The sequence below is a fragment of the Dokdonella koreensis DS-123 genome, from assembly GCF_001632775.1.
Classification (GTDB): Bacteria; Pseudomonadota; Gammaproteobacteria; order Xanthomonadales; family Rhodanobacteraceae; genus Dokdonella; species Dokdonella koreensis.
This window is the reverse complement of sequence record NZ_CP015249.1, coordinates 4,362,086-4,419,756: the sequence shown is the minus strand read 5'-3', so window position 1 is coordinate 4,419,756 and position 57,671 is coordinate 4,362,086. Positions and strand designations below refer to the sequence as shown.

The window sequence follows — 57,671 nt, the reverse complement described above, 5'->3', positions numbered from 1 at the left end:
CTCGGTACCGGTATCGGCAAGGACGAGTTCAACGCCGACAAGCTGCGCTATCACCGCATCATCATCATGACCGACGCGGACGTCGACGGCTCGCACATCCGCACGCTGCTGCTGACGTTCTTCTACCGGCAGATGCCGGAGCTCATCGAGCGCGGCCACGTCTACATCGGCATGCCGCCGCTGTACAAGCTCAAGCAGGGCAAGCAGGAGCTGTACCTCAAGGACGACAGCGCGCTCAACGGCTACCTGATCGCCGGTGCGGTCGACGGCGCCGAGCTGGCCTACGGCCACGACATGCCGCCCATCGGCGGCCCGGCGCTCGAGCGCCTGCTGACCGGCTGGCAGGCCGCGCTGGCGCAGATCGAGCGCCTGGGCTCACGCTACGACACCACCTTGCTGACGGCGCTGCTCGACGCGCCGGCCCCGGCGGCGCCGGAGGCCTGGCAGGACGCGGCGGCCCTGGAGACCTGGACCGCCAAGCTCACCGCCCGGCTCAACGGCAACGGGCTCGGCAGGGCGCGCTACACGTTCCGCATCCAGTCGGCGACCGCCGATCATCCGGCGGCCCTGGTCGTGGACCGCAACCAGCATGGCCTGGGCCATACCCAGGTGTTGCCGGCGGCGTTCTTCGCATCGGCGGAATACCGGCCGATCGCCGACATCGCCCGCCAGCTCGACGGCCTGATCCAGCCCGGCGCGCAGATCCGCCGCGGCAACAAGCAGGCGCCGGTGGCCGAGTTCTCGCAGGCGTTCGTCTGGCTGATGGAAGAGGCCAAGCGCGGCCGTACCGTGCAGCGCTTCAAGGGCCTGGGTGAAATGAACCCGGAGCAGCTGTGGGAAACCACGGTCAATCCCGATACGCGGCGCCTGCTGCAGGTCACGATCGAGGACGCCGTCGCGGCCGATCAGATCTTCACGACACTGATGGGCGACATCGTCGAACCGCGGCGCGAGTTCATCGAACAGAACGCGCTGCGCGTCAGCAACCTGGACATCTGACATCCGGCAGGTTGTCGAGAAACAGCCTGCCGGCGCGATCCAGGGACGGATCGCTCGCGGGTCGCCGGCGCCAGCCGTTGATCTGCGGAACCGGTGGCGCGGCATTGCCGCGACGTGGGCGTCGAGCACGGGCAGGACAGCCCTTGGCTCAACGACGTGTGGGTGTCGCAGCGGCCCGGGGAGGGGCTGTGCGAGCGAGAGGAAGGCTCTGCGCCGGCGGTACCGGTGCGGCCGGCGGCGCGAAGGAACGGCACGATGCGGCAGCGCAGCTTGCCGACCGTGTGCGCGGCGATCGCGGAAGCGACACCGCCCCATGGCGCGGCTGCGGCCGGTACGTCGTTGACGCGACTGGAAAACATACGACAGTCATCGTAGATTGTCGGATTCATCGCCAGCCGGAACCCCGGCCAGCTCTGTACGACGTTGCATCCGTACGCCGTGGAACCGTTGCAATGCAGCACGCAGGTGCCTGCCGCTGCGCTTGTGCCGGTCGTAATGGTGGGGGTACGCTCTTTTCACGTGCGTATTTTCATCTTTCATTCACCGCTTTATCTCAGGTGAGGTTTCCATGAAGTTGCAGAGCCTGATCCGCGTCGCCTTGTGCGCGCTGATGCTGATGTTCGTCACCGACGGCGCGATGGCGCAGAAGAAGTCCGGCAAGGACAAGGAAGAAGTCGCCTATCCGAACGCGACGCGCAAAGAGCCCAAGCCCGACATGTCGGAGAAGAGCCAGCGCGACCTCAACAAGGCGAACGATCTGCTCTCCGACAGCAAGGACGACGAAGCGGTCGAGCTGATCCAGAAGGTGCTCGACGACAAGCGCGCCAAGCCGTACGCGATCGCGTTCGCGCACCTGCTCAAGGGCCAGATCCTGTGGGGCAAGGACGACGGCAACGGCGCCATCACCGAGTTGAACCAGGCCATCGAGATGGACGCGTTGCCCAACGCCAACCACTTCGATGCGATGTATCAGGTCGCCCAGCTGCAGCTGCAGGAAGAGAAGTACCCCGAGTCGCTGGCCACGCTCGATCGCTGGGCGCGCGAAGGCGGCAAGAACACCGCCGACGCCCAGGCGATCAAGGCCAACATCTACTACCGCATGGACAAGTTCCCCGAAGCGGCTGCCGAGATGACCAAGGCCATCGGCATGACGCCCGAGCCGAAGGAGAGCTGGTTCCAGATCCTGATCGCGAGCTACTTCGAGCTCGACCAGTACGACCAGGCCGCCCAGGTGCTGCAGCAGCAGCTGGCCAAGGACCCGAAGAACAAGCGGCTCATCAACCAGCTCGCGACCGTCTACATCAACGCCGACAAGCCCGATCAGGCGATCGCCGTGATGGCCAAGGCCAAGAACGAAGGCTTGGTGAGCACCGGCGAGGACTACCTGCAGCTCGCCAAGCTCTATGCTTCCGGCGACAAGCACAAGGAAGCCGCCGTGGTCCTGAAGGAAGGCCTCGACAAGGGCATCATCGAGTCCGGCTACGAGCCCTGGCGCCTGCTCGGCGACGTCTGCTCGCAGGCCGACGACGAGACCTGCGCGATCGACGCCTACGCCAAGGCCTCACCGTTCGCGAAGGACGGCTACGTGGACTTCCAGCGCGGCTATGCCCTTTTCTACCAGGAGCGCTACGCCGAGGCCAAGCAGGCGCTCGACGCGGCGATCCAGAAGGGCGGCCTGCGGCAGGAAGGCGAGGCCTACATCCTGCGTGGCGACGCCAGCGACGCCAGCGGGCAGAGCGCCGCGGCGATCGCCGACTGGGAGAAGGCGACCCAGTTCCCGTCGAGCAAGCAGATGGCCGACCAGCGCCTCAAGATCGTGCGCAGCGGCCAGAAGCTGGCCCGCCCCGCGAAGAAGTAAGCAAGGGCTTCGGGCACTGGACGACTATGAATTTTCGTAACGGGATCAACTCTTGTGTGACGCAGCCCCGCTGTTGTACCGTGCAGGGCTCGCTGTTCCGATTACTGACTGAACTGCGCATGAGCAATACGACACGGACGGTCGGCACATCAATATCGCTGGTCCATAGCTGATGTCAGACACCAATCAAATCGGAAACAGCCCGGCCACCTGGAGCTGGCGGCGCGTCACGGCGCTGTCCACGGCGTTCGCTCTGCACACCTTCGCGTTCGCGCTTCTGCTGACGCCGGCGGCACCGCCGCCGCCGAAAGAGAAGCCCAAGGACAACAAGGTCGTCGTCGAGTTCATCGAGCCGCCGCCGCCGCCGCCACCACCACCACCGCCGCCGCCGGAGCCGCCCAAGCGGCCGCCGCCGAAGGTGATCGAGAAGATCAAGCCGCCGCCGACTCCGCCACCGGAGCCGCCGCCGGTCGTGGTCGTCGAAGAGGCCTCGCCGATGGCGGTGCCCGCGCCGCCGCCGGCACCTCCGGCCCCCCCGGCGCCGCCCTCCGACATCGCGCCCAGCGAGAATGTCAGCTACCGTCGCATGCGTCCGCCGCGCTATCCGCCGCAGGCGATTCGCCAGCACCAGCAGGGCACGACCATGCTGAAGGTGCTGGTGGGTCCGACCGGCGAGCCGGAAGATGTCACGGTCGAGAAATCCAGCGGTTCGCGTCTGCTCGATCAGGCCGCGATTGCCGCCGTGAAAACCTGGGTGTTCAACCCGGGCGTAAAGGACGGCAAGCCCACCCGTGGGTATGTGCTGGTGCCAATCAAGTTTGATCTTTCCGAACAGTGATCAAAGGGTAAAACGTCATGTTGCAAGATGCCTCGCAGACTCCGGCCGGTGGATCGGCCCCGGGTGGATCCAACGCCGAAGCCCTGAACCAGATGGGTTTCGACCATCTGATCCAGAATTTCGACCCGCTTGGTTGGATCGTGTTCGTCACGCTGGTCCTGATGTCGCTGATGTCGTGGTTCTACATCGTCGCCAACTTCCTGCGTAACACGATGATTCGTGCTCGCATGGAGCGCGTCATCAGCACGTTCTGGGACACGCCCTCGACGCAGGACGCCGTTCGTTTCATGGAAGAGCAGCCCAAGGCCGAGCCGTTCTCGAAGATCGCGCTCGACTGTGCATCCGCCGCCGCGCACCACCAGCGCAGCGAAGGCAGCCGTCTGGTCGACGCGCTCAGCCGCTCGGAGTTCATCGATCGCGCGCTGCGCCAGGCCGTCTCGCGTGAGAGCATGCGTCTGGAGACCGGCCTCACCGTGCTCGCCACGGTCGGTTCGTCGGCCCCGTTCGTCGGCCTGCTCGGTACCGTGTGGGGCATCTACCACGCGCTGATCAAGATCGCCGCATCGGGCAACGCCTCGATGGAAGCGGTCGCCGGCCCGGTCGGCGAGGCGCTGATCATGACGGCGTTCGGTCTGTTCGTCGCGATTCCGGCGGTGCTCGCGTACAACTTCTACGTGCGCTCCAACCGCCTGACCTACGCCCGCTTCGACGAATTCGCCCACGACCTGCACGATTTCTTTGCAACCGGTTCGCGCATCGAGAGCGGTGCGGTCGCGTCGGTCCAAACCGCGAGGAAGTAAGTCATGGCATTCAGTTCGGGTTCGGGGGGCAGTGGCGCCCCGATGTCGGAAATCAACGTCACGCCGCTCGTCGACGTGATGCTGGTGCTCCTGATCATCTTCATGATCACGGCGCCGTTGATGTCGCACAAGATCCGCATCGACCTGCCGCAGGCCAATCCCAACGTCCAGACCGAGAATCCGCCGGAACCGATCGATCTGGCCGTCAAGGAAACCGGTGATCTGTACTGGAACGACGAGCCGATCACCGAGGCGATGCTGCAGGCCCAGCTGCGCGTGGCTGCCCAGAAGCAGCCGCAGCCGGAACTGCAGATCCGCGCGGACAAGACCACGCAGTACCAGCTGATCGCCACGGTCATGGCCAACGCCAAGACCGCGGGCATGGTCAAGATCGGCTTCATCACCGCCGCGACCGACTGATCGCGCGGTACCCGTCCTCCGGGCGGGCGAGCATCGAACGGCGCCGGACGTCCTCCGGCGCCGTTTTGCGTTCCACGGCCCATGCCCGGCCGGCACCCGTGTGGCCGATTGCCCGCGGCCGGCGTACGATGCCTCTCGTCGCCCCCGTGAGGAGATGCGCCATGGCGCGTGCAATCTCGTTTCAGCGTGTCGACCCCCAGGCCGAGATCAACATCACCCCGTTGATCGACGTGATGCTGGCCCTGCTGGTGATCTTCATGATCGCGGCACCGGTGGTGACCCGGCAGATCACGCTGCCGCTGGCCGGTTCGGATACGCCCGCGCAGACCGACCCCGCCGTGCTGAAGCTGTCGATCATGGATACCGGCGAGTGGTACCTGGACGGTATCGCCGTGAGCCGCGCGAGCCTGGCCGAGCGCCTGCAGCGAACCGTGCAGGCCGCAGCGGAGGCTCCGGTGCTCGAAGTGCGTGCGCAGGCCGCAGCCGCCTACGACGACGTCGCCAACGCGCTGGCGATCGCCCGCTCCAGCGGCATGACCCATCTGCGCATGGCACCGGCCGTCCCGTAGACGCGCACGGCCCTACGTCGGGACAGCGCTCCGTCCGGGCTAGTCGCCCTTGAGGATCGCCAGGTAGTTGCCGACGGTTGCGGCGAGCCCCTCGTAGAGGGCTTCGCCGAACAGGGCGTGCCCGATGGAGACCTCGTCCAGGAACGGGATGGCCCGCACCAGCGCACCGAGGTTGTGCTGGTTGAGATCGTGACCGGCATTGACGCCGAGCCCGGCGGCGCGCGCCTGCCCGGCCGACGCCACGCAGGCGGCCAGCTCGCGCGCGGCGTCACCGGCGGCGAAGGCCTGCGCGAACGGACCGGTGTAGAGCTCGATCCGGTCGGCGCCGATGTCGGCGGCCCGCTCGATGCCGGCGGTCCCGGCGTCCATGAACAGGCTCACGCGGCATCCGAGGGCCTTGAGCTCGGCAATCAGCGGTCGCAGCCGATCGGCATCGCGGTGCAGGTCGAAGCCGTGGTCGGACGTGATCTGGCCGTCGCCGTCGGGCACGAGGGTGGCCTGGGCCGGCCGGACCGAGCGCACCAGCTCGACGAATCCCGGGTAGCTGCCGCGTGCCGGCGCGAACGGATTGCCTTCGAGGTTGTACTCCACGCCGTCCAGCACCGCGCCGATGCGCGCGACGTCCTCGACGCGGATATGCCGCTGGTCCGGTCGCGGATGCACCGTGATGCCGTGGCAGCCGCTGGCGATCGCCACCTGCGCCGCGTGCACCGGATCCGGATCGAAGCCGCCGCGCGAGTTGCGCAGCACGGCGACCTTGTTGACGTTGACGCTGAGAAGGGTCATGGCTGCTCTTGGGCGGCGTTTCGTCGAGACGGCCGCGAGACCCGGTCGTCGTTGCGCCGGCCGCGGTGTCCGCGACGGCATGCGATACCGGAAGCGCCGCGCGCCGGCATGTCCGGCGCATAGCTTGGCAGGGCCGCGCGTGTTCGTGAAGCCGAGCCGGGCGGGCCGCACCGCGGCCGCAGGCCGTGCCGCGAGACCTCAGCGACAGCTTTCGGCGACTTCCTTCCAGATCACCGGATCCCAGTACGCGCCGTCCTTCCACTCGGACACCTTGTCCTTGTTGAGGCGGGCGGCGAGGAAGTACGTGGTACCGGGCTCGACGCGTACGGTCAGCGTCTTGTAGCGGTTGGACTGCGCGTTGCGCAGCCGTTCGTTGAACGACAGGTAGCGCGATTCGATGCCCTCGCTGACGGTCAGCGTGTGCTCGCCCGGATCGAGGCGGAACGCCGCGGCGTCGGTGGGGCCCGGGAGCCGGCCATCGACGGTGATCAGCTTGGCGGCATGCAGGTCCTGGCTGCGCGGCGCGTCGCCGAAGACGCTGATGCGGCCGCAAGCCGATGAGGTACCGCCGCCGGCGTTCGCCGCGGCACCGACCGTCAGGCGCACCGCCGGAACGTGGACGCTGGCCACCGGGCCGGAAACCGCGAACGTCCGGTCGTTCCGGCGCACGCCGAGTTTCAGCGCATCGCCGTCCGGCACGGCCGAGACGTTGTCGCGCAGCACGCGCGCCGCCTGGGCCTGACCCGATGCATCGGCACCCAGGCTGGCCAGGGACTGCGCGTTGACCGAAACCAGCAGGTCGCCGCCGCGCACCCCGAGGCGCTCGGCAGTTCCCCCCGGCGTGACCGCCAGCACACGCAAGCCGTCGCGCGCGCGGTCGGCGCTGCTGCTGTCGACCAGCAAGCCGAGGTCGTTGACGCGGCGCGCCGGTTCGTCGATCTCCAGCGCGACGTCGCCGGTGCGCGCGAGTGCGCCGGAGGCCGCCAGGTCGAGCATCAGCGCACGCAGCTCCTGCCGCAGGCGCTCCTCGCCCGGCGACCCGCCGCCGATCGCGGGTGCCGAGGCACCGGTCTGCGGCTGCGCGAGGGCCGACCCGGCAGTCAGCGCCAGCACGGCCAGCACCAGGGGACGGAGGAAACGGGATTGGCTACGCAGGCTCTTCATCTTCAGGTCTCGCACTAGATCCGGACCGTGACCACGGCATCGCGACGGTTCTCGATCAGCACGCGCAACGCCTGGTTGCGCGCCTCCCACAACGGTGCCAGCTCCTCGTCGCCGGCGCCGCGATCGTAGGCGGCCTGCAATGCGGCGTCGATGCGGCGCAGCGATACCGAACCCGGCGGCATCCCGGCGGCGAGCGCCGGTTGCGGGTCGAGGCGGGACCATTCCTGTTCCAACGCCTGCGACTGCTGCAGCCGGCCGGCGAGCGCGTCGGAAGCGACAGGCGCTGGCGTCGGTCGCGGCAGCACCACGAGCGCGGCGGCGAACACGGCCGCGGCGGCCAGCGAGCCGCCGGCGCGCGTCCAGCGGCGGCGGCCCAGCTGCTGTCGGCGGGCGGACTCGATCCGCGACCACAGCGCGGCATCCGGAGTGAACTCCGGCAGGCCGTCGAGCACGGGCGGAAACAGGCGATCGGTGGCGAAGCGCAGGTCAGACATGGGGAATCACCGGGGTACCGACGCCGGCCTGCGAGGGGGCCTCGTCGAGGGTGGCGTGCAGTCGCTGCAGGGCGCGCGACAGCACGGACTTGGAGTAGCTCTCGGTCTGGCCGAACAGCTCGGCCAGCTCGCGATGGGTATAGCCTTCCATCTGGTGCAGCACGATCACCGCGCGCGCGCGCGCCGGCAGGCGCTGCAGCAGCGTCCAGGCGTCGACCATCGCATCGGCCGGCGGATCGGCGGCACCCATGCTGGCGAACAGCGCGTCCGGATCGTCCACGCCCTGCCGCCGGTCCAGCCGCAGCCGGTCGATCGTGGCATTGGCGGCCATGCGCTTGAGCCAGGCACCGAACGGCGCGTCGCCGCGGTAGCTGCCGATCGTGTCCATGAGCTTGAGGAACACGTCCTGGACGATGTCCTCGGCGGCCGCCGGCTCGCCCAGGATGCGCAACGCCAGGTTGTAGCAGGCCTTGCCGTAGACGCCGTAGATGACCTCGAACGCGCGCATGTCGCCGCGACGCGCGCGTTCGAGCGTAAACGGATCCAGCGCCTGTCCGAAGCCCTGACTCACGTGTTGTCGGTTGCCATCGGCCATCACGCAGACGTAGACGTCGGCAGGGGCCGATCCGTCGCAGGCGGCCCGGCCTCGCCCCCCGGCGATTCAGCCGCGGTGCCGATCGTCAGGGACCGTACGCGCCGCTCCGGGCCGTTCCAGGCCAGCGCCGCAACCGTCTCGGCGGCGGCCTCCTGCCGGTGCAGGTGCCAGTGGGCCGGGTCGCCGGCATCGCCGACGATCTGCGCGACCGCGCGCGGCTGGCCGTCGGCGTCGAGCGAGAACCGCAGCCGGTCCAGCCCGAAGTGCAGTCCGCTACCCATCGCCTTGAGCACCGCCTCCTTGCAGGTCCACAACCGCAGGAACGCCAGGTGCTGCCGGTCGCCGTCGAGCCGGGCGAGCGCCGCCGCCTCGTCCGGCGCGAAGAACCGCTCGGCGATCGTCAGGATCGCGCGGCGACGCCCGGCCACCGACTCCAGGTCGACGCCCAGCGGCTGTCCACGCGCGAACGCGATCAGCACGTAGTGGCCGCTGTGGCTGACATTGAACTCGATGCCCCCCGCCTCCGGCGCGTAGGGCTTGCCGTGCGGCCCGCGCGCGATCGCCAGCGGCCGGCCGCCGCCGCTGTAGGCGCTCAACAGCCGTCCCAGGTGCAGGTGCGCCAGCGCCGATACGCCGCGCGGTCCGAGCCCGGCATCGGCGCGCAGCTGCCACAGGTGGATCTCGTCGTCGGCGAGCGGGGGCGGCGCGCTGCGGGCGCCGCCGGCGGAAAGCGGCAGGTCGGACATGCGCCGATGCTTGGCGGCCGGCGCCGGGGTGTCAAGGGGACGCCGCGCCCGGGACGCCGCGCCCGCGGCCGCCTGACCTAGAATGGCCGTTCTGATGCCCCGGGCGTGCGCGCGATGATCGCAGGCTGGATCCTGCTGCTGGTTTCGGTCCTCTACGTGGGCGGCCTGTTCGCGCTGGCCTACTACGGCGACCGGCGGCCGCTCTATCCGCACCGCAGCTGGCTGCGCCCGATCGTCTACAGCCTCGCGCTGGCCGTCTACTGCTCGTCCTGGACGTTCTACGGCGCCGTGGGCACCGCCGCGCGCGACGGCTTGTCGTACCTGCCGATCTACCTGGGGCCGATCCTGCTGTTCGTGTTCGGCTTCGGGCTGTTCCGCCGCCTCGTCGTCGTCGCCAAGGAACGCAACATCACCTCGATCGCCGACTTCATCGGCTCGCGGTTCGGCAAGTCGCACGTGCTCGGCGCACTGGTCACGGTGATCGCGGTGACAGCCGTGGTGCCCTACCTGGCGCTGCAGCTCAAGGCGGTGACGATGAGCTTCGACGTCATGGTCGGCAGCGGCCCGCTCGAGCACACCCCGGTGCTGACCGACACGGCGCTCTATATCGCGCTGCTGCTGGCGGTATTCGCGATCCTGTTCGGCACGCGCGGCATCAACGCGACCGAGCACCATCACGGCATGATGCTGGCGATCGCCGTGGAGTCGCTGGTCAAGCTGCTGGCCTTCGTCGCCGTCGGCATCTACGCGTTGACGGCCACCGACGGCCTGGAGGTGCTGGCCCGGCCGGTCGCGACCGTGGTGGACCAGGGCCTGCCGACCGGCTTCGTCGCGCAGACGGTGCTCGCGTTCGCGGCGATCTTCTGCCTGCCGCGGCAGTTCCAGGTCGGCGTGGTCGAATGCGAGAACACCGCGGACCTGGCGCGCGCGCGCTGGATGTTCCCGTTGTACCTGGCGATCATCACCGTGCTGGTGCTGCCGATCGTCCACGCCGGCGCCGAGGCCGCGCGCGGCCAGGCGGTCTCCGCGGACGCCTACGTGCTCTGGCTGCCGCTGGCGCACGGCGAGCGGCTGCTGGCGGTCTTCGCCTACCTCGGCGGCTTCTCGGCGGCCACCGGCATGGTCATCGTCGCCTCGGTCGCGCTGGCGACGATGGTCAGCAACGACCTGGTGATGCCAGCGCTGCTGCGGATCCGCGCACTGCGCCTGGAGCAGCGTGCGGACCTGTCCAGCATCGTGCTGGCGGTGCGCCGCGTCACGATCATCGCGCTCGGCCTGATGGCGTTCGCCTACTACCGTTCGGCCAGCCACACGCAGAACCTCGCCTCGATCGGCCTGCTCTCGTTCGCGGCGGTGGCGCAGTTCGCACCCGCCCTGATCGGCGGCCTCTACTGGCGCAGCGCCAGCCGCATCGGCGTGATCGCCGGCCTGGTGGCCGGCTTCACGGTCTGGGCGTACACGCTGCTGCTGCCGACGCTGGCCGGCGCCGGCTGGCTGCCGACCGGCTGGGTCGTGGACGGCCCATTCGCGATCGGCTGGCTGCGTCCGCATGCGCTGTTCCAGCTGAGCGGCTGGGACCCGCTCACGCACGGCGCGTTCTGGTCGCTGCTGTTCAACATCGGCTGCCTGGTGTTCGTCTCGCTGCGCTTCCATCCCAGCGTCGACGAACGGCTGCGTGCCGCCGCGTTCCTGGAGCCGGCGGTGGTGCGCCCGCCGCCGGTGGCCGATTGGCGCGGACGCGTGACGGTCGCCGACCTGCGCACGATCGCCGAGCGCATCGTCGGCGAGGACAACACCACGCGCGCATTCGCCGAGTACGCGCACAGCGGCGGCAAGCCGCTGGCGCCCGACGCCTATGCCGACCGCGCCCTGCTGCAGTACACCGAGCGCCTGCTGGCCGGTGCGGTCGGCGCCGCCTCGGCACGCCGCATGCTGACCACGGCCCTGCGCGGCACCGGCCTGGACCTGTCCGAAGCGGTCGCGATGCTCGACGAGGCCTCGCAGGAGCTGCGCTTCAACCGCGAGCTGCTCGCGGTCACGTTCGAGAACATGATGCAGGGCATCAGCGTGGTCGACGCGGACCTGCGCATCGTCGCCTGGAACCGGCGCTACCTGGACTTCTTCGACTACCCGGAAGGTTTCGTCTACGTCGGCCGGCCGGTCGCCGACCTGATCCGCCACAACGCGACCAGCGGCCTGCTGGGCGCCGGTGACAGCGAGGAGCAGGTCTGGCGCCGCCTGGGCCATCTGCGCAGCGCGCGGCCGCACGTGTTCCTGCGCACGCGCGCCGACGGCCGCGTGATCGAGACGCGTGGCGACCCGCTGCCGGGCGGCGGCTACCTCACCACCTTCACCGACGTCACTGCGTACAAGCGCGCCGAGCAGGCGCTGATCGAGGTCAACGAGACGCTCGAGCAGCGCGTGGAGCAGCGCACGCACCAGCTGTCCGAGGCGCTCGCCGCGCAGGAGCAGGCCAAGCGGCAGGCCGAGGCCGCCAACCAGTCCAAGACGCGCTTCCTCGCCGCCGCCAGCCACGACCTGCTGCAGCCGCTCAATGCGGCGCGGCTGTTCACCTCGGCCCTGCGCCACCAGCCGCAGCTCGACACCGAGTCCGAGCGCCTGGCCGAGCGCATCGACACCGCCTTCAAGACCGCCGAGGACCTGCTCGACGCCTTGCTCGAGGCCTCGCGCCTGGACGCCGGCAAGTACCGCGCCGAAATCGGCGTGGTGTCGGTCGACGAGGTGATCGAGCCGCTCAAGCACCAGTTCGGCGTGCAGGCCGGCGCGCGCGGCATCCGCCTGCAGTTCTTCGATTCCCGCGCCTGGGTCCGCACCGACCCGCAGCTGCTGCGCCGCATCCTGCAGAACTTCCTTTCGAACGCGCTGCGCTACACGCGCCAGGGCAGCGTGCTGCTCGGCGTGCGGCGGCACGGCGACCTGCTGCGCATCGAGGTGCGCGACTCCGGCCCCGGCATCACGGCGGACCAGCAGCGCGTCATCTTCAACGAGTTCCACCGCGGCAACCAGGCTTCGCCGTGGGGCGAGAAGGGCCTCGGGCTGGGGCTGGCGATCTGCGATCGCATGGCGCGCCTGCTCGGCCACCGGCTCGGCGTGCGCTCCCGGGTCGGCCACGGCAGCGTCTTCTCGGTGGACCTGCCGCGCGCACCGGCACCGGCCGCACCGCCGCCGCGCGAGGAGAACCGGCCGCAGGCCATCGGCATCGCCAGCGGGCTGCACGTGCTGTGCCTGGACAACGACGCGACGATCCTGGACGGCATGGCCACATTGCTGACGCAATGGGGCATCAGCTGCGACCTGGCGGCCACCACCGCCGAGGCGATGCGGGCCACCGCGGCGCGCCGGCCCGACCTGATCCTGGCCGACTACCACCTCGACGCCGACGAGAACGGTCTGGACGCCCTGACGCGCCTGCGCGCGCTCTGCGACCCGCCGCCGCCCGGGGCGCTGATCACCGCCGACAACAGCGCCGAACTGTCGGCGCAGGCGCGCCAGCTCGGCTACGTGCTGCTGCGCAAGCCGGTCAAGCCGGCCGCCTTGCGGGCGGTGATCGCGCACCTGGGACGGCGCCTGCCGCACCCCGCCGCCACCGCCTGAACCCGTCCGGGGCGCTACAGCGCCAGCACCAGGTCCTCGGCTTCCACGTGATCGAGCCGGATGCGGTTGGCGAACAGCGAGAACGCCAGCATCGCCGCCAGGCCGTTGGCGTGCTGCAGCCACGGCGGCAGCCGTGCCGGTGCCGCGACGAAGCCGGACGTGAAGTACGGCTCCAGCGCCAGCACGTCGTGCAGGCTGAGCTTGCCGGCGAAGAGGTTGCGGCCCAGGTCCAGCCGGCGGTTGCGCAGCGCCCAGCGGAAGAACGTGTGCACCGAGAGCAGACCGTGCAGGTAGACCGTGTCCTTCGTGAACGCCGCGCCGCCGGTGGTGGGGGCGCCGCGGAACACGCGCTGCGCCGAGGAGAAGCTCTCCGGTTCGGTCTGGCCGGCGTCCAGGAAGAACCGGAACACCTCGATGAAATCCGCGCCGCGCAGCGCCATGTCGATCGCGATGATGCGCAGGCTGATCCGCTTCATCCGCACGATGTCCATTGCCCCGGTCATCAGCTCGGCGAACACCGCCAGCCCTTCCTGTGTCGCGGTGATCCGCGGCGAGTTGAGGCCCAGCGACTTGAGGTGCGGCTGGTTGCGCCCGTTGAGCGCCGTCAACGAATGCACGAAAGCCTCGTGCTGCAGCAGCTGGTTGCGGTCCGACTCGCTGAAGCAGGTGGCCGAGTGGAGCCGGATGCGCGTCGCGCCGGCCGCCGCCTTGGCGATCAGGTCCGGATCGACCTCCACCCGGATCGTCGCCGGGCCGAAGAAGGCGTCCAGCTCGCGTTGCAGGTCCGCCTGCAGCGTCTCGGCGGCGATGCCGTCCTCCGCGTCACCCGCGACCAGGTTCGGGTCCAGTTCGTCGGCCAGCGTGACGAAGTGCCGGGCGGCGTCGAGGTTGGTCACCTCGCCCCCCGGGATCCGGTAGCCCGGGCGGCCGTAGAGGCGCACCGAAGGTTCCACGATCGCAGCGCTGCCGGCTGCGTCGAGCAGGTCGGTCGCGACCCGCCAGGAATCGGCGCTGCGCCGGATGTAGTCGCCCACCGGGTGCTGCGCATCGGCCTCCGCGGCGATCGCCGTCAGGGCCTCGCGCGCCGCGCCGTGGTCCGGCCGCGGGTAGTCGACCTGCGGCAGGCGCGCATTGCCGCGTTGCCAGCCGTCGAGGAACGCACGCTGGACAGTCGCCGGCCAGCTCAGCATCGCCAGCACGCGTATGCCCTTGACCGCCGCCACCAGGCGTCGATCAAGGTCGGCATGACGGGCCAGGCTGTCGGTAGAGGCGTCCATCTATCCGGCGCTCCGCGACGACGGTGGTAGCGCGTATGGCCGGTCCCGTGCCGGCCGGTGCGGTGTGCTGCACGGCGTGAGGTTCGCAGGATGCATCGCTTTCCTTCGGTGAACACCCGTCACGACGAAGCATATCGTCGTTCATCGCCGGATCGCGCCGATCCTATCGCACTGCGCCGCCGCGCAGAGCCCGAGGGCGGGCCGGCGACGCACGCGGGAATGGTGCAGCGCGTCGTGCCCGTACGCTGCGCGTTGCGTGGAGCGTAGGCCGGAAGTCCCTTTTCCCCGGCAGGCGACTGCGCTATTGATGCTCGAGGACCGGCACGGCCTCCCGCACCGGTCCGTCGCAACGCTCGCATTCGCTCGAGAGGACTTTCCACGATGAAATCGATTCGCCGTACATTCCCGCGTGTGGCTCCCCTGGCCGCCGCGATCGCCGTCGCCGCCTTTGCCGGATCCATACCGGCGCAGGCCGACGCGCCCACTGCCGCCGACCGCTACCGGCTGCGGATGGACCTGCGTCAGGACCGCACGCAGGGCCGGACGCCCGCGCCCGCGCCGCGCACCGTACCGCACCGGCCGGCGGCCACCTGGGCGGTGACCAGCTGCGCCGACGATGGCTCCGCCGGCACCCTGCGCGCCGCGCTCGAAGCGGCCGGGGAAACCGACACGATCGACCTGACCGCGTTGACCTGCAGCACCATCACGCTGACCGGCGGGCCGCTGGACATCGGCGTGCTCGGCGATCATCAGATCAACGACCTGACGGTCCTCGGCCCCGGCCGCGACGCGCTGACGATCGACGGCAACGGCGACCGCGTCTTCCTGCACGGCGATTTCCAGGTCGGCCTGGGTACGCTGGCGATCAGCGACCTGACCATCCGCAACGGCAACTACACGCACGGGCTCGCCAGCTGCATCGACTCGTCCGGCAACATCACGCTGACCAACGTCACGATCACCGACTGCCACGCCAGCGGCGGCTCGCCGATGACCTTCGGCGGCGCGCTCAGCGTCTCCGGCACGCTGACGATGCAGTCCAGCACGATCAGCGACTCCAGCAGCACCGCCGGCGGCAACGCGGTCGCTTCCGGCGGCGGCGCCTACGTGGCCGGCGATGCGGTGCTGGTCGACAGCACGATCAGCGGCAATAGCATCACCGCCGTCAGCGGCGGCGACGGCTTCTACATCACCGGCGGCGGCGGCCTCTACGTACGCGGCAGCCTGACCCTCACGCGCAGCACGATCAGCGGCAACACCGTGACCGCCAGCGGCACCAATCAGGCCGGCATCGCCGGCGGCGTGTTCCTGCGCGATACCAGCGTGTTCGACAGCAGCACGGTGTCCGGCAACGAGGCCGACGGCGACGGTGGCGGCGTGTTCAAGGCCAAGTTCAGCAACTACGGCGACCCGCCGGGCGGCACGCGCCTGACGATCGCCAACAGCACGGTCTCCGGCAATCGCGGCGCCCGTGGTGCCGGCGTGCTCAGCGAGCGCGAGCTGATCGTGGCCAACAGCACGCTGACCGCCAATGCGGCGAGTGTCGGCGGCGGCGGCCTGGTATTCCGTGCCGACGACATCGCGGCGGTCACCTTCACGTTCGACAGCTCGATCGTTTTCGGCAACACCGCACCCAGCGGCGGCCTTTCCGCCGATCTTGCCGCCACCGAAGGCGGGCTCACCGTCGCCGGCGCGCACAACCTGATCGGTGACGCCGGCACGCTCACGCTGCCAGGCGACACCGTGGGCAGTGATCCGCTGCTGCAGCCGCTCGCCGCCAACGGCGGTCCCACGCAGACCCATGCGCTCGGCGAGGGCAGCCCGGCGATCGACGCCGGTGCCAATCCCAATGCCTATCCCTACGACCAGCGCGGCGAGGGCCATCCACGCGTCGTCGGTGCCGCCTCCGACATCGGCGCGTTCGAGGTTCCGGCCGGCGACCTGATCTTCCGCGACGGTTTCGAGGCCCCGGTCACCAGCGTCACCTACCTCTACGACGACGGCGACGGCGATACCAACCAGGGTCCGCCGTCCACGTTCGATCCGGACATGCTCTGGGGCAACTACTATTTGACCGAAGCCGGTGCCGAGGTCATCACGGAGATCTCCATCGCGTTCGGGCCCACGTTCCCGTCGCTGGCCAACGGGCCGGTCACGTTCTGGCTGCTGGACGATCCCGACGCCGACCTCGACCCGCGCAACGCCACCGCGCTGACCTCGGTGCAGGCCACGCCTGACGTGTTCAACGACAACTTCTTCACGGTCAAGATCCCGCCGACGCGCGTCAGCGGCGCATTCTTCGTCGGCGCCAGCGCCAAGCTGGACGGCGGCCAGGACAAGCCCGCCCGCGTCGACCGGGATGCCTCCGGCGACAAGTCCTGGTTCTTCTACGCGCCGGAGATCGCCGACGTGATCGACGACCTCGCCTCCGCGCCGTTCGGCACGCGCAACGACAACACGCAGTTCGTCGTGCTGCCGGGCGCGTTCATGGTCCGCGCCAAGGGCATTCCGGCCGAGTAGGACGGCATCGCAGGCCGGGTCGAGGCGACCCGGCCCGGCTAAGAACAGCAGCAATGGTGTCTTGGGGCTTTATGTCTATCAGCCGGATGGCAACCTGTTGCTCGACTACGAACAGACGCCGCTCGAGGATTGGCGCTGGATCATTCGTTTGTATGGAGAGCCGATCGCGCTGGTACGCAAGAGGGACTACTACGCGATCCACACCGATCACCTAGGCCGCCCAGAAGCAGTGACGAATGCCGGCCGCAACACGGTTTGGAGAGCGGCGAATTATGCCTTCGATCGCGTAGTGACGCAGGACTCGATAGGCGGACTTAACCTGGGCTTCCCGGGTCAAATGTACGACAGCGAGACCGGCCTTTGGCACAACGGATTCAGAGACTATGACTCGAATACTGGGCGTTATATTCAGTCTGATCCGATCGGGCTTGCCGGAGGGTTGAATACGTATGCCTACGCTCGGAACAGCCCTTCAAATGTGATTGATCCCTCAGGGTTGGAGTCAGTTGGGCCGTGGACTTTTCCTCCAGGAGAAATGCGAGACAATTATGGGCAGCCCGTCGCTCGTGGACCTGATTTTGCCCAAGTGTCGATAAATTATTATGTTTTTAGTTTAAGTCGTAGTTTTAGTCGCAGTGGAGCGAGTTTTTTTGCGGGCGGCATATCCAAAAATTGGGGTAATCCACTTAGATTCTCTATGAGTGTATCCATGGGGTGGCTGAATCAATGCAAGACGCCCACAGGTCAGCAGGTGGATAACTATTTGAGCGGGTTCAGTCAGGGATTTGCCGGAGGATACTACGGGGTCGGCGGTGGTATGGGGTGGTCCCCGACCACGGGGGAAACGGCAACGATCCTAGGGGTGGGTGTTGGTTACTCTGTCACGCCTGGTGAGCAATCCATAAGAGACTACGAATGGGGGGGCGGATGGTGAGGTTTCTTGATCCGACAAGCGTAGTATTCAAGTTGCTGGCCGGGGGGGCAGTGATTATCGGGGCACTTACCATGCTTCTCTTTTCGGTTGCGTCCTACAGAGATAAACCGACTCTCGAATATATGAGAGAGGAGTTCTTCGCTCTCTTCGATTACCCAGAAATTGACAGTTCATTTGAGCCTGAGGTCCAAAACAGGGTCTCCACCATTAGTGTTCACAATTCATTCCTTACGGAAGAAAATTTCGACTCCGTATTTGATTTCTATAAACAAAGAGCGACAAGCCAAAAATGGCATGTTTTGAAACCTCCTGTCTGGCGTAATGGGTGGCTCAACTGGACAATATGCTCCAAAGGCTTGGAGGCTTCATTTGCGTTGAGAGAAAATTCGCAGGTACGGAAGCGGGAACTGGAGCTTTACCTGAGGTGGAGAGGTAAGGATTGGACGCTGCCGAAGATATGTCGAGAGTTCCCTTCTGTTGAATTCAAAAACTAATGAGGCCACTGGGGATTCGGGCCTTGAATAAAGATGAGTATTTAAACAGATTCGGTTTTCCGAAAGAATGGATTGAAATGTTTCCCGACGCGCTTTGGGAAATACATAAGAACGGGTACAAGAGAGAGCACGAAGAGTCGCCGGAGCATGATAGAAACGGGGCGTTTCATTGGTGGTTAAGGCACTCGCCAAGCAAGGAAGATTTAAGGAAGCTCGCGGAGCTGAGTTTTCTTGATCCTGATCAGATTATGGCAGCGGATGTTAGGCGATATATCAGGGAGTCGCCCAATTGCGATGCCGAACTTGTTCGCATGTTGGATAGTCGCGAGGTATCCATGGGAGGCGCTGGCTAAGCATGTGGAGAGTTCAAGAGAAAGGCGGCGTGGTTTTTGCTATTTGGTAGCAGACTATGGATATTATTTATGTTGTGGTGGCGGTCGCGGTTTTTATTATTTGCTTGGTGGTGCAAAAAAGAGGAGCAATTGCAAGATTGTGGTTCTGCATGGCAATTTCTTTTCTTGGACTGTATGAGTTATTTTCGTTGGGCTGTATTCGAGAATACTCGTGGGTGGAGAGGTTAAGAAAGGGACGTATTCAGAGGAATATCGTCGGGGTATTTCGTCGTTTTCGTCCGCAATTAAAAAAGAAAGGGTTGTGCTTGGATCCATAATCGTGTCGTTCTTCGTTCTCGCAATTACGCCGCAATCAAGGCGGGGAGCTGTGGGCGAGAAAGATGAGAAAAGCTAGGGATCCAATTCCACCGAAATGAACTGCTGTTGCGACGAGCTAGTTAGTATCTGGGCTTGGTCGAAGATCGCGCGAGGCACTCGTGCGTAGAGTAAAGTTAATGCTTGTCACCGCGTTCATAGTCGCGGCATATGTATCGACCCTGACCTTCACGTATATGTGGGCTGCTGATAAATATAGAGAAATTGGAGCTAATAGCGGCCTCATAGCGGGAGAGCATCTGGTGCTCAGCAGAGCGAGATCCGGATTCGGCAGGCTCCCTTCGTGTCCAAAAGATCGCCACGATGGTGTCATCGTGATCGATTCGAAAGCCGAGAAGGTGGTGCTGTTCAGATCAGGTGAAGACATTCTCGTTTGTGAGAAGCCATAGCGGCTGGCCTTGGATGGCCTCTTCTTTCTGATGCTGTTGCTGTCCTTCGCCCCGCAACCGCCGATGGGCCTGCTGGTGCGCACCAGCACGCACACGGAGTTCCATGCCGGAGGGCCTGGTCGTACGCGCGTCGTCGCGATCGACGGTCCGTACAGTGAGGTGATGGGCGGCCACGCCGAGACGGGCCGGCACCAGTCGTTCGAGAAGCTGACCCGATCCCTGGACGGCTGAGCGTCCGCGACGGGCAGGGATGCCTGTACTCTCGGCGTCCTGCGTTCGGGGCGCTCGCCGGCCTCGCGCCAAGGTCCGTTCGAGGGCCTCTTGCTATGCTCCCCGGCGATGAACGATGAGTCCTTCCGTTTCGGCGCATACCGCCTCGACACGGCCAAGCGCGAGCTGGAGCACGAGGGACAGCTGCTGGCGTTGACGCCGCAGGTGTTCGATTGCCTGGCCTACCTGGTCCGGCACCGCGAGCGCGCGGTGGGCCGCGACGAGCTGATCGCGGCGGTGTGGGGACGGGCCGAGGTCACCGATACGCTGCTGGCGCAGACGGTCATGCACGCGCGGCGCGCGGTGGGCGACAGCGGCGGCGAGCAGGGCATGATCCGCACGATCCCGCGCTTCGGCTATCGCTGGATCACGGCGGTACAGACCGGCGCTGAATCGCCGGCCGAGGCGGAGTCGGCGGAAACACCGGTGTTGGCGCCGCCGCCGGTCGAAACGGCGCCGCCGCCTGATCTGCCGGCGCCGATCCCGATGGCGCGGCCGGCGCGCCGCTGGCAGGGCGCACTGCTCGGCCTGGCGATCGTGACGGTGGCGGTGTTGGCGCTGGCGTGGTTCACCCGGCAGGCGCCGGCACCTGCGGTGCCGGTTTCGCCGGCGATCGCGACGTCGGACGCGCGGCCGGTGCTCGTGTTGCCGGTGGCGGTACCGCGGCTGGCGGAGACGGCCTGGGTGCCGCTGGGCCTGATGGATGCCGTCGCCGACCGCGTTCGCGCCGGCGGCTGGCCGGTGGTGCCCAGTGCGACGGCGGTGGCCCTGGTGCGAGAAGAAGCCTTGCGCGCCGATATCCCGCGGCTGGCGCGCGAGGCGGGCGCCGGAATCGTCGTCGAGCCGGCGGCGGAGCGCAGCGCCGGCCGCTGGCAGGTGCGGTTCACGCTGCACGGTGCGGCGGACCTGCCGGCGTCGGTGGTGGCGGACGCGCCGGAGCTGCTCGACGCGGCGCGCCTGGCCAGCGACCGCCTGCTGGCCTTGCTCAAGCGCGAGCCGTTGCCCGACCAGGTGGAGGCCGATCCGGACCGGGTGCTGGCCGAATGGGTGCAGCGGATCGAGTCGGAGTTCCTGGCCGACCGGCTGGACGCGGCGGCGGTGCTGCTCGACACCGCGCCGCCGGCCGTGCGCGACCGCCCGGAGCTGAAGTTCCAGGCGATCCAGCTGGACTACCGGGCTGGCCGGCTGGACCAGGCCGGGCAGGGCTTTCGCGCGCTGTTGCAGGAACTGACGCCGGAGGCGCAGCCGCTGCTGCGCGCTCGCAGCCTGATCGGGCTGGGTTCGATCGCGCGGACGCGTGCGCGCTTCGACGAGGCCGAGCCGCTCTACCGCGAGGCGATCGCCTTGTTGGAGCCGCTGAACCAGCCGGGCCACCTGGGCACGGCCTGGGCCTATCTCGGCGTCAGCCTGGGCAGCCTGCACCGGTTCGACGACAGCACGGCGGCGCTGGGCCGGGCGCGGGCGATCCTGGAAGGCACCGGCGATGCGTTCGGTGTGGCGGTGGTGGACGCCGGCTTCGCCACGATGGCGGCGGACCGCCGGCGCCTGGCGGAGGCGGCGCCGCGCCTGGCGCGCGCGATCGCGCGCTTCGAGCGGCTGGGTGCGCAGGCGGAAGCCAACGGCCTGGGCATCGCCCTGGCGCAGATGCACCGCGAACTGCTCGACCATGTGGCGGCCCTGGCCGTTTCGCGCGCGGTCTGGCTGCAGGTGCGCGACCAGCCGTCCCAGCGCCTGTATCCGATGGCGGCGGCGGTGCACGCGCTGGCCTTGATCGACGACGGCCAGCTCGACGAGGCCGGCCGCGTGCTCGACGGCATCGAGCAGCAGGAGGGCCGCCATGACGAGGCCTACCAATGGCGCCAGGTGCGCTATGCGCGGGGACGGTTGCTGTTGGAGCTGCGCCGGCCGGCCGAGGCGACACCGATACTGGCGGCGCTGCTCGGCGATGCGGCGGCGATACCCGGCGACGCCGGCGCGGTCTGGCGCAGCTACCTGACGAGCCTGCGGGCGCAAGGGGATGATGCGACCGCGCGCCAGCAGCTGCCGCGGATCACGCAGTGGGCGGCGCAGGTCGACGAGGAGGCGCGCCTGCATGCCGACCTGATCCAGGCCGAGCAGCACTGGGCCGACCACGACCCGGAGCAGGCCTACCGGTTCTACGAGGCGGCGCTGCAGGCGGCCGATCGCATCGGCGTGCCGCTGGAGATCGCGCGGGTGGCCGGCTCGTACGGCAACGCCCTGATCAGCGATGGCTGGCTCGAACGGGCCGCCACGGTGATCGGCCGCGTGGCGGCGTGGTCCGACCGCGACTTCGACTGCGCGCTGCTGGAGGCGCGGCTGCACCAGTCGCTCGGCCAGGCCGGACCGTGGCGTACCGCGCTGGAACGCGCGCGCGGCCTGGCGGGCCAGCGTCCGGTCCCCGAGGCGTTGATCAGCGAGCCGCTGAAGAATGCCCTGTCGAACCGCGGGTAGCGGCCGACCGGCATGAGGCGCTGGAACGCGGCGTGGCGCCGGCAGCGCGGTGGCCCGCCCCCGTGGTACGGCCATCGCCTCGGCGTTGCGGGGCCATGAAGCACCCCTGAAGCGCTCTTGAATCCATCCCGAATGCGCCGGCCGGCGGCCTTGGGCCAGACTCGCCGTGTACTTCACTGCCGTGGGACGGTCCGATGCCTGGCTTTGCGCGTTTGTCGCTGCTTCTCTTGTTCCTGCCCGCCGCCACATGGGCGGGCGTTCCGTTGCAGGCACGCAACGACAGCGGCCAGGGACAGTGCTACGACGCGGCCGGTCAGGTCCAGTCCTGCCGGCTGCCCGGCTACCGCGGCGAGGACGGCCACCACGGGCGCGACGCGGCGGCCGCGGCCGGCCAGCTGGTCAAGGTCGGCGGCGGCGATGCCGGCTTCGACTACACCAAGATCGCCAACAACGGCAGCGCGCTGCCGGCCAGCGCCACGCTCGGCACGCCGCCGACCAGCTGGGCCTGCACGCGCGACAACCACACCGGCCTGCTGTGGGAGATCAAGGTCGCCAATGCCGCCAGCCCGCGGCACTTCGAATGGGGTTTCCACTGGTACCAGCCCGACCCGGAGCACGACGGCGGCAACGCCGGCGAGGAGGGGGGTGTCGAGCTCGGTTGCGGCTTCACGCTGACCTGCAACACGCAGGCCTACGTCGACTACGTCAACGCCCAGGCGCTGTGCGGCCGCACCGACTGGCGGCTGCCGAGCCTGGACGAGCTGCACGACCTGGTCGATTTCGGCCGGTCGATGGACGAGGGCGGCGCGCTGGATCCGGTCTACTTCGCCGACGGCGGTCCGTTTCGTGGCTACAACGGCGGCTGGACCGCCGATACGGCCCATGAGCCGAGTCCCGAGTTCGCCTACGGCCTGACGTTCGCCGACGGTCACGTCGAAAGCCATCCCAAGGGCGGGCTGCTGGCGATCCGCGTGGTCAGCGGGGCGCTGGTCGAAAGCCAGGGCGAGCCGCCGGTCTGCGGCGGCATGGAGAACCCGCAGATCCGGCCCGGCACCGCCGGCGCCTACGAGATCGACGGCCCGACCGTGCTCGACCGCCGCACCGGCCTGGTCTGGGACCGCTGCTCGCTCGGCCAGGAACTCGTCGACGGCGGCGAGAAGTCGCGTTGCGAGGGCGAGCCCTGGACCGGCAGCTGGCAGGCGGCGTTCCTGGAGGCGCGCGCGCGCAATGCAGCCGGGCACCTCGGCTTCCGCGACTGGCGCGTGCCCAACCTCAAGGAACTGGAAAGCCTGCGCGAACGTCGCTGCGCGATGCCGATCCTCGACGCGCGCGTGTTTCCGAACCCCGACGTCGAGATGCACTGGAGCTCGACGTCGCTCCAGCATGCGACCGAAAACGCCTATGTGATGAACTTCGAGTTCGGGCACCAGCTCGGCGTGCCCAAGGACCTGGACTTCGGGCGCGTGCGCCTGGTGCGCGGCGGCGGTCCGCTCGCCGACTACCAGGGGCCGGTGGCCTACGAGGTGGCCGGTACCGTGGCGGGCATGCTCGGCACCGGCCTGCGGCTGCGACTGGACACCGGCGCCGGCGGCAGCGAAACGCTGACGGTGGCGGCCGACGGCCGCTTCGCGTTCGTGCTCGGCGTCGCCACCGGTGACAGCTATACGGTGACGGTCGCCCAGCCGCCGGTGCCGGAGCAGGCCTGCCAGGTCGCCAACGGCGGCGGCACGATCGGTGCGACCGACATCGGCAGCGTGCAGGTCACCTGCACCATGCCGGCGCCGCCGATGATCCGCGTCGAGCCGCCGAACCTGGATTTCCATGTCCAGCAGACCGGCACGCAGACTCAGAACCTGGCCATCGCCAACGACGGCGGCGGCATCCTGGCCTGGTCGATCGACACCGCGCACGAAGCGCTGCCGTCGGCCGGGCGCGGTGCGCCGGCGGACTGCCAGGCCGGATCGGGCCTGATCGTCCACGACGACGGCAGCGCGGAATCGGCCTACGGCGGCAACGCCGCCTGGCCCGGCGGCGTGATGATCGTCGACAAGTTCACGCCGGCCAGCTACCCGGCCTCGATCGGCTCGGCTTGCTTCTCGTTCGGCGGCAGCGGCGGCGTCTCGACGTTCGCGTTCGAGATCGTCGTCTTCGACGACAACGGCCCGGGCGGCACGCCCGGCACCGAGCTGGGCGCGCTGGCGGTCACCGCCAGCGGCATCCCGCCGTACCCGGTGGCGACGCCGGTCTGGCACGCCTACGACCTGTCCGCGCTGTACACGACGGTCGAGACCGGCAGCGTCTACGTGGGCCTGCGCTGGCAGCCGACCAATCCGCAGAACGTCTTCGTGCTGTCCGACGAATCGGCCGATCGTCCGGTCGGCCATGCCGGCGGCTACTACTGGAACTACTCGGGCGGCGGCGCGTGGCAGCCGGTGCAGACGCCGTTCGCGCAGTACCGGTCGATGCTGATCCGCGCGGTCGAGGCCGGCCCGCAGTCGCCGCCGACCGGTTGCGACGCGCCGGCAGCGCTGCCGTGGCTGACGATCACGCCGGGTAGCGGCAACGTCAATGCCGGTACCGAGGCTGCCGTGGCGATCGGCATCAACTCGGCCGGCCTGGAGCCGGGCGACTACCACGCGTTGCTGTGCGTGCGCAGCAACGATGGCGGCGGCAATACGCCGGTCCCGGTCTCGGTGCACCTGCACGTCGAGCCGGGCCAGGGCCAGCTTCTGGTCGATCCGTTGGCGCTCGCCTTCGGCCCGGTCGGGCTCGGCACCAGCGGCACCGCCACTACACAAGTCCGCAACACGGGTACCGGCACGGTCGAGGCGATCGAGGTCGGTGCGGTCGAGGCGCCGTTCGCGCGCAATGGCGGCACCTGCCCGGCCGGTCCGTTCAACCTGTCGCCGGGGACCAGCTGCACGCTCGGCTTTGCATTCACGCCGACGCTGTTGGGACCGGCGGCGACCACGGTGCCGGTGTCCAGCAACGCCGGCAGCTTCGAGATCGCGCTGGCAGGCACCGGCGCGGCCGGCGCGCCGAGCGTGCTGGCGGCGCTCGGCGGCGGCGGCCAGACGGCCGCCATCGGCCGGCCGTTCGCCCTGCCGCTGGCGGTCCAGGTGCGCGACGTCTGGAACAACCCGGTCGCGGGCGCCGCCGTCCACTTCACCGCACCGGCAAGCGGTGCCGGCGCGGTGCTGTCGGCGCCGACGGCGACCACCGACGGCAACGGCTACGCGGCCGTCACCGCGACCGCCAATGCGACGACGGGCAGCTATGCGGTCCAGGCCAGCGTCGCCGGCATCGCCGCGCCGGTCGCCTTCGCGCTGACCAACAGCATCGGCAGCAGCGACGTCGCCGTGCACCTGGTGGCGGGCCGCGAGCACGTGCGCCCGGGCCAGCTGCTCGACTACGTGGTCACCGTCCACAACCAGGGAGCCGACCCGGCGTCCTCGGTCGTCATCGGCAGCGAGCTGGCCGCTCCGCTCGACGCGGCATCGACACGCTGGATCTGCCTGGGCCCGGTGTCCAGCGGCTGCACCGCCTCGGGCCAGGGGGCCCTGGCCGACAGCGCGCTCAGCCTGCCGCCGGGTGCCGGCGTCAGCTACCTGCTGACCAGTCCGGTGCGCCAGGATGTGGCCGAACAGGCCCTCGTCACCGCGGTGCTGGCGCAGGCGGCCAACGACGGCAATCCGGCCAACGACCAGGCCAGCGCCACCACCACGATGGTGCTGTTCCGCGACGGCTACGAGCGCTACGGCGACGGCGCGGCCGCCGATGCGGAGCGGCTCACTGCCTGGCCGGCCGCGGAGGCGGTGGTGTTCGACCTCGCCGACGAGCCCGCTGCGGCAACGGCGCGGACCGTGGCCACCGTCTTCGCCGGTGACCGGCCGGTCGCGCGCATCGAGCGGTTCATCGTCGGAGCGGCGGACCTGGTGCGGCTGGTGACGATCCAGGCCGATCGCGAACAGGCCGGCGACTGGCTGCCGGCGGCGGCACCGGTCATGCTGGCGCTCGAACGGGACGAGGCAGCCGGATCGGTCCTGCGTCTCTGGGCCGCGCAACGCTCGGCCAGCGTGTCGCTGGACACGGTTCCCGCCGACGCGGCGCTGCGCCACGCACCGACGGTCGGCCTGTCGTTCCTGCCGTTCGCGGCCGATCCCTGAGGCATCCGCACCGCGCGCCGGCAGGGCCGGAGCGCGGTGCGCGAGGGGGAACGCGGCGGCGGTATCAGCGCAGCGAGTGCAGCCCGATCAGGTTGCCCTCGCTGTCGTGCGCCAGCACGATGAAGCCGTACTCGCCGATCGAGAGCTTGTCGCGCGCGATGCGTCCGCCGGCCGCGGCGACACGGCTGGCTTCGACGGCGCAATCCTCGCAACTGAAGTAGACCAGGGTGCTGTTGCCGCCCGAGGGAACACCGGGCATGCGAACCAGGGCGCCGCCGGCGCCGTAGCGGTCCATGTCCATCGGGAACGCCCACATCTCGATCTCGGGACTGTTGAGCCGCTCGAACGTCACGGCGAAGACGGCCTCGTAGAACGCCTTGGCGCGGGCCATGTCCTGCACATAGATCTCGAACCAACCGACGGGATTGCTGGACATCGGACGTCTCCTTGCGGCCAGGTCAGGGGAAGCGGCCGACCCGGTCGAAGGCCCGGGGCGGTCCGCCGCGCTAGGGTACGCCCGGCCGTGCGGAGCGGATATGACGATGCCGTGAGGCCCGGAAGGCGCGGCCGCGCTTTTCCCGCCCCGGCGCGGACGCTACCCTGCCGACATGAACCGGCGCGTCCACCATTTCGGCGAGTGCAGCCTCGACATCGCCGCGCGCGAGCTGCGGCGCGACCGCGTACGGGTGGACCTGCCGCCGACCGTGTTCGACTGCATCGCCTACCTGGTCGAGCACCGCGACCGCGCGGTCGGCCGCGACGAACTGGTCGCGGCGGTCTGGGGCAAGGCCAGCGTCAGCGACACGATGCTCGGCAAGGCGATCCTGGCGGCGCGCCGCGCGGTCGGCGACAGCGCCGAAACCCAGGCGCTGCTGCGCACGGTGCCGCGCTTCGGCTATCACTGGGTAGGCCCGGTCACCGTCGAGGACGCGGTGCCGGCGCCGGCGATCGCGGGCGAGGCGATCGACCTGGCTGCACCGGCCGACGTCCCGACACCGGTGCGGCCGTCGCGCAGCGATTCCCGCCGGTGGCTGCTGGCTGCGCTGGTGCTCGGGCTGGCCGTGGTGGCGGGGCTGGCCTGGCTGCGCATCCGCCCGCCGGAGGCGCCGCCGGAAGCGCCCGCGACGGTGGCGCGCGCCGCCGACGGCCTGCCGGGCGACGCGATCGCGGTGCTGCCGGCCGAAGTGTTCGCGACGGACGATGACGCCTGGCTGCGCCTGGGCCTGATGGACCTGATCGCGACACGGCTGCGCACGGCCGGACTGCCGGTGCTGGCCAGCGACGGCATCGTCCGGCTGGTGCGGCCGGGCGTCGAGGGCGAGGCGGCGATCGCTGCGGTGCGGGTGGCGCTGGACGTGCGTCATCTGGTGCTTCCGGCGGTGCGCCGCACCGGCAAGGGCTGGGTGGTCCACGCCGACCTGATCGAGCCGGACGGCACACGACGGCCGCTGCAGGCGGAAGCCGACAGCGCGATCGCGGCCGGCGACACCGTGGTCGAGCGGCTGCTCGGCCAGTTCGGGCGGTCGGTGCCGACGCCGGCGGCGGCGATGGAGCTGTCGGCGACGGAGCTGGTCCAGCGCATCGACGCGGCGCGGCTGGCGGACGATACGGCCGGGGCACGGGCGCTGATCGAGGGTGCGGCGCCCGCGTTGCGCGACCTGCCGGCCGTGCGCCTGCGTGGCGCGCTGGTCGACCTGCGCACCGGCCGCTTCGCCGAGGGGCGTGCCGCATTGGATGCACTGCTGGCGGACGTGTCCGCCGAGACCGATCCGGTGCTGCATGCGCGCGTGCAGGACGGCCTGTGCATCGCGCTGAACCGGCTCGGCCAGATGGATGCGGGGCTGGCCGCCTGCGACCGTGCGATCGCCTTGCTCGAGACGCGCAACCAGCCGGCGCTGCTCGGGCACACCTACAACGACCGCGGCGTGATCCATGCGCGCATGCAGCGCCATGCGCTGGCCCAGGCCGATTTCGCGCGCGCGCGCATCGCGCTGAGCCTGGCCGGCGATCCGCTGCTGCTGGCGCGCGTGGACAGCAACGAGAGCACGCTGGAGATGGCGCAGGGACGCCAGGCCGAAGCATTGCCGATCCAGCAGCGGGCGGCGCGCCAGTTCGAGCGCTTTGGCCTGATCGACGAGCTCATGATCTCGCTGGCCAACCAGATCGGCGCGCACCTGGCGCTGCTGCAGCCGGCGTCGGCGCTGGCGGCGAGCGACCAGGGCTGGTCGTACCTGGGGCGCGTGCAGGATCGCGACGTGCGCAACCTGTTCCGCCACCAGCGCGCCGGCGCGCTGGAAGAAAACGGCCGGCTCGGCGAGGCGCGCATCCTGCTCGACGAGATGATCCGCGAGGCCGACGCCAGCCGCGACTGGCCGCAGCGGGCGATCGCCCAGGTCAGCCTGGCCGGCCTGGACCTTCGTCTCGGCGAGACCGAGACCGCATTGCTGCTGGCGCGGCAGGCGCTGCCGCACCTGCCGGGTCCGGAGTTCGACCGGTCGCGCGCGACCGGCTGGCGGATCGCCACCCAGGCGCTGCGGGTTCTCGGACGCCTGCCCGAGGCGGCTGAGGAGGTGCGCGCGTTCCGCGCCTGGGCGGCCACCACCGGCGATCCGATGGTCCGGCTCGACGCCATGCTGGCAGAGGCCGGGCAAGCGGCCGCCGAAGGCCGGTCCGGCGAGGCCCGGACCCTGTATGCGCAGGCGATGGACCTCGCGCGCCAGCGCGGTGCCGCCAATACGGCGGGCCGGGTGGTGGAGGCCTATGCCGGATTCCTGCTGGCGCAGGGCGACCTGGCCCAGGCCAGCACGGTCGTCGGGATGGCGGCCCGCTATGCCGACGTCGATTTCGATGCGGCCCTGCTGGAGGTCCGGCTGTACCACGCGCTCGGCCGGGCCGATGCCTGGCGCGATGCGCTGGCGACCGCCCGCCGGCTGGCCGGGGAACGGCCGATCCCGGCAGCGCTGCTGCGCGCGCCCGGCAGCGAGCCGGCGCTCGGCAACGGGTCGTGACGGCCGCCACCGCGCCGAATCACGTCCGAACGGCCGCCGAACAGAACCGGAACAGCCTCGGCATGGTGCCGCCCGGTGCACCGGGCCATGCTCGGTCGGTCTCCCCCGGCGGTCCGCCGCGCGGGGCTTTCCCGACCGTTTCGGAGTTCTCGATGAGCGCAACGCGTAGTCCGTCCTCTCCCCGGCAGATGCTGCGGCCCCACCCCCTGGCCCTCTGCCTGGCCTCCGCGCTGCTGGCGCCGGCCGCTGCTGCCGTCGCCGCACCGGCCGGCGGCGCGGTCCTCGTCGAGAACTGTGACGACGCGGGTGCCGGCAGCCTGCGTGCGGCGGTCGCCGCGGCGTCGAGCGGTGCCGAGATCGACCTGTCGGGTCTGGCCTGCGGCACGATCACGCTGACCAGCGGCGCCATCCCCGTGACCGCCGCCGATCTGCGCCTGACCGGTCCGGGCCGCAAGGCGCTCGCGATCAGCGGCGGCGACAGCGACCGCATCTTCGACCACAGCGGCACCGGGACGCTGTCGTTGACCGGCCTGACCCTCACGCACGGCAAGAGCGCCGGCGACGGCGGCTGCCTGCTGACCGCCGGCAACCTGACGCTGAGCGACGTCGCGGTCAGCGACTGCAGGGCCGCCGAAGCGAGCGTGGAGAACACCCGCGGCGGCGGCGCGGCGGTGGCCGGCAACGCCACGCTGACCGATGCCGAGTTCGTCGGCAACGTCGCCGACGGCAACCTGCTGGTGCGCGGCGGCGGCCTGGCCGTGGACGGCACGCTGCTCGCCACGCGCAGCCGGTTCGTCGACAACCGCGCGCACAGCCATACGGTCAGCGGCGGCAACATGTTCGGCAACATCACCGAAGGCGGCGGCCTGCGCGTCGGCGGCGACGCCCAGCTGATCGACAGCACGATCAGCGGCAACATCGCGTTCTCCGACAGCTACGAGGTGTTCGGCGGCGGCATCGCGGCCGGTGCGCGCGGCGGCAGCGCGCCGCTGGTGACGCTGGACATGGACGGCACGCGCATCGCCGAGAACACCGCCGAGAGCCAGTGCGGCGTCTGTGCGCCGCAGGGCGGCGGCATCTGGGCGCGCGGCGGCGGCAGCCTGAGCCGCATCGATGTGCTCGACAACGTCGTCACCTCGCCGGGCCACTACGGCGGCGGCGGCGGTCTGCGCTTCACCGGCACCGGCACCACGGTCGAGATCCTCGACAGCACGATCAGCGGCAATCGCGCCGCCTCGGCCGGCGGCGGCATGATCGCCCCGGGGCAAGGCACGGTATCGCTCGAGCGCACCCGGGTCATCGGCAACAGCGCCGGCAACGAGGGCGGCACCGACGAAGGCGGTGGCGGCATCCTTTCGTTCGGCGCGACCGTCAACCTGATGGCGAGCAGCATCACCGGCAACACCGCCGGCGCCGACGGCGGTGGCCTGGCCCTGCTCTACATGGAGTACGCGCCGGCCGACTCGATGATCGTCAACAGCACGATCTCCGGCAACGCCGGCCGCGAGGGCGGCGGCGTCATGGTCAGCGGCGGCCGCGTGCGCTTCAGCAACAGCACGGTCGCGTTCAACCAGGCCACGCGGCGCGGCGCCGGCATCAGCGGCGACTCCTATACCGAGCAGGTCGAGCTGACCAGTTCGATCGTTTCGGCCAACACGACCAATGGCCAGGCCAACCAGGTGTGGCTGTTCCCGAAGGCGATCGCCGGCTCGCACAACCTGATCGACAACGCCGGCGGCGCACCGGCGCAGATGCCGGCCGACACGATCACGCTCGACCCGCAGCTGCTGCCGCTGGCCGACAACGGCGGCCCGACCCTCAGCCATGCGCTGGCCGAGACGAGCCCTGCGATCGACGCCGGCACCAATGCGACCGGGCTCGCCACCGATCAGCGCGGTGGTGCGTACCTGCGCGAGTACGGCGCGGGCGTGGACATCGGCGCGCTGGAGCTGCAGCCGGTCGTCAACGACGACGTGCTGTTCCGCGACGATTTCGAACCCTAGAACGCGCGCCCGGCCGCTGGCACGTTGGTGGGAACGAGCGGTCCTTTCCTGGATCGCGCCGGCAGGCGGTTTCTCGACGGCCTGACGGGCGCGGGCCCGGGGTGTTCGCGATCGAGACGACGCGTCCGGTGATCTCGCACCGGGCGCGTGTCGCGCGGCAAAAGGTGGCACGGGCGGTTCCGGCAGGCTGCTAACCTGTCGGCATGAGTATTCCGGTCTATCGGTTCGGCCGCTTCCGGCTCGATGCGCAGGCGCGCGAGCTGTTCGAGGACGAGCGCCGCATCAGCCTCCCGCTCAGCACGATCGACTGCCTGATCCACCTGATCCGGCACCGTGACCGGCCGGTCGGCCGCGACGAGCTGGCGGCGGCGGTGTGGGGGCGGGTCGACGTCAGCGAGGTTTCGCTCAATCACGCCGTCATGCGCCTGCGCCGGCTGCTCGGCGACACCGGCAACGACCAGCGCATCATCCGCACCGTGCCGCGGCTGGGCTATCGCTGGGTCATGGACGGAACGGTCGAAGGGGTATCGGAGCCGGGCGCCGCGCCGGTCGATGCCGGTCCGCCGGCTGCGGGCGCGAGCGGAACGGCCGCACCCGCTTCCCGGTGGCGCCGCCGCGCCGTCTTCGCCGGCCTGGCCGCGGTCCTCGCGCTGATGCTGGCGGCAGGGGGATGGTGGCTGCACCGGAAGGCGGATCCGGTCGCGGCGACTCCGGCGCCGCTGGCGGCCCTGGTGCTGCCGGCGGAGGTCGATGCACCCGAGGATTGGCGCTGGCTGCGGCTGGGCCTGATGGACCTGGTCTCCAGTCACCTGCAACGCGGGAACTTCGCGACGGCACCGGGCGAGACGGTCGTCGCCCTGATCAAGGCGCAGGGCGGCGAGGCGGCGGTCGGCGCGCGGCACGACCTGGCGCGCTGGCTGATCCGCCCGAAGGCGGTGCAGGCCAACGGCGCCTGGACGGTCCGCATCGAGGCGCGCGACGGCACGCGCACGGTCCTCGTCGAGACCCGCGCGGACGATGCGGTGAAGGCGGCGCGCGAGGCGGCTGACGAGCTGCTGATAAAGCTCGGCCACACGCCGCCGGCGGACGTGTCCGGCGATGCGTCCCTGGCCCAGGAGACGCTGCAGCGGCGGGTCAACGCCGCCGTGCTGGCCGGGCAGCTGGATGTCGCGCGGGCCCTGATCGCCGGCGCCGCGTCGGCGTTGCAGGACCGCCCCGAGATCGCGCTCAGCCGCGCGTCGATCGAGTTCTTCTCCGGCGAGTACGAAGCCTGCCGCCGGCAGGTGGAGGCCTTGCTCGAACGCCTGCCGGCGGGTGATGGGCCGGTGCTGCGGGCGCGTGCGCTGAACACGCTGGGCGCCACGTACTTCCGGCTCGGGCGCATCGACGCGGCGGAGGCCGCCTACGCCGAGTCGATCGCGTTGACCGAGGACGCCGACGAGCCGGGGGTGCTCGCCCGCGCCTACATCGGCATCGGCGGCGTCGCCAGCCAGCGGATGCAGCTGGAAGCGGCGGCGATCAGCTACGGCCGTGCGCGCACGCTGCACGAACTGCGCAATGACGCGTTCGGCGTGGCGGCGGTGGACCTGAACCTCGGCATGAACGCGATGCAGCGCGGCCAGCCGGCGGCAGCCCTGCCGCTGCTGCGCAGCGCCGGCCAGCGTTTCGAGCAGCTCGCCGCCGAGGATGCGCTGGCGGCGACCCTGGCGGCCCAGGTCGACGTCGAGCTGCAGTTGCTCGATCCGGCCGCGGCACTGGCGATCAGCGAGCGCTTCGGGCCGATCCAGGCGCACGGCGGCAACCAGCGCCAGCGCTGGGAGCTGACGCTGTCGCGGGCGCGCGCGCTGGCCGCCGGCGGCCGGCTCGACGAGTCCGAGACGCTGGTGGCCCGGATCTTCGACGGCTCCGACGCGGTGGAGGATGCGGCGCTGCGGCTGCAGGCGACCGGTCTTTCCGCGCGCATCGCGCTGGCGCGCGGCCGGCCGGCCCGGGCGGCGGAACTGGCGGCCGACGCGCTGACGCCGGAGCTGCAGACGCGCAGCCGCCTGGACTACGCGCTGGTGTGGCTGACGCGCATCCGCGGGCTGCAGGGGGCGGCGACGTCGATGCGGCGCGAGCCGAGGTGGCCCGCCTGCGCGCCTGGAGCGAGGCCGATCCGAACCAGTCCGACCGGGTCTACGCGGCACTGGCCGAGGCCGGCCAGGCCGTCGCCGAGAACCGGCCGGACGCGGCGCTGCCGCAGTTCGCCGACGCGATGGATCGCGCGGCGCGGCGCGGCATCCCCGAGGAACTGGTCGCGGTCGGGCAGCCGTATGTCGACCAGCTGCTGGCGGCGGGCCGTGTCGAGGAGGCGGTCTCGGTCAACGGCCGTATCGCGCCCTGGGCCGACCGCGACCTGCGGGCCGCCTGGAGCGAGGCCCAGGTCTACCAGGCGCTCGGCAAGACCACGGTCGCGGCCGCGGCGCACGAGCGCGCCCTGCGCCTGGCTGGCGAACGGCCCTTGCCTGACGGGCTGGCTGCCCTGCCGTGAGCGTCGCCGGTCCCGGAACCGCGGATCTATCGCGTCGATACATCCGCGATACAGGCTTTTTACATGCAGACGTGTCCGATTGACGGGATCGTCGGGGCATCACGGCGGACCGCTCTTGCGGGCTCCGCGTTTCTCCCTCCCGCGCTCGAAGGCCCTATCCCATGACTGCGACCTCTCCCCGGCCCATCACCCCGGTCACGATCCGTTCGCTGCGCCGTGCCCTCGCGCTGGCGCTGGTCTGCGCCGCCGCCGGTGCCGGTGCCGCGCCGCAGTACCACCTGACCGTGCTCACCGCGCCGGACGCGGCCAACGTCACCGTCACCGACATCAACGATGCCGGCCAGGTGGTCGGTCACTACCAGAACGCCGATTTCGTGCGGGTGCCGGTGCTGTGGGACGGCGCCGGTGCCCATCCGCTCGCGGTGACGCCCGGCGTCGACGTCGACGGCATCGCCAAGGCGATCAACAATGCCGGCCAGATCGTGGGTACCGCCACCGATTTCTCCAGTGGCATCGCGGCGCTCCTGTGGGATGCCGCCGCGCCGGGTCCGTACACGGTGATCAGCCAGGCCGTCGGGGAGTCGGCCGAGCCCAATGACATCAACGACCAGGGCGTCGTCGCCGGCGGCAAGGGCGGCTTCGGCACCGGCGCGCCGAGCCGCGCGTTCGTCTGGACCGCGAAGGACGGCCTGGTCGACTACGGCCTGCCGGACGAGACGATGCCCGACCAGCAGGCGCGCTGGAATGCCCTCAACAATGCCGGCCGCTTGGTCGGCCACTGGAACCTGCACAGCTCCACGATCCATGCGGTGGCCGGCCAGGTGGGCGTGCCGGAGGTGCTCCCGATGAGCCCGATGACCGAGGACTTCGCCAGCATCGCGGTCGCGGTCAACGACGCCGGCATCGCGGTGGGCCTGGGCCTGTCGGTCACCGAGCCGGTGCTGGTGCCGGTGGTCTTCGCGCAGGACGGCACCTTCACCGAGCTCCCGGGCGCGACGCTGGACCAGACCAACGGCGGCGCCGTCGCGATCAACGCGGCCGGCGTGATCGTCGGCACCGCCGGCATCGGCACCGCCAGCGGCATCGTCCCCGGCCTGCGCGCCTGGGTGCACATCGACGGGACGACCTACGACCTGTACCAGCACGTCGACGATACTGCCGGCTTCACGCGCTTCTCCAATGCCGTGGCCATCAACGCGCACGGCGTGATCGTCGGTACCGGCCGGCTGGCCGACAACAGCATCGGCAGCTTCATGCTGACGCCGATCGTCACCGATCCGATCTTCGCCGACGGCTTCGATCCGACCCCGTAACGGCGCCCTACCGCTCGCCGGCCGCCGCTGCGGTGCCGCCCGCGCGGCGGGATCGCCGGCGGTGGCGCTTCAGCGGTGTCCGTACTTCTCGTTGAGCCGCCGGCCGAGCGCCTTGGTCAGCACGCGCGCCTCGCTCTTGCGCCGCAGCTGCGCTTCGAGGCTGTCGGCGGCGGCGGCCAGTTCGTCGCGCAGCTTGAGGTAGTTCTGCCAGCGCGCCGGGTCGAGCCGGCCCTCGGCCAGGGCCGCGCGGACCGCGCAACCGGGCTCGCTGGCGTGGGCGCAGTCGCCGAACCGGCAGCGCTGGGCCAGTTCCTCGATGTCGGCGAACTGGCTGCCGTCCAGGCTCTCCTCGCCGGTGAGCTTGATCTCGCGCATGCCCGGCGTGTCGATCAGGCAGCCGCCGGACGGCAGGCGCAGCAGCGCACGATGCGTGGTGGTGTGGCGGCCGCGGCTGTCGTTCTCGCGCACCGCGCCGGTGGCCTGGCGTGACTGGCCGAGCAGGCTGTTGGTCAGGGTCGACTTGCCGGCGCCCGAGGAGCCGACCAGGACCGCGCTGTCGCCCGGTCGCAGCCAGGCCAGCAGCGGCGCGACGCTGTCGGGCGACTTGGCGTTGACGGCCAGGATCTCGACCGGTGGCGGCACGCGCCGGCGCAGTTCGGCAATGGCGGCCGCCGCGTCGTGCGCCTGGTCGGCCTTGGTCAGCACGACCACCGGCAACGCCCCGCTCTCGGCGACCAGCAGCAGGTAGCGCTCGATGCGCGCCGGATTGAAATCCCCGTCCAGGCCCGTCACGACGAAGACGTGGTCGACATTGGTGGCGATGATCTGGCGCTGGTGGCGCTCACCGGCCGCCGCGCGGCTGAGCACGGTGCGCCGCGGCAACACGCGCTCGATCTGCGGCGGCGTGCCGGGAACGACCAGCACGAAATCGCCGACCGCGGGCCGCTCCAGCGGATCGGCGCCGGCCTTGAGGAAGCGTGGCGCCGGTTGGGCGTTGAAGGTGGCGGCGCCGTCGTCCAGCTGGTAGCCGGCACGGTGCTGGGCGCTGACCCGGGCCGGGAACGCGTCGGCGGGCGCATCGTCCGGCAGGGCCAGCGTGCGCCAGCCGATACGGGCCAGGCGGTCTTCCAGGTCGGCGGAGAGCTGCATCGGCGGCATTCTAGAGCGTGTCGAGGACGGCGGGCGAGTCGCGTCGGCGCCCCGGCCCCGGCAAGGAGCTTCCCGGCACGCGTCGGGCGATCCGGGGCGCGTCGCGGGCAGCGGCGGGGCGGCATCGGGGCAGCGCCTGGACGACTCTTGTGCAGCGCCGCGTATCGGCTAGCATGGCCCTTTCCTGCGCCCTGCGGGCGCGCCGAATCCCCTTACGTGCGGCTCATGGATCGTCCGATCGCCACCAGTTCCCGCCTCAACGAAGTCCGCTACGACATCCGCGGCCCGCTCAGCCGGCGGGCCCGTGAACTGGAGGCCGCCGGGGAGACGATCACCCGGCTCAACATCGGCAATCCGGGATTGTTCGGCTTCCGCGTGCCGGCCCACCTGCGCCAGGCGATCGCCGACGCGCTGCCGGCCAGCGAAGCCTACGGCCACCAGCAGGGCCTGCTGGCCGCGCGCGAGGCGATCGCCGTGGTCCAGCGCGCGCAAGGGTCCGCGCGGGTGGACGCCGAGCGGGTCTTCCTCGGCAACGGCGTCAGCGAGCTGATCGATCTCAGCATCCGCGCGATCGTCAACCCGGGTGACGAGGTGCTGGTGCCGGCGCCGGACTATCCGCTCTGGACGGCCGCGACCTTCCTCAACGGCGGCACGCCGGTCCACTACCCGTGCCCGGCCGCCGCGGACCACCTGCCCGATCCGGAGCGGATGGCCGCGCTGATCACGCCGCGCACGCGCGCGATCGTGCTCATCAACCCGAACAACCCGACCGGCGCGGTCTATCCGCGCCCGATCCTGGAGGCGATCGTCGCGCTGGCCGCACGCCACGGCCTGATCCTGCTGTCCGACGAGATCTACGACAGCGTCCTCTACGACGACGCCCGCTTCGTGCCGCTGGCGCCGCTGGCCGGCGACGTGCCCTGCATCAGCTACGGCGGCTTGTCCAAGGTGCACCTGGCCTGCGGCTACCGGGTCGGCTGGATGACCGTCAGCGGGGCCGACGCGCGCGTGCGCGAGCTGCTGATGGCGCTGGATCTGCTGGCGTCGATGCGCCTGTGCGCCAATGTGCCGGCGCAATGGGCGATCCAGCCGGCGCTGGAAGGGCCGAGCGCGATTGCCGGCCTGACCGCGCCGGGCGGCCGGCTGCACGAGGCGCGCGCCGCCCTGTGCCGCCGCGTGGCCGCGAGCGAATTCCTGCAGATGGTGGCGCCGCGCGCGGCGCTGTATGCGTTCCCGGGCGTCGATCCGGACCGGCTGCCGGGCTTCGACGACGAAGCCTTCGCGCTGGAGCTGCTCGAACGCGAAAACGTGCTGCTGGTACCCGGATCGAGCTTCAACGTGCCCTATCGCACGCATTTCCGCGTGACGCTGCTGCCGGAGCCGGCGGTGATCGACGAGGTCTTCGGGCGCATCGAGCGCACGCTGCAGGCGATCGCCGAGCGCGGCCATGCGCGGCGCCATGTCGCCTGAACGGCCGGCCGGCATGCGCTACCTGGCACTGGGGGATTCCTACACGATCGGCGAGGGCGTCGCGGCGGACGGGCGCTGGCCGGTCGTGCTGGCGGCGCGCCTGCGTGCCCGCGGCATCGCCCTGGACGCGCCGCGGATCGTCGCCACCACCGGCTGGACCACCGACGAGCTGGCAGCGGGCATCGACGCAGCCGCCTTGCAGCCCCCGTACGACCTGGTCAGCCTGCTGATCGGCGTCAACAACCAGTACCGCGGCCGCAGCATCTTCAACTTCCGGGACGAGTTCGCCGCCCTGCTCGCGCGCGCGGTGGCGCTGGCCGGCGGGCGCGCCGATCGCGTCTTCGTCGTTTCGATCCCGGACTGGGGCGTGACGCCGTTCGCGCGCGAGAAGAACCACGATCCGGCGCGCATCGCCGCCGCGATCGACACGTTCAACCGGACCGTCGAGGAGATCGCGGCCCAGGCCGGTGTTCCCCATGCCGACGTCACGACCGCGTCGCGCCGCGCCGGTGCGGCGCCGGACCTGCTGGTCGACGACGGCCTGCATCCGTCCGCCGCGCAGTACCTGCGCTGGCTCGACACGATCGAGCCGGTCGCGTGGAAGGTGCTGGCCGGCTGAGCCGGACCGGCCGCGGAGCCGGCGCGTGGCGCCGGCGGCGGCCTGCATCGACGGTGCCGGCGGACACGCCCTGTCGGGCCTGTCCGCCGGCCGGATCCATCAGGGTTCCCAGGGCAGCTGGGTGACCATGACCTCGACGCGACCGGTCGAGGAGATCCCGCGCGAATCGGTCACGGTGTAGTCGAACCAGTCCAGGCCCACGTAGCCGGGAAGGGCCCGGTAGTGGACGCGGCTGTCGGGCAGGATCGATACCTGGCCGTGGCCCGGCCCGGTGTGCTGGACGTCGGTGATCGTCATCGCATAGCCGCCCGGCGAGACGACGTGCCGCAGCACGTCGATCGTGACCTCGCCGCGCTTGAGCGCGCCGACGCGGAACGTGGTGGTGATCGGTGCGCCGTCGCCGCCGCCGGACGTGACGGTGATGCTGACGGTCGCGGTATCCACGCCGCCGTGGCCGTCGCTGACCGTGTAGGTGAAGCTGTCGCTTCCGGTGTAGCCGGTGGCCGGCGTGTAGCTGACCGCCGTGCCGGCGACGGTCGCACTGCCGTGCGCCGGCGTCGAGACCGCGGTGATCGTCAGCGCGTGGCCGTCCGGGCTGCTGTCGTTGGCGAGCACGTCGATCAGGTTGTTGCTCGAGTTCTGCGCGACCTGGGCGCTGTCGTCCTGGGCCAGCGGTGGCCGCGGGTCGTAGACCTTCGGGCCCAGCGTCGTGGTGGAGCTGGACTCCTCGTAGCGATAGACGTCCACCGTCCGCTTGTGCTGCGCGGGGTTGCGCAGGGCGCGGTCGATCCAGGCCGGCGAGGCCTTCACCGGCTCGCGCACCCATTCGACGACGGTCCGGGGCTCCGGCGCAGGGACCGGTGCGGCGGTCTCCTCGATGGTCAGGAACTCGACGTCGACGCGACGGTTCTTCTGCCGGTTGGCCGGCGTGTCGTTCGGGAAGCTCGGGTTGAGTTCGCCTTCGCCGCGCGCGTCGATCTGGTCGGCCGGGATCCCGCGCGAGGCCAGGTAGTCCTTCGCGCTGTCGGCACGGCGCTCGGACAGCCGCTGGTTGTAGGTCTCGTTGCCGATCGAGTCGGTGTGGCCCACCACCGCGATGCGGCTGACGCGCTGGTCCGAATCGAGCTTGGCCAGCAGCGCATCGAGCGCGGCGATCGCGTCCGGGCGCAAGGTGGAGGCGTCGAAGTCGAAGAACGCGTCACCGTCCAGGCGCACCTCGTTGCGGATCAGCTGCGGCTCCGGTGCGGGGGCGGCGTCGGCGACCTGGCGCTGGACCTCGACTTCGCGGAACGGCTCGACCGGGCGGAAGCTCTCGCCGCCGAACGCGTAGCGCAGCATCAGCCAGCCGCGGGTATCGTCGCGGTCGGTCTCGAACTTGCCGTCCTTGCGCAGGTACTCGCCGTCCAGCGAGAGGCTGAAGCCGCTGTTGCGGAAGTACTTGTCCAGGCCGATCGAGAAGGTCTGCTGGTCCGAGTCGTGCTTGCCGCGCTCGTAGTCCAGGCCGCCGCGCAGGCGCAGCAGCGGCTGCTCGAAGTAGCGGCCGAACCGCGCACCGATACCGTTGTCGTAGGGACGATCGAAGAAGCGCGTGATGGTCTCGACCGTCTCGACCTGCGAATAGTCGCCGTTGGCGTCGCTGCCGCGGATGACCGTCTCGACGACGCCGGTGGTCGTGTTGACGAGGCGCTCGTCGGTGACGGCATGGCTGAGGTAGCCGTCGATGAAGAAGTTCTCCTTCTCCAGGCCCAGGCCCAGGCTGACCTTGCGATCCTTCCAGCGGTTCTGGTCGCCGGCCGCGAACACCTTGAGCACGCCCTTGCCGTCGACGACGCCGTCGTCGGTGGTCTTGCCGTACAGCCAGTGGTAGTCGATCTGCACGCCGCCGGCCCCGCCGTCGCCGAGCCACAGCTGGCCGATCCAGGCGCGGTCGTCCTTCTTGCCGAAGACCCCGAGGATCTCGCCGAGGACGTCGCCGTCGTCGTCGATGCCGAGCGACACGCGCGCGTTGGTGCCGACGTAGGTGACCGGTACCGAGGCATCGCCGCGGGGTGGCGCCGGATCGGCGGGAGGTTGGGCGGCCGCGGAGGCGGCCAGCAAGCCGCACAGTGCGAGGCTGGACAGCAAGGACGGTGGACGCAGGTTCATGGGTTCCCTCTCGAAATGATTGCGGTACGTGTTCCGGAAACGGACTGCCCCCGGCATCCGGCAGGGACCGGAAGCCACAGGAATCGACGCACATCGCGCCTCCCGCAGGCGCCACGCCGCACCAGGCAAAGCCCGGTGTGCCCGCCGGCCATTCCCGATGGCCGGCGGTGGGCGTGCATCCGGTTCCCGCGCCGGATGCGCGCGCCGCCGGGCAGACGCGCGCTGCGCTTCTGCTCGACGAACGCTAACCCCTTGAAACGATTATGAGCCAAGCTTACCTCTCAATCCAAGCCGACGGGCACGGCACGCTGCCGTATCATCCGCCGGCGTTTCGCTCCCTGAGGATCTGCCGATGTCCGCCGTCCGTAGCCGTATCGAGGCCTTGCTGGCCGCCCATCCCGTCGTCCTGTTCATGAAAGGCACGCGCGAGGCGCCGCGCTGCGGCTTCTCGGCGGCCGCGGTCGAGCGGCTCGACGACGTGCTGGAGGACTACCTGGGCGTGGACGTGCTGGCCGACGAGGCGATTCGGCAAGGCATCAAGGACTACGGCAACTGGCCCACGATCCCGCAGCTGTACGTCAATGGCGAGCTGGTCGGCGGATCGGACATCATCCAGGGCCTCTACGACAGCGGCGAGCTGCATCGGCTGTTCGGCCGCCCGGAGCCGGACCGGACGCCGCCGGACCTGGCGATCTCCGACCGTGCCGTCGAGGCCATCCGGGAAGCGATGACCGACGCCGGCGAAGCCAGGCTGTTCCTGGCCATCGACGGGCGCTTCCAGCCGCAGTTCCAGTTCCGGGAAGCCGGTGCCGGCGACATCGTCGTCGATGCCAACGGCCTGGAAGTGCGTTTCGACGCCGCCAGCGCACGGCGCGCGCACGGCGCGCGCATCGACTGGGTCGAGACCGCGCATGGCAGCGGCCTGTCGATCCAGCTTCCGATGGCACCCAAGGGCGTGCGCGACCTGGACGTGCACGCCCTGCAGCAGCGGCTGGCGGCTGGGGACATCACGGTGATCGACGTGCGGCCGGCCGCGGACCGGGCCGTGGCGCCGTTCGCCGGCGCCGAGGTGCTCGACGCCGACTCCCATGCCCGCCTGGCGGCCCTGGACAAGGACACGCCGATCGCCTTCCTGTGCCACCACGGCAATTCCAGCCGGCAGGCCGCCGAGCACTTCCGCGAGCACGGCTTTCGGGACCTGTACAACGTCACCGGCGGCATCGACGCCTGGTCCCGCGCGATCGACCCGTCGATCCCGCGCTACTGACGAGGCCGTCGCGACGGTCGCCGGCCGCGCCCTTGTACCGGCCGGCGAGGAACCCTGCCGGCGGGACGTTGTCGAGAAGACCCGGGTTGCGATCGTCCTGGGGCATCTGGCCGCGGCGGTTGCCGCATCGGGCGCCGGCCGGTAGCCTTGCGGGTCGATCGCACCGGTCGCGTGCCGTCGACATCGGTCGGCTGCCGCGCGCGATCGCATACCCGGCGTGACACCGTCGCGGAAGACCATCTCCGGGACGGACTCGGATTTTCCCGGAATACCTCACCCCGGCCGCGACGCGGCCCAGCAGCGGTTGTCTCCATGCGCAAGTCGTCCAGCCTTCGATACCTCGGCCCGTCCCTGGCCGGTCTTCTGATGTTCGCCCTGCCGGCCGCGGCCTGGGCCTGTTCCGGGCGCGCGCACATCGAAGTCATGCAATCGGGGGTCTATGCCCTCGACCATGCCGCCCTGGTCGCGGCGCAGCCGGGGCTGGCGGACTGCGCGGCCGATGACCTGGTCCTGCAGCATCGCGACGGCGAAGTGCCGATCCGCGTCGTCGGTGCCGCCGACGGACGCTTCGGTCCCGGCAGCCGCATCGAATGGGTCGGCCACCAGCTGCACGGACCGGAAAGCTGGAACGACGCCTACAGCATCAACAACGTCTACCTGCTCGGCGCGGCGCCCGGACCGCACAAGCGCATCGCCGACGCGGCGCCGGCCGGCGGCAAGGCCGGCCTCGCCGGCCTGCAGCGCACGCTGCACCTGGAGCAGGACAACCTGATGATCCGGCTCGACATGTCCCAGCAGCAGCCGGGGCAGGAGCCGGACGTGTGGCAGTGGGCCAAGCTGACGCACGTGGACCCGCAACCGTTCACCACCAGCTTCGACCTTCCGGACCTGGCCGCGCGCGGTCCCGATGTCGCGCTGACCCTGAACTTCCGTGGCCTGTCCACGCTGTTCGCGCCCAACAACCTGAAGGGCAGCAAGCCGGCCGACCACCACGTGGAACTGCGCGTCAACGGCCGGCTGCTGACCGCATTGGAGTGGGACAAGCGCGACGAGGTACGCAAGGACGTCAAGGTTCCGCTGGGCCTGCTCGAGGAGCGTGGCAACACGCTGGAGATGCGCATCCCCAAGCGCCCGGTGCCGTGGCAGCCGCAGAACGACGTCGTCGACGTCGTGATGTTCAACTGGGCCGAGGTGCGCTATCCGATCGCCGGCGACCTCGACGCCGGGGTCTTCGCGCTGGCCGTGCGCGACCAGCCGGCCGCCGACCAGGAGCTGCGCTTCCAGGGCGCCGGTGCGCCGGTGCTGTTCGGCGACGACGGCGTGCGCCGGCCCGGCGAGGTACTGGCCGACGGCCGCTACCGGTTCGCCCCGGCACCGGTGGACGTGGACCAGTATCCGGCGCTGGACGGCCAGCTCGCGGCTCCCGTGCGGGTGCGCGCGGCGGCGGACGGCACCGACTGGCGTGCTCCGGCACACGGCTATGACTACCTGATCGTCAGCCATGCCTCGCTGATGGACGCCGTGCGCCCGCTGGCCGAGTTCCATCGCCAGCGCGGACTCAAGGTCGCGATGATCGATCCGCAGGAGGCCTACGACCAGTTCAACGGCGGCATCAGCCATCCGCAGGCGATCCGCAACCTGGTCGATACCGCGTGGAACGAATGGCCCGAGCCGCGGCCGCGCTTCCTGCTGCTGGTGGGCAAGGCCAGCTTCGACATCCGTCACGACACCTACGACGACGGCCGCTACGCGAAGTGGACGAACATGGAGCTGCTGTACCCGAACCAGTTCGGCGGCATCGCCAGCACGTCCAATCCGAACCGGACCGAGAAGCTCGCAGACAGCAACCTGATTCCGACCTGGCAGTTCCCGTCCCCGGAAGGCCAGTCGGCCAGCGACAACGGCTTCGTCACCGTCGGGCGCGAGAAGCTGCCCCGGGGCGAGCAGGAATGGAAGCCGGTGCTGGCGGTCGGGCGCTTCCCGGTCGTCAAGCCCGAGGAAGTGACCGCGATCGTCAACAAGACGATCAACTACATGACCAATCCGCCGGTCGGCCGCTGGCGCCGCGAGGCGATGATGATCACCGACGACAGCGAGTACTTCCACACCCTGTCCGACGACCTGGCCAATTCTCTCGACGAGCAGGGCTTCGCGACCTCGCGCATCTACGCGCACAAGGAAGAGGAGCACAACGTCGCGCACCAGTCGGCGATCCGCGACGGACTCAACGAAGGCCAGCTGCTGGTGCATTTCATCGGCCACGGCGGCCGCTACATCTGGCGCACCGGTGCGCCGGACGTGCGCAAGAACCACGACCTGTTCACGCTCGACGACGTGTCCAACCTCAGCAACGGCGGGCGCCTGCCGGTGATCCTGTCGATGACCTGCTACTCGGCGCCGTTCGACAACCCCAGCGAGGACTCGATCGGCGAGCGCTTCCTGCGCGAGGCCGACCGCGGCGCGGTCGCGGTGTTCGCCGCTTCGTGGCGCAACAGTCCGTCGCCGGCCTTCAGCAAGGCGCTGATGACCGAGATTCTGGAGCCGGGACAGACCATCGGCGAAGGCATCGTCAAGGCCAAGAACGCGATCAACAACCGGATCCTGGTCGAGATGTACAACCTGCTGGGCGATCCGGCGCTGGTCATGGAGCTGCCGCGCGATCCGTTGCACATCGCGCGCGACGGCGATCGCTGGAGCCGCGACCTGCTGGTGGCGCTGCCGATGCAGCGCTTCAACGGCGAGGTCGTCGTCGACTGGGTCGACGCGACCGGCAAGAAGCAGACGACCCGCACCTATCGCACCGACCAGCCGCGCTTCCGGCTGCCGATCCCGCGGCTGCCCGACGGCGAGCCGGCCAAGCTGCGCGCCTATGCCTACGACCTGGTCACCGGCAAGGACGCCCTGGGCACGTTCGTGCTGCACGCGCCGCCGGTCGAACCGGCCGAGCCGGCCGCTGCCGCCAAGTCCGCGGTTCCGGCGACGCCCGCCACGGCCGCACCGGCCAAGGCGGCGGCAGCTCCCGCCCACTAGCGCCTGCGGTGACCTCCGTGCCCGTGTGCGCCCGCGACCGACCCTTGCGGGCGCTGCTGGAGCTGGCACGGCCGGAGCAGTGGATCAAGAACGGCTTCGTACTGCTGCCGCTGATCTTCGCCCATGCGGCGTTCGACCCGGTCGCCCTGCGCGGCGCGGCGATCGCCGTGCTGGCATTCTGCCTGGCCTCCTCGGCGGTGTACGCCGGCAACGATCTGGTCGACGTCGAACGCGACCGCCGTCATCCCGAGAAGCGGCTGCGGCCGCTGGCGCGCGGCGCGCTGGGCGCACCCCAGGCGCGGATCTTCGCCATCTCGACGGCAGCGGCGGCGCTGGCGGTGGCGGCCTTCGACGGCTGGCCGCTGGTGGTGGTGATCGCGCTCTATCTCGGCCTGCAGGTCGCCTACACCCTGGCGCTCAAGCGCGTCGCCTACCTCGACGCCATCGTGCTCGCGGCCGGATTCCTGCTGCGCATCGTCGGTGGCGGCGTCGGACCGGACATCCCGTTGACGCCGTGGATCGTGGTGGTCGGGTTCCTGGTCGCCCTGCTGCTGGCACTCGGCAAGCGCCAGGGTGATCTGGCGCAATCGGTCGATCCGGCGGCGCGCGCGGCCAGCGGCTACCGGCTCGAAACGCTCAACCGGGCGCTGGTCACCGTCGCGCTGGCGACGCTCGGCGCCTACGTGCTCTACACCGTGTCGGCCGATGTCCTGGCGCGCCACGGTGCGCATCCGCTGGTGTGGTCGACGCCGTGGGTGGCGCTCGGCCTGCTGCGCTACCTGTGGCTGGCGCTGCGGCGCGGTGCCGGCGGCAATCCCAGCCGGCTGGTCCTGCGCGATCGCTGGCTGCTGCTGGCGGTCGCCGGCTGGCTGGCGACGCTGGGCGTGATCCTGTACGGCTGAAGCGGAACGGTGGCGGTGGCGCGACCGCGCGGCCTGGACGGGCCGCCGATGCAGCGCTTCCCCGGGTGATGCGATACTTCGCCTTTGCCGCCGCCTCTGCGGCTCATGGGTTCGATTCTCGATGAAGAACAAACGCCGTTCCGCCATCGGCACCCGCGCGATCCACGCAGGCCAAAGCCCCGATCCGTCGACCGGCGCGATCATGGTGCCGATCTACGCCACCTCGACCTACGTCCAGGACAGCCCGGGCGTGCACAAGGGCTACGAGTACTCGCGCACGCAGAACCCCACCCGCATGGCGTACGAGCGCTGCGTGGCGGACCTGGAGGGTGGCCGCCAGGGCTATGCGTTCGCGTCGGGGCTGGCGGCCGCGGCCACGGTGCTGGACCTGCTCGACAGCGGCAGCCACGTCATCGCGATGGACGATCTGTACGGCGGCAGCTACCGCCTGTTCGAGCGCGTGCGACGCCGGTCGGCCGGGCTCGACTTCAGCTTCGTCGATCTCGCAGACCCGAAGGTGCTGGCCGCGGCGCTCAAGCCCAACACGCGGATGATCTGGGTGGAGACGCCGACCAATCCGATGCTCAAGCTGGTCGATCTGGACCGGGTTGCGGCGTTCGCGCGCAAGCACGGCCTGATCCTGGTCGTGGACAACACGTTTTCGTCGCCGATCCTGCAGCGGCCGCTCGAACGGGGTGCCCACCTGGTGCTGCATTCGGCCACCAAGTACCTCAACGGCCACTCGGACATCGTCGGCGGCATCGTCGTCGCCGGCGACGATCCGGCGCTCGCCGAGCAGATGGCGTTCCTGCACAACTCGGTCGGGGCCGTGGCCGGCCCGTTCGACGCATTCCTCGCCCTGCGTGGCCTGAAGACGCTGCACCTGCGCATGCGCGCGCACTGCGAGAACGCGCTGGCGCTCGCCCAGTGGCTGGAAAAGCACCCGGCGATCGAGCGCGTGATCTATCCGGGCCTGGCGTCGCATCCGCAGCACCGGCTGGCACGGCGCCAGATGGACGGCTACGGCGGCATCGTCACGATCGAGGTCAAGGGCGGCCTGCGCAAGGCGCGGCGGATGCTGGAGCGCTGCCACCTGTTCGCGCTGGCCGAATCGCTCGGCGGCGTCGAGAGCCTGGTCGACCACCCGGCGATCATGACCCACGCGTCGATTCCGCCCGCGCAGCGCAAGAAGCTCGGCATCAGCGACGGCCTGGTGCGCCTGTCGGTCGGCGTGGAGGATCTGGCCGACCTGCGTGACGAGCTTGCGGCCGCGCTGGGCTGAACACACGGGGCACGGCGATGGAGGCATGGGGCTGATGGGCGCAGGTGAGGGCATGCGAGCCGGTCGAGCTTCCGGCCGGGGAACGACGGGCGTACGCCGGACGGAGCGATCGTGAGCCAACGCACCCCATCACCATTCCGCCGGGATGCGCGCTGGGAGCGTGAGCCGTTCGCTCTCGCGTCATGGGCATTTCGTGCCGTGGTCTTCGGGTGTTTCGTCCTGACGACCACGGTGCTGCTGCTCTACGTCGCGCATTTCTTCCGGCCCGACTTCAGCAGCGACGACGCGGTACTGAACCTGCTCGCCGAAGCGATGTACGAGCAGGGGCGCCTGCTGCCGCACGGCTGGGTCGTCAACAACGGCGACCTGATGATGCCTTCCGGTGCGCTGCTGATCGCGCCGCTGCTGGCCTGGTGGCCGAACGGGTTCGGCCTGCATGCCGTGGCCAGCGTGACGCTGAGCGTGACGCTGCTCGCGCTCGCCGCCTGGTTCCTGCGGGTGCAGCGGATCGCCTGGCCGGCGGTGCTGGTGACGCTCACGCTATTCGCCTCGGGCTTCACCCGGGAGTTCACGGTCATGGTCTACGGCCAGACCACGTACTTCTGGTGGCCGGCCGGCTTCCTCGCCGGGGCCGGCTTGCTGCTGCTGCACCACCGGCATCGTGCGGGCACTGCCGGGACGACCTTCCGGCGGCAGTTCCTGGACTGGCGGCTGGTGCTGCTGGGCGTGGTGGTGGCCGCGATCAGCTTCGCCAATCCGAACCGCGTGCTGGTGATGATGGTGCTGCCGCTCTATGCGTTCGACCGGATGCTGGCCTGGCAGGCCGTTCCCGAAAGCCGCCGCGACCTGCGCGCGTGGCTCGGCGCGCTTTTGCCGGTTTCGCCCGCGTCACTGACGATAACGATCGCGTTCCTGGTGTCCGCGGTGGCCTACCGATGGCTGATGCATGCGGGCGTCACCGCGACCCAGCATTTCGTTTCCGCGCTGCAGCTGGCCGACGGAGCCGGCGTGCGCGAGCACGTCCGCATCTTCGTCAACGGCTGGTTCGACTACATCGGCGGTTCCCGGGTCGGTGACGCCAGCAAGCCGTGGGAGCCGTTCTTGCGGACGATCCGGACCTCGATCGCCGTGGCGCTGAGCGCCGTGGCCGTACTCGAGCTGCGCGACTGGCGCGTGGATCGCGATCCGGTGCGCCGCGCACTGTTCGTCGCGTTCCTGACCGCTTTCCTACCGTTGCTGGCGCTGTTCCTGTTGTTCAGCCCGCTCGCGCTGGACATGCAGAGCCTGCGCTATTTCACGGTCCCGTACGTGATCTTGCTGATGCTCGCCGCCTACCGGATCGAGCGGTGGCTGCGGCAGCCCTCGCGGCTGACGCTTGCGCTGGTGGCGGTGGGGTGCCTGCTGGTGACGGCCGGCGCCGTGCATCGGATGCTGCCGTTCGGCGCGACGTTCTGGACGACCCGCAACTCGAACCCGATCAACCTCGCCGAAGTGCTCGAGCGCGAAGGCCTGACGCGCGGCTATGCGACCTGGTGGAATGCCGGCGCAACCACGGTGCTGTCCGACACGGCGGTGCGGGTCAATCCGATCATGCTGGCGCCGACCTTGCTGCATCCGTTTCCGGTCATGGTCAATCGGGAATGGTTCGAGCCTTCCGCATACGTCGGTTCCACGTTTCTCGCCCTGGCCGGCCCGGAGACCCAGCCGGCGCAGCTCACCTACATCGAGGCCCGGCTCGGGCCGCCCGCGCGGGTTCTTCTCGATGCCGGCTATCGCATCCACGTCTACGATCACAACATCGCGGCCGACTTCACCTGCCTGGACATGCGGCCGCTGCTCGACGAGCCGCTGGCCGAAGCGGATTTCCCCAAGGTGCGGATCATCGCCGCGGCGTTCGTCGCGCCGACGCCCGGTTCGGGCGCCGGTGCCAGCCCCGGCCTGCGCGTGCGCCTGCGCAACGATACCGTGCGCTGGATCGGCGCGGCAGGCAGCCATCCCGTCACGATCGGCGTGCACCTGAACGATGCGGGCGGTGCCCCGGTGAACCACGATTGGCTGCATGCGACGCTCAATTGCCCGCTGGCGCCGGGCGAGGAGCGTACGGTGGGCGTCATGCTGCCGTCCGCGCCGCCCGGTGCGTACCGGATCACCGTCGACCTGGTCCAGGAGAACGTGGCCTGGTTCGCCGACAAGGGCGGCGCGACGCTTAGCCTGCCCCTGGAAATCCGATGAGCGAACAACCCGACAACCGCTGGGCCACCGACGCCTATCCGGACGAGTACAAGAGCGACATCGACAAGTCGTTGGCGTTCACGGGCCTGGACGTCGACGTCTTCACGCGCGGCAAGGCCGACAGCATCGTCGATCTGCTCGATCGCTGGCATCCGTCGGGTGCCGCCGGCGCCGAATGCCTCGACATCGGCTGCGGCATCGGCACGCTGCATCCGTTCCTGCGCGGGCGCGTGGGCAGCCTGGCCGGCGCCGACATCGCGGCCGACGCGATCGATACCGCGCGCGCGCTCAACCCCGGCATCGACTACCGCGTCTACGAGGGCCGGCGGCTGCCGTACGAGGACGCGACGTTCGACTTCTGCTCGACCGCCTGCGTCATGCACCACGTACCGCCGCCGCAGTGGCCGGACTTCGTCGCCGAAGCCTGGCGCGTGACGCGGCCGGGTGGCCTGTTCGCCGTCTACGAGCACAACCCGCTCAACCCGATGACGCGCCTGGTCGTGTGCCGCTGCCCGTTCGACCACGATGCGGTCCTGCTGCGCGCGCGGCGCGTGCTGGAGCTGATGCGCGGGCAGGGCTTCGAGCCGGTCGTCCGGCAGTACCTGTTCTTCGTGCCGGTCGACGCCGGCTGGGCGCGCCGTGTGGATCGCCTGCTCGGCTGGCTGCCGATCGGGGCGCAATACGTGGTCTGCGGCCGCCGCCCGGCCTGAGCACGGCGCCCGGACCGCTTCAGTCGACCCAGGCGGCGACCATCACGCGCTTGCGGTGGACGAGCTGCTCGTAGCCGTCGGCGGGCACCGGCAGCACTTCCACGCGCGCGAAGCCGATCCGTTCCAGGATCCAGCACAGCGCCTCCACGCTCGGCACCAGGCAGATGCCAGTGGTCGAGGCTTCCGGGCCGTGCGTCTCGCCGGTCTCGTCGATGATGCCGAAGCTGCCCTTGAGCGGGCGGACGAAGCGATAGCTGCCGTAGTCGACCCAGCCGGTCAGGCCGGGCACCACCTGGGTTTCGATCACGCAGACGCGGCGCGTCAGCGCGCGCGCCACGCGCAGGGCGCCGACCGGGTTCTCCAGGTGATAGATCAGGCCGAAGCACAGGACCAGGTCGTGGACGCCCAGGGCGTCAGCCGTCAGCGCATGCACGTCGCTGCGCTGAACCTGGACCTGCGCCAGCCCGAGCGCATCGCGGATCAGGCTGGCGTCGGCCACGTGCTCGGGGCGCGCATCGACGCCGATCACGGTGCCGAAGCCGGCCTGGGCCAGCTGGGCCGAGAACCAGCCCTGGTGGCAGGCCAGGTCCACGGCGCTGAGGCCGCCGCGCGCGGCCGGGAACTCGCGCGCCAGCAGTGCGTCGAGCATCTGCGAACGGGTGTGGTGGACCGCGTCGAGCTCGCCCTGGCCATAGGTCGGCGTGATCCGGCCCGACGGCAGCCGGAACGGGTAGAACCAGGTCTTGGCGAGCGCTTGTGCTTCGAGCGCGGAAGAGGCGGGCAGGGACATCGGGCGGGAGCCGGGACGCAGGGCGGGCCAGTGTAGCCGACCCCTGCGGGGATGGCAGCCCGGCCGGCAGCGTCCTAGCGGCCCGGTCGCGGCGGCGCAGATCCGGCTGCGCCGCCGCGGAGGCCGGTCAGGCCGAGATCGCCAGGCGCTCGCTGCGGTAGACGCGGGCGGTGACCAGGTACACCAGCACGGCCAGCGCCGTGGTAGCCGCGAAGCACAGCGCGATCTCGGTCGTCGTCACCGGATCGCCGCGCATCAGGCGGGTGATCGTCACCTGCTGCCCGACCAGCGGCACGCCGTACATCCAGGTCTGCGTCTTGAACGGGAACAGCGACATCATCAGCGTCGGCACGATCGGCACGAACATCAGCAGCGACAGGTAGGTCTGCGCCTCGCGGTAGCTCTTGGCGAACGCCGCGGCGAGCGTCTGCAGCGACGCCAGCAGGAACACCAGCGGCAGCATCACGATCAGCGTCAGCAGCGCGAACCGCGGGCCGATCTGCAGCGCCATGCCGAGCTTGCCGGTCGGCAGGAACAGTGCGGCGATCGAGAACGCGATGATGCTCAGCACCAGGGTCGTGAAGGCGAAGCTGGTGGTCGCCGAGAGCTTGCCGAGCAGGATCTGCGACCGCGGCACCGGATTGGCGAACAGCGGCTCCAGCGACTGCCGCTCGCGCTCGCCGGCGGTGGTGTCGATCGCCAGCGCCATGCCGCCGATGAAGGCACCGAGGATGAAGAAGTACGGCAGCATCGCGAACATCATGCCGCCGCGCGCCTGCGCCGTGGACTGGTCGCGGCTGGCGACGACGATCGGCCGCGTGACGGTCGGCGACAGGCCGCGCGCGATCACCCGCATCGTCGCGGTGCGCTGGCCGTAGCCTTCGAGCATGCCGCGCAGCCGCGACACCGAGCCTCCGGCGTCGCGCTGGGACTGGTCGAAGATCAGCTCCACCTGGGCCGGCTCGCCCTTGCGCCAGGCCTCGGCGTAGCTCGGCGGGATGCGCAGCACGAGGTCGGCATCCTGCTCGCGCACCGCGCGCTCCGGGTCGGCGGGCGCGTCCTTGATCTCGGCACCCTGCTGCTTGAGCGCCTCGATCAGGTTCGGCGCGTATTCGGCACCGACCACCGGTACCGGCAGCGGCTTCTCGGCCTTGTCCAGCTCGCGCGAGATGACGGCGTTGATGATCAGCACGAACATCAGCGGTGCCATCAGCGGGCCGGTGAGCAGCGTGTTGAGGACGGTGCGGCGATCGCGAAGGTTCTCGCGCACTTCCTTCAGGAAGACGGTCAGGATGGATTTCATGCGGCGAGCCCTTCTGCGGAACCGATGACCTTGACGAAGGCATCTTCGAGGTTGGAGGTGCCGGCCTGCGCCCGCAGCGCATCCGGGGAGGCATCGGCCACGACGCGTCCGCGCGCGATGACCACGATGCGGTCGCACAGCGCGCCGACCTCCTGCATGATGTGGCTGGAGAACAATACGCAGCGGCCCTCGTCGCGCAGGTGGCGCAGGAAGTCGCGCATCGCCCGCGTGGCCATCACGTCCAGGCCATTGGTCGGCTCGTCGAGGATGCAGTTCTTCGGGTCGTGGATCAGCGCGCGCGCGATCGCGGTCTTCACGCGCTGCCCCTGCGAGAAGCCCTCGGTGCGGCGGTCGGCGATCTCGTCCATGCCCAGCGCGGCGATCAGTTCCTCGCGGCGGCGTGCGATCGCCGCGTCGTCCATGCCGTGCAGGCGGCCGAAGTAGTCGATGTTCTCGCGCGAGGTGAGCCGCTTGTAGAGGCCGCGCGCATCGGGCAGCACGCCCAGCCGGCGGCGTACCGCAGCCGGGTCGGCGGCGGCGTCGATACCGTCGACCAGTACCTGCCCGCTGTCGGGCTTCATCAGCGTGTACAGCATGCGCAGCGTGGTGGTCTTGCCGGCGCCGTTGGGGCCGAGCAGGCCGGTGATCTCGCCGTCACGGGCGGTGAACGAGACGCCGTCGACGGCCTTCACCGCGCCGAAGGCCTTGTGCAGATCCTTCAGCTCGATCATGGGGCAGCTCCGTTGAAGTCGATGAAGTGGGGCAGGGGCCCATCGCGTCGGCGCAGGTGGCGTCGAGGCCGGCCGGGTCGAGGCGGTCCATGAACTGGCTGACCAGCTTCGGCAGGCAGCCGCGGCCCATGACCGAATGGCCCTGGCCCTTGGCGACGAGCAGGCGCGCGCGGGTGAGGGTGCGCACGATCTGCTCGCCGTAGCGCGGTGGCGTGACCGGGTCCAGCTCGCCGGCGAGCACCAGGACCGGCGTGTCGCCGGTCGCCGGCTCGTTGAAGTCGGCCGGCCGCTCGCCTTTCGGCCAGACCGCGCACTGGGCCTTGATGACGTCGCTCATCGCCGTGCCGAGCAGGCGGCCGGCATCGGCCGGATCGGGCACCAGGCGGTCGGCGTCCTCGGCGCAGATCACCGAGGTCGACATGCCGCTGCCGGCGAGCTCGGCCATGCTGTCGCTGAGGACCTTGAGCTGGCCCATCAACGGTGTGTAGTCGCCGTCCAGCGCGGCGCGTATCGAGCGCGGAATCAGCGCCGCCGATTCGGGCGCGTAGGCGAACATCCGCACCAGGCCGGCCAGGCTGATCGCGGTGAGCGGCCGTTCGACGGTCTCGAACGTGACCGGGTCGGGGTAGCGCACCGTGCGCGGCTCGGCCTGCAACGCGTCGCGCAGCTGCTGCAGGTTCGCGTAGGGGTCGCCGTAGGCTTTCGCGCAGGCGGCGTCGGCCGTGCACAGCGCGAACTGCGCCTTGAGCGCGTCCTCGAGATTGCGCGCGAACTCCGCGCCGAGCACCAGCTCGTTGGGCACCGGACTGTCGAGCACGATGCTGCGCACGCCGTCGGGGTGGCGCTTGAGGTACTGCTGCGCGACGCGCGTGCCGTAGGAGCCGCCGACCAGGTTGAAGGTCGGCCCGCCCAGCGCCTGGCGCAGCGCTTCCAGGTCGCGTACGGCCACCGTGGTCGTGTAGTAGCGCGGATCGGCATGCGCGCTGACCGCGGTCAGGCAGCGCTGGGTGGCGGCGCGGACCCGGTCCAGGTCGAAGCTGAAGGCGGCTGCGTCCGCATCGTCCTCGGCCGGGCAGGTCAACGCATTCGATCCGCCGGTGCCGCGCTGGTCCAGCAGCAGCACGTGGCGGCGCTTGCGCGCCGGCTCGAACGCGGCGGCCGTCAGCGGCCAGGCTTCGATCGCGGCCTGGCCGGGGCCGCCGGCGAGGAACACGATGAAGTCGTCGTCGGCCGCCTGCGTGCTCTTGAGCAGCGCCAGGTTCAGCCGGATCTTGCGGCCGTCCGGCGCATCCCAGTTCTCGGGCACTTCGAACGGCGCGCAGAACGCCGCCGTGGTGGCGGCCGAGCGCTTCTGCGGCAGCTCGCAGGCGGTGAACGCGAGCGAGCCGAGCGTGAAGTCGGCGGTGCCCGAAGGAACGGCGAAGCGGCCGCTGCTGGCCGGGGGCCGGGCCGCGGCGTCGGGCTTGTCGCGGAACCGGCCATAGGCGACCACGCCGATGGCGACCAGCACCGCGACGGCGATGCGCAGGTTTTTCTTCATGACACCCTCACTTGCTACGAGTCGGTTGCGTGGACCGGCGTGCATTGCGACGCCCATCCTGTGGATTGAAGGTTTCGTTCAGGGCTTTTCGTCACGGTCCGATTGCAGCCAGCCGTAGCGATACCGTGCGCGGACCCAGATCTGGGCCGCCAGCAGGCATCCGGCCATGACGAACGCCGCCACGCTCAGCGGGATGTGGACGGCGCCGTGCAGGTCGAGGAACACCAGCATCACGATCACGCCGAAGGACAGGCCGAAGCCGATCGTCATCGCCTCCAGCTCGATGCGCTGGCGCAGCTCGTCGCGTTTGCGCAGCCGGGCCACCTCCGCGTAGGCCAGCCAGATGATCGTCGGCAGCGGCAAGGCCGCGACCAGCACGCGCAGCACGCCCGGTTCCATCCGCCGCGCCAGCAGGCTCGAGGCGACCACGACGGCGACATAGGTCAGTACCGGCGGCCCCACGTCGCGCAGGTAGCGTGACCATTGCTTGTTCATCGGCTGTACTCCGCGGTCGTCACGACGCTTTGGCATCCGGGTCGAAGATCCTCTCGATCGTCAGGTCGAACAGGCGGGCGATCGCGAAGGCGAGTGGCAGGCTCGGATCGTACTTGCCGGTCTCGATCGCGTTGACGGTCTGGCGCGACACGTTCAGCTGCTCGGCCAGCTCGCCTTGCGACCAGTCCCGGGCCGTGCGCAGCTCGCGGACGCGGTTGTTCATGCGTGCTGGTAGCGCCACTGGACGATGCAGCGCGCCGCCCCGAAGACCAGGGCCAGCACCGGAAACACCCAGAGCAGCACGTCCCCGCCCAGGGGTATGACCTTGGCGGCGGCCAGGAAGCCCAGGGTCATGCTGGCGATGCTGACCACGCTGGCCGAGACCGCCAGGGCCTCCAGGTGCAGGCGGCGCTGCAGTTCGTCGCTGTCGCGGACGTGGCGGTAGATCGCACGCACCATCAGCGCCGCCGGCAGGACCGGCGCCAGCGCCAGCAGGGACCGCCACAGGAAGACGTCGCTGCGCAGGGCCATCGGCCAGGCCGTCAGCATCGTCGCCACGTAGAAGGTCGACGCGATCATCATCTCGCGCCCGTAACGCCGGTTCAGTCCGCGCATCGAGGCAGGCCTGTCAAGTTAGCTTGACAACAGCCTACGGTGGCGCCGGGCCGACTGTCAAGCGAGCTTTACAGATGACAGGGGCGGCTGAACGCATGACAGCGCGTGTCGCAACTCGCCATTTTTACGATGCGCGCCGGCAGTGGATGAATGGGATACGTCAAGAAAATGTCGATTGGATCGCAGAGTCCATTGGCACGCGTTATGCGTATCCAATAATCGGAAATTCTTCCACTCATTCATAAAGGGACAATATGAACATATTCAGTAGAACCTCGATCATGGCGGGCCTCGCATTGGCGCTGGGTTATTCAGGAATTGCCGGTGCGGATACCGTGACCAGTTCGTTCCAGGTACGCATGACGGTGCAGAAGGCCTGTGACGTGACCACCACGGCACCGACCGATCTGGACTTCGGCGCGCACGCTTCGCTGGCTACGGCGATCACCGGTCTTTCGACGATCACCGTCACCTGCACGCCGGGCTCGCCGTATACGGTCGGCCTCGGTGCCGGCCTGCACGCCGCGACGCCGGGCGACGTCGCGACACGGCGGATGAGCGACGGTGCCTCGCATTTCGTCCCCTACCAGCTCTACCAGGACGTCGGCCACACCACGCCCTGGGGCGAGACCATCGGCACCGACACGTTCGCCGCCACCGGCACCGGCAGTGCGCAGGCCGCCAGCGTCTACGGCCTGGTGCCGAGCGCCAATGCCAATGCCGGCGCCTACACCGACACGATCGCGGTCACGGTGACCTACTGAGCGATCGCAGGGATGCACCGCAGACTGCTCGCGCGCTTCGTTCTGGCCGCCGCTGCGCTGGCCGGCGTGCCGGCCGTGCCGGCCGCCGGCCTGCAGGTCACGCCGATCATGCTCGAGATCGGCCGTGAGGACGCCAGCACGCTGCTATGGCTCTCCAATACCGGACCGCGCGCGCTGCAGGCACAGGTGCGCGTGTTCCGCTGGACCCAGGTCGATCAGGACGACCGGCTGGTCGCGTCGGGTGATCTCCTCGCCAGCCCGCCGATGCTCGACGTGCCGGCGGGCGGGCGCCAGCTGGTGCGCATCGTCCGTGCCCCCGGCCTGGCGCGCGCGGCGGGCGAGCAGAGCTTCCGGGTGATCGTCGACGAGCTGCCCGGCGGCGGCGACGCGCCGGGCGAAGCCGCCGCGGGACCGGGCGTGCAGTTCCTGTTGCGCTATTCGATTCCGGTCTTCATCGCGCCGGAAGCCGGCGGACCGGCGCAACCGCAACTGGCCTGGCGATGGGTGGCGGCGCCGCCGGCGTTGGACGTGGTCAATACCGGGTCGGCGCGCGCGCAACTGAGCGAGGTCGAACTGGAGGATGCGTCGGGCGCGAAGATCGTGCTCAGCCGCGGCCTGCTCGGCTACGTGCTGGCCGGATCGCGGATGCGCTGGCGGTTGCCGGTCGACGGTCCGGTGCCGGCGACGGTGCGCGTGCGTGCGAGGGTCAACGGTGAGTGGCTGGAACGTACGATCACGCACGCTGGCGACGATCGCTAGCCTGGCCTTCGCCTGGCTGCCGGTCGGCACCAGCGCGGCGGCGGACCCGGCCGTGTCCGGCGCCGCCACGTTGTACCTGGACGTGATCCTCAACGGCACGGCGCAGCCGGGCCTGGCGGTGTTCGAGTTGCGGGACGGGCGCCTGTGGGCCGGCGCCGACACGTTGCGGGGCCTGCGGTTCCGCGCCGGTCCGACGGCGGGGGATACCTGGATCGACCTGGCCGGCATGCCCGGCGTGCGGATCGACTACGATGCGGCGCGCCAGCGCGTGACGATCGATGCACCGGTGTCGCTGCTGGACATCGCGCCGGCCGTGCTCGGCGCGCCGGTCGATGACGTGCCGGCGGCCACGGCATCGCCGGGCCTGCTGCTGAACTACGACCTGTATGCCTCGTACGCATCCGAGGGCGCCCGGGCCGTCAACGGCTATGGCGAGCTGCGGGCGTTCGGCGCCGCCGGCGTGCTGAGCCATTCGGGCATCGTGCAGGCCGGCGTCGCGGACGGCCACGGGCGCCGCGGTTCGGTGCGGCTGGACACGTTCTGGTCGAAGGCGTTCCCGGAGCGGATGCTGACGCTCACCGTCGGCGACCTGCTGACGCGCGGGCCGGAATGGGCTCGGCCGACCTACGTCGGCGGCATCCAGCTGGCACGCGACTTCAGCCTCCAGCCGTATCGCCTGACGATGCCGTTGCCGGCGTTCTACGGCGAAGCGGCCGCGCCCTCGGCGATCGAGCTGTACATCGACGGCATGCGCCAGTACAGCGGCCAGCTGACGGCCGGACCGTTCCAGCTGAACACGGCGCCGCCGGTATCGGGCGCCGGACTCGCGCAGATCGTGCTGACCGATGCGCTCGGACGCGTGACCACGTTCGACTTTCCG

At 70.1% G+C, this 57,671-nt stretch carries 43 protein-coding genes and 1 pseudogene (2 of these 44 running past the window's edge); 28 read left to right on the top strand and 16 right to left on the bottom strand.

Annotated elements, in window-relative coordinates:
- From gyrB to I596_RS17830, 6 genes are all read left to right on the top strand, one after another.
- Window positions 1-999, top strand: partial view of a DNA topoisomerase (ATP-hydrolyzing) subunit B gene (gyrB, locus tag I596_RS17855; RefSeq protein WP_150132253.1) — the 3' portion only. 1,443 nt of this gene lie to the left of the window's left edge; the window shows 999 of its 2,442 coding nt (coding positions 1,444-2,442); the start codon falls outside the window, past its left edge; the stop codon is at window positions 997-999.
- 568 nt (window positions 1,000-1,567) lie between these two features.
- The gene (locus tag I596_RS17850) at window positions 1,568-2,857 is read left to right on the top strand and encodes a tetratricopeptide repeat protein (protein WP_067651137.1); all 1,290 of its coding nucleotides are present in this window, start codon (window positions 1,568-1,570) and stop codon (window positions 2,855-2,857) included.
- A gap of 172 nt (window positions 2,858-3,029) precedes the next feature.
- Complete coding sequence (locus I596_RS17845; protein ID WP_067651134.1) at window positions 3,030-3,695, top strand: energy transducer TonB; 666 nt, start codon at window positions 3,030-3,032, stop codon at window positions 3,693-3,695.
- 17 nt (window positions 3,696-3,712) lie between these two features.
- Window positions 3,713-4,495, top strand: coding sequence for a MotA/TolQ/ExbB proton channel family protein (locus I596_RS17840; RefSeq protein WP_067651131.1), 783 nt, complete (start codon window positions 3,713-3,715; stop codon window positions 4,493-4,495).
- 3 nt (window positions 4,496-4,498) lie between these two features.
- Window positions 4,499-4,915, top strand: coding sequence for an ExbD/TolR family protein (locus I596_RS17835; protein ID WP_067651128.1), 417 nt, complete (start codon window positions 4,499-4,501; stop codon window positions 4,913-4,915).
- Window positions 4,916-5,076: 161 nt separating this feature from the next.
- Window positions 5,077-5,484: an ExbD/TolR family protein gene (locus I596_RS17830; RefSeq protein ID WP_067651126.1), complete on the top strand. Its 408-nt coding sequence runs from the start codon at window positions 5,077-5,079 to the stop codon at window positions 5,482-5,484.
- Window positions 5,485-5,523: 39 nt separating this feature from the next.
- Here I596_RS17830 and I596_RS17825 read toward each other — a convergent pair whose 3' ends face one another.
- The 5 genes from I596_RS17825 to I596_RS17805 form a co-directional block, all read right to left on the bottom strand.
- Window positions 5,524-6,270, bottom strand: coding sequence for a pyridoxine 5'-phosphate synthase (locus I596_RS17825; RefSeq protein WP_067651123.1), 747 nt, complete (start codon window positions 6,268-6,270; stop codon window positions 5,524-5,526).
- A gap of 198 nt (window positions 6,271-6,468) precedes the next feature.
- On the bottom strand, window positions 6,469-7,434 hold the full coding sequence (locus I596_RS17820) for a PDZ domain-containing protein (RefSeq protein ID WP_150132252.1): 966 nt from the start codon (window positions 7,432-7,434) through the stop codon (window positions 6,469-6,471).
- Between the two features lie 14 nt (window positions 7,435-7,448).
- Entirely contained in the window at window positions 7,449-7,928 is a 480-nt protein-coding gene (locus I596_RS17815) for a hypothetical protein (protein ID WP_067651117.1), read from the bottom strand.
- Window positions 7,921-8,499: an RNA polymerase sigma factor gene (locus tag I596_RS17810; protein ID WP_190278946.1), complete on the bottom strand. Its 579-nt coding sequence runs from the start codon at window positions 8,497-8,499 to the stop codon at window positions 7,921-7,923. The genes I596_RS17815 and I596_RS17810 overlap by 8 nt, the downstream gene beginning before the upstream one ends.
- 23 nt (window positions 8,500-8,522) lie before the next feature.
- Entirely contained in the window at window positions 8,523-9,269 is a 747-nt protein-coding gene (locus I596_RS17805; protein ID WP_067651112.1) for a 4'-phosphopantetheinyl transferase family protein, read from the bottom strand.
- 114 nt (window positions 9,270-9,383) lie between these two features.
- Between I596_RS17805 and I596_RS17800 the strand changes: the two genes are divergently transcribed.
- Entirely contained in the window at window positions 9,384-12,884 is a 3,501-nt protein-coding gene (locus I596_RS17800) for a hybrid sensor histidine kinase/response regulator (protein ID WP_067651109.1), read from the top strand.
- A gap of 14 nt (window positions 12,885-12,898) precedes the next feature.
- Here I596_RS17800 and I596_RS17795 read toward each other — a convergent pair whose 3' ends face one another.
- On the bottom strand, window positions 12,899-14,161 hold the full coding sequence (locus tag I596_RS17795) for a peptidase MATCAP family protein (protein ID WP_067651106.1): 1,263 nt from the start codon (window positions 14,159-14,161) through the stop codon (window positions 12,899-12,901).
- Window positions 14,162-14,542: 381 nt separating this feature from the next.
- On the opposite strand from I596_RS17795, the gene I596_RS18870 reads away from it, so the two are divergent.
- The 5 genes from I596_RS18870 (at window position 14,543) to I596_RS17775 (ending at window position 26,134) form a co-directional block, all read left to right on the top strand.
- Window positions 14,543-16,681, top strand: coding sequence for a right-handed parallel beta-helix repeat-containing protein (locus I596_RS18870; RefSeq protein WP_190278945.1), 2,139 nt, complete (start codon window positions 14,543-14,545; stop codon window positions 16,679-16,681).
- 61 nt (window positions 16,682-16,742) lie between these two features.
- Window positions 16,743-17,615: an RHS repeat-associated core domain-containing protein gene (locus I596_RS18305; protein WP_083965711.1), complete on the top strand. Its 873-nt coding sequence runs from the start codon at window positions 16,743-16,745 to the stop codon at window positions 17,613-17,615.
- 1,641 nt (window positions 17,616-19,256) lie between these two features.
- Complete coding sequence (locus tag I596_RS17785) at window positions 19,257-19,457, top strand: hypothetical protein (RefSeq protein WP_150132251.1); 201 nt, start codon at window positions 19,257-19,259, stop codon at window positions 19,455-19,457.
- Between the two features lie 108 nt (window positions 19,458-19,565).
- The gene (locus I596_RS17780) at window positions 19,566-21,968 is read left to right on the top strand and encodes a winged helix-turn-helix domain-containing protein (RefSeq protein WP_067651097.1); all 2,403 of its coding nucleotides are present in this window, start codon (window positions 19,566-19,568) and stop codon (window positions 21,966-21,968) included.
- 212 nt (window positions 21,969-22,180) lie between these two features.
- Window positions 22,181-26,134 carry an Lcl domain-containing protein gene (locus I596_RS17775; RefSeq protein ID WP_150132250.1) on the top strand — a complete coding sequence of 1,318 codons (3,954 nt, stop codon included), beginning with the start codon at window positions 22,181-22,183 and terminating at the stop codon, window positions 26,132-26,134.
- Window positions 26,135-26,198: 64 nt separating this feature from the next.
- Here the strand turns inward: I596_RS17775 and I596_RS17770 are convergent, their stop codons facing one another.
- A complete protein-coding gene (locus I596_RS17770) occupies window positions 26,199-26,570 on the bottom strand; it encodes a VOC family protein (RefSeq protein WP_067651091.1) in 372 nt (123 codons plus the stop codon).
- Window positions 26,571-26,742: 172 nt separating this feature from the next.
- Here I596_RS17770 and I596_RS17765 point away from each other — a divergent pair, with 172 nt between their 5' ends.
- The 5 genes and pseudogenes from I596_RS17765 (at window position 26,743) to I596_RS18865 (ending at window position 34,988) form a co-directional block, all read left to right on the top strand.
- A complete protein-coding gene (locus I596_RS17765) occupies window positions 26,743-29,142 on the top strand; it encodes a winged helix-turn-helix domain-containing protein (RefSeq protein WP_067651089.1) in 2,400 nt (799 codons plus the stop codon).
- 152 nt (window positions 29,143-29,294) lie between these two features.
- Window positions 29,295-31,145 (top strand): choice-of-anchor Q domain-containing protein, encoded by a 1,851-nt coding sequence (locus I596_RS17760; protein WP_150132249.1) that lies wholly within the window; start codon window positions 29,295-29,297, stop codon window positions 31,143-31,145.
- A gap of 203 nt (window positions 31,146-31,348) precedes the next feature.
- Window positions 31,349-31,582: pseudogene (locus I596_RS19335) on the top strand (winged helix-turn-helix domain-containing protein); the annotation flags it as partial.
- Between the two features lie 1,685 nt (window positions 31,583-33,267).
- Window positions 33,268-33,675, top strand: a complete 408-nt coding sequence (locus I596_RS19120; RefSeq protein ID WP_067651081.1) for a hypothetical protein — start codon at window positions 33,268-33,270, stop codon at window positions 33,673-33,675.
- A 161-nt stretch (window positions 33,676-33,836) separates the two neighbouring features.
- The gene (locus I596_RS18865) at window positions 33,837-34,988 is read left to right on the top strand and encodes a hypothetical protein (protein ID WP_067651079.1); all 1,152 of its coding nucleotides are present in this window, start codon (window positions 33,837-33,839) and stop codon (window positions 34,986-34,988) included.
- 69 nt (window positions 34,989-35,057) lie between these two features.
- Here I596_RS18865 and rsgA read toward each other — a convergent pair whose 3' ends face one another.
- Window positions 35,058-36,137 carry a ribosome small subunit-dependent GTPase A gene (gene rsgA, locus I596_RS17740; protein WP_067651076.1) on the bottom strand — a complete coding sequence of 360 codons (1,080 nt, stop codon included), beginning with the start codon at window positions 36,135-36,137 and terminating at the stop codon, window positions 35,058-35,060.
- A gap of 225 nt (window positions 36,138-36,362) precedes the next feature.
- Between rsgA and I596_RS17735 the strand changes: the two genes are divergently transcribed.
- Window positions 36,363-37,607, top strand: a complete 1,245-nt coding sequence (locus I596_RS17735; RefSeq protein WP_067651073.1) for an aminotransferase class I/II-fold pyridoxal phosphate-dependent enzyme — start codon at window positions 36,363-36,365, stop codon at window positions 37,605-37,607.
- Window positions 37,597-38,226, top strand: a complete 630-nt coding sequence (locus tag I596_RS17730) for an SGNH/GDSL hydrolase family protein (RefSeq protein WP_223303876.1) — start codon at window positions 37,597-37,599, stop codon at window positions 38,224-38,226. The genes I596_RS17735 and I596_RS17730 overlap by 11 nt, the downstream gene beginning before the upstream one ends.
- A gap of 99 nt (window positions 38,227-38,325) precedes the next feature.
- Here the strand turns inward: I596_RS17730 and I596_RS17725 are convergent, their stop codons facing one another.
- Window positions 38,326-40,371, bottom strand: coding sequence for an Ig-like domain-containing protein (locus I596_RS17725; RefSeq protein ID WP_067651067.1), 2,046 nt, complete (start codon window positions 40,369-40,371; stop codon window positions 38,326-38,328).
- Between the two features lie 352 nt (window positions 40,372-40,723).
- Between I596_RS17725 and grxD the strand changes: the two genes are divergently transcribed.
- The 6 genes from grxD (at window position 40,724) to I596_RS17695 (ending at window position 49,794) form a co-directional block, all read left to right on the top strand.
- Window positions 40,724-41,638 carry a Grx4 family monothiol glutaredoxin gene (grxD, locus tag I596_RS17720; RefSeq protein WP_067651064.1) on the top strand — a complete coding sequence of 305 codons (915 nt, stop codon included), beginning with the start codon at window positions 40,724-40,726 and terminating at the stop codon, window positions 41,636-41,638.
- Between the two features lie 312 nt (window positions 41,639-41,950).
- Window positions 41,951-44,668, top strand: coding sequence for a C25 family cysteine peptidase (locus I596_RS17715; RefSeq protein ID WP_150132248.1), 2,718 nt, complete (start codon window positions 41,951-41,953; stop codon window positions 44,666-44,668).
- Between the two features lie 17 nt (window positions 44,669-44,685).
- A complete protein-coding gene (locus tag I596_RS17710) occupies window positions 44,686-45,570 on the top strand; it encodes a UbiA prenyltransferase family protein (RefSeq protein WP_223303875.1) in 885 nt (294 codons plus the stop codon).
- Window positions 45,571-45,691: 121 nt separating this feature from the next.
- A complete protein-coding gene (locus I596_RS17705) occupies window positions 45,692-46,852 on the top strand; it encodes a trans-sulfuration enzyme family protein (protein WP_067651051.1) in 1,161 nt (386 codons plus the stop codon).
- Window positions 46,853-46,963: 111 nt separating this feature from the next.
- On the top strand, window positions 46,964-49,084 hold the full coding sequence (locus tag I596_RS17700; protein ID WP_150132247.1) for a hypothetical protein: 2,121 nt from the start codon (window positions 46,964-46,966) through the stop codon (window positions 49,082-49,084).
- The gene (locus tag I596_RS17695; protein ID WP_067651046.1) at window positions 49,081-49,794 is read left to right on the top strand and encodes a class I SAM-dependent methyltransferase; all 714 of its coding nucleotides are present in this window, start codon (window positions 49,081-49,083) and stop codon (window positions 49,792-49,794) included. Before I596_RS17700 ends, I596_RS17695 begins: the two co-directional genes overlap by 4 nt.
- 19 nt (window positions 49,795-49,813) lie before the next feature.
- Here I596_RS17695 and I596_RS17690 read toward each other — a convergent pair whose 3' ends face one another.
- The 7 genes from I596_RS17690 to I596_RS17660 form a co-directional block, all read right to left on the bottom strand.
- The gene (locus tag I596_RS17690) at window positions 49,814-50,584 is read right to left on the bottom strand and encodes a class I SAM-dependent methyltransferase (protein WP_067651043.1); all 771 of its coding nucleotides are present in this window, start codon (window positions 50,582-50,584) and stop codon (window positions 49,814-49,816) included.
- 127 nt (window positions 50,585-50,711) lie between these two features.
- The gene (locus I596_RS17685) at window positions 50,712-51,887 is read right to left on the bottom strand and encodes an ABC transporter permease (protein ID WP_067651041.1); all 1,176 of its coding nucleotides are present in this window, start codon (window positions 51,885-51,887) and stop codon (window positions 50,712-50,714) included.
- On the bottom strand, window positions 51,884-52,618 hold the full coding sequence (locus tag I596_RS17680; protein ID WP_067651038.1) for an ABC transporter ATP-binding protein: 735 nt from the start codon (window positions 52,616-52,618) through the stop codon (window positions 51,884-51,886). Before I596_RS17680 ends, I596_RS17685 begins: the two co-directional genes overlap by 4 nt.
- Window positions 52,542-54,158, bottom strand: a complete 1,617-nt coding sequence (locus I596_RS17675) for an alpha/beta hydrolase (protein WP_223303874.1) — start codon at window positions 54,156-54,158, stop codon at window positions 52,542-52,544. The genes I596_RS17680 and I596_RS17675 overlap by 77 nt, the downstream gene beginning before the upstream one ends.
- A 78-nt stretch (window positions 54,159-54,236) precedes the next feature.
- Window positions 54,237-54,653: a hypothetical protein gene (locus I596_RS17670; RefSeq protein ID WP_067651035.1), complete on the bottom strand. Its 417-nt coding sequence runs from the start codon at window positions 54,651-54,653 to the stop codon at window positions 54,237-54,239.
- Window positions 54,654-54,672: 19 nt separating this feature from the next.
- The gene (locus tag I596_RS17665; RefSeq protein ID WP_067651032.1) at window positions 54,673-54,876 is read right to left on the bottom strand and encodes a helix-turn-helix transcriptional regulator; all 204 of its coding nucleotides are present in this window, start codon (window positions 54,874-54,876) and stop codon (window positions 54,673-54,675) included.
- A complete protein-coding gene (locus tag I596_RS17660) occupies window positions 54,873-55,268 on the bottom strand; it encodes a hypothetical protein (protein WP_150132246.1) in 396 nt (131 codons plus the stop codon). The genes I596_RS17665 and I596_RS17660 overlap by 4 nt, the downstream gene beginning before the upstream one ends.
- 335 nt (window positions 55,269-55,603) lie before the next feature.
- Here I596_RS17660 and I596_RS17655 point away from each other — a divergent pair, with 335 nt between their 5' ends.
- The 3 genes in view from I596_RS17655 to I596_RS17645 are tightly spaced (at most 12 nt apart) and all read left to right on the top strand, a layout consistent with a single transcriptional unit that may run on beyond the window.
- Complete coding sequence (locus tag I596_RS17655; protein WP_223303873.1) at window positions 55,604-56,032, top strand: Csu type fimbrial protein; 429 nt, start codon at window positions 55,604-55,606, stop codon at window positions 56,030-56,032.
- A gap of 12 nt (window positions 56,033-56,044) precedes the next feature.
- Window positions 56,045-56,791, top strand: a complete 747-nt coding sequence (locus tag I596_RS17650; RefSeq protein WP_067651023.1) for a fimbrial biogenesis chaperone — start codon at window positions 56,045-56,047, stop codon at window positions 56,789-56,791.
- On the top strand, window positions 56,745-57,671 hold the beginning of the coding sequence (locus I596_RS17645; protein ID WP_083965707.1) for a fimbria/pilus outer membrane usher protein. The gene runs 1,392 nt beyond the window's last position; the window shows 927 of its 2,319 coding nt (coding positions 1-927); its start codon is at window positions 56,745-56,747; the stop codon falls past the right edge of the window. The genes I596_RS17650 and I596_RS17645 overlap by 47 nt, the downstream gene beginning before the upstream one ends.

Excerpts from the sequence above, each read along its gene's own strand:
- grxD (WP_067651064.1), top strand. The coding sequence starts at position 40,724 with ATGTCCGCCGTCCGTAGCCGTATCGAGGCCTTGCTGGCCGCCCATCCC.
- I596_RS17735 (WP_067651073.1), top strand. The coding sequence starts at position 36,363 with ATGGATCGTCCGATCGCCACCAGTTCCCGCCTCAACGAAGTCCGCTAC.
- I596_RS17835 (WP_067651128.1), top strand. The coding sequence starts at position 4,499 with ATGGCATTCAGTTCGGGTTCGGGGGGCAGTGGCGCCCCGATGTCGGAA.
- I596_RS17795 (WP_067651106.1), bottom strand. The coding sequence starts at position 14,161 with ATGGACGCCTCTACCGACAGCCTGGCCCGTCATGCCGACCTTGATCGA.
- I596_RS17765 (WP_067651089.1), top strand. The coding sequence starts at position 26,743 with ATGAACCGGCGCGTCCACCATTTCGGCGAGTGCAGCCTCGACATCGCC.
- I596_RS17770 (WP_067651091.1), bottom strand. The coding sequence starts at position 26,570 with ATGTCCAGCAATCCCGTCGGTTGGTTCGAGATCTATGTGCAGGACATG.
- I596_RS17690 (WP_067651043.1), bottom strand. The coding sequence starts at position 50,584 with ATGTCCCTGCCCGCCTCTTCCGCGCTCGAAGCACAAGCGCTCGCCAAG.
- I596_RS17845 (WP_067651134.1), top strand. The coding sequence starts at position 3,030 with ATGTCAGACACCAATCAAATCGGAAACAGCCCGGCCACCTGGAGCTGG.
- I596_RS17840 (WP_067651131.1), top strand. The coding sequence starts at position 3,713 with ATGTTGCAAGATGCCTCGCAGACTCCGGCCGGTGGATCGGCCCCGGGT.
- I596_RS17815 (WP_067651117.1), bottom strand. The coding sequence starts at position 7,928 with ATGTCTGACCTGCGCTTCGCCACCGATCGCCTGTTTCCGCCCGTGCTC.
- I596_RS17705 (WP_067651051.1), top strand. The coding sequence starts at position 45,692 with ATGAAGAACAAACGCCGTTCCGCCATCGGCACCCGCGCGATCCACGCA.
- I596_RS17660 (WP_150132246.1), bottom strand. The coding sequence starts at position 55,268 with ATGCGCGGACTGAACCGGCGTTACGGGCGCGAGATGATGATCGCGTCG.
- I596_RS17850 (WP_067651137.1), top strand. The coding sequence starts at position 1,568 with ATGAAGTTGCAGAGCCTGATCCGCGTCGCCTTGTGCGCGCTGATGCTG.
- I596_RS17680 (WP_067651038.1), bottom strand. The coding sequence starts at position 52,618 with ATGATCGAGCTGAAGGATCTGCACAAGGCCTTCGGCGCGGTGAAGGCC.
- I596_RS17800 (WP_067651109.1), top strand. The coding sequence starts at position 9,384 with ATGATCGCAGGCTGGATCCTGCTGCTGGTTTCGGTCCTCTACGTGGGC.
- rsgA (WP_067651076.1), bottom strand. The coding sequence starts at position 36,137 with ATGCAGCTCTCCGCCGACCTGGAAGACCGCCTGGCCCGTATCGGCTGG.
- I596_RS17695 (WP_067651046.1), top strand. The coding sequence starts at position 49,081 with ATGAGCGAACAACCCGACAACCGCTGGGCCACCGACGCCTATCCGGAC.
- I596_RS17730 (WP_223303876.1), top strand. The coding sequence starts at position 37,597 with ATGTCGCCTGAACGGCCGGCCGGCATGCGCTACCTGGCACTGGGGGAT.
- I596_RS17825 (WP_067651123.1), bottom strand. The coding sequence starts at position 6,270 with ATGACCCTTCTCAGCGTCAACGTCAACAAGGTCGCCGTGCTGCGCAAC.
- I596_RS17780 (WP_067651097.1), top strand. The coding sequence starts at position 19,566 with ATGAACGATGAGTCCTTCCGTTTCGGCGCATACCGCCTCGACACGGCC.
- I596_RS17805 (WP_067651112.1), bottom strand. The coding sequence starts at position 9,269 with ATGTCCGACCTGCCGCTTTCCGCCGGCGGCGCCCGCAGCGCGCCGCCC.
- I596_RS18865 (WP_067651079.1), top strand. The coding sequence starts at position 33,837 with ATGACTGCGACCTCTCCCCGGCCCATCACCCCGGTCACGATCCGTTCG.
- I596_RS17685 (WP_067651041.1), bottom strand. The coding sequence starts at position 51,887 with ATGAAATCCATCCTGACCGTCTTCCTGAAGGAAGTGCGCGAGAACCTT.
- I596_RS17665 (WP_067651032.1), bottom strand. The coding sequence starts at position 54,876 with ATGAACAACCGCGTCCGCGAGCTGCGCACGGCCCGGGACTGGTCGCAA.
- I596_RS17820 (WP_150132252.1), bottom strand. The coding sequence starts at position 7,434 with ATGAAGAGCCTGCGTAGCCAATCCCGTTTCCTCCGTCCCCTGGTGCTG.
- I596_RS17670 (WP_067651035.1), bottom strand. The coding sequence starts at position 54,653 with ATGAACAAGCAATGGTCACGCTACCTGCGCGACGTGGGGCCGCCGGTA.
- I596_RS17675 (WP_223303874.1), bottom strand. The coding sequence starts at position 54,158 with ATGAAGAAAAACCTGCGCATCGCCGTCGCGGTGCTGGTCGCCATCGGC.
- I596_RS17715 (WP_150132248.1), top strand. The coding sequence starts at position 41,951 with ATGCGCAAGTCGTCCAGCCTTCGATACCTCGGCCCGTCCCTGGCCGGT.
- I596_RS17650 (WP_067651023.1), top strand. The coding sequence starts at position 56,045 with ATGCACCGCAGACTGCTCGCGCGCTTCGTTCTGGCCGCCGCTGCGCTG.
- I596_RS17725 (WP_067651067.1), bottom strand. The coding sequence starts at position 40,371 with ATGAACCTGCGTCCACCGTCCTTGCTGTCCAGCCTCGCACTGTGCGGC.
- I596_RS17830 (WP_067651126.1), top strand. The coding sequence starts at position 5,077 with ATGGCGCGTGCAATCTCGTTTCAGCGTGTCGACCCCCAGGCCGAGATC.
- I596_RS17760 (WP_150132249.1), top strand. The coding sequence starts at position 29,295 with ATGAGCGCAACGCGTAGTCCGTCCTCTCCCCGGCAGATGCTGCGGCCC.
- I596_RS17785 (WP_150132251.1), top strand. The coding sequence starts at position 19,257 with ATGCTGTTGCTGTCCTTCGCCCCGCAACCGCCGATGGGCCTGCTGGTG.
- I596_RS18870 (WP_190278945.1), top strand. The coding sequence starts at position 14,543 with ATGAAATCGATTCGCCGTACATTCCCGCGTGTGGCTCCCCTGGCCGCC.